Annotated in this window: 60 protein-coding genes, 1 pseudogene and 1 riboswitch (1 of these 62 only partly in view); of the genes and pseudogenes, 24 read left to right on the top strand and 37 right to left on the bottom strand. The window is 65.8% G+C overall.

The annotated features are described in order from the left end of the window. From CH251_RS05765 to CH251_RS05750, 4 genes are all read right to left on the bottom strand, one after another. Positions 1-567, bottom strand: partial view of an NADP-dependent oxidoreductase gene (locus CH251_RS05765; protein ID WP_094612298.1) — the 5' portion only. The gene continues 429 nt to the left of window position 1, outside the view; 567 of the gene's 996 nt are visible here — the first part of the coding sequence; its start codon is at positions 565-567; the stop codon falls past the left edge of the window. Positions 568-577: 10 nt separating this feature from the next. Beyond that, positions 578-1,003 carry an organic hydroperoxide resistance protein gene (locus CH251_RS05760; protein WP_027495882.1) on the bottom strand — a complete coding sequence of 142 codons (426 nt, stop codon included), beginning with the start codon at positions 1,001-1,003 and terminating at the stop codon, positions 578-580. Then, entirely contained in the window at positions 1,000-1,458 is a 459-nt protein-coding gene (locus CH251_RS05755) for a MarR family winged helix-turn-helix transcriptional regulator (RefSeq protein ID WP_094612297.1), read from the bottom strand. Before CH251_RS05755 ends, CH251_RS05760 begins: the two co-directional genes overlap by 4 nt. Positions 1,459-1,555: 97 nt before the next feature. After that, positions 1,556-2,605, bottom strand: a complete 1,050-nt coding sequence (locus CH251_RS05750) for an iron-siderophore ABC transporter substrate-binding protein (protein ID WP_094612316.1) — start codon at positions 2,603-2,605, stop codon at positions 1,556-1,558. A 250-nt stretch (positions 2,606-2,855) separates the two neighbouring features. On the opposite strand from CH251_RS05750, the gene CH251_RS05745 reads away from it, so the two are divergent. Then, positions 2,856-3,938 (top strand): 3-deoxy-7-phosphoheptulonate synthase, encoded by a 1,083-nt coding sequence (locus CH251_RS05745; RefSeq protein WP_094612315.1) that lies wholly within the window; start codon positions 2,856-2,858, stop codon positions 3,936-3,938. On the opposite strand, the gene CH251_RS05740 is transcribed toward CH251_RS05745, so the two are convergent. Next, positions 3,935-4,555: an alpha-ketoglutarate-dependent dioxygenase AlkB gene (locus tag CH251_RS05740; RefSeq protein ID WP_094612296.1), complete on the bottom strand. Its 621-nt coding sequence runs from the start codon at positions 4,553-4,555 to the stop codon at positions 3,935-3,937. The genes CH251_RS05745 and CH251_RS05740 overlap by 4 nt on opposite strands. A 58-nt stretch (positions 4,556-4,613) precedes the next feature. Here CH251_RS05740 and CH251_RS05735 point away from each other — a divergent pair, with 58 nt between their 5' ends. Continuing rightward, positions 4,614-5,039 carry a VOC family protein gene (locus CH251_RS05735; RefSeq protein WP_094612314.1) on the top strand — a complete coding sequence of 142 codons (426 nt, stop codon included), beginning with the start codon at positions 4,614-4,616 and terminating at the stop codon, positions 5,037-5,039. On the opposite strand, the gene CH251_RS05730 is transcribed toward CH251_RS05735, so the two are convergent. Then, positions 5,032-6,057 (bottom strand): AraC family transcriptional regulator, encoded by a 1,026-nt coding sequence (locus CH251_RS05730; protein ID WP_094612295.1) that lies wholly within the window; start codon positions 6,055-6,057, stop codon positions 5,032-5,034. The genes CH251_RS05735 and CH251_RS05730 overlap by 8 nt on opposite strands. Next, the gene (locus CH251_RS05725) at positions 6,054-7,226 is read right to left on the bottom strand and encodes a pyridoxal phosphate-dependent aminotransferase (protein ID WP_094612294.1); all 1,173 of its coding nucleotides are present in this window, start codon (positions 7,224-7,226) and stop codon (positions 6,054-6,056) included. The genes CH251_RS05730 and CH251_RS05725 overlap by 4 nt, the downstream gene beginning before the upstream one ends. 62 nt (positions 7,227-7,288) lie before the next feature. Between CH251_RS05725 and CH251_RS05720 the strand changes: the two genes are divergently transcribed. Beyond that, positions 7,289-8,275, top strand: coding sequence for a TIGR03560 family F420-dependent LLM class oxidoreductase (locus CH251_RS05720; protein ID WP_094612293.1), 987 nt, complete (start codon positions 7,289-7,291; stop codon positions 8,273-8,275). A 16-nt stretch (positions 8,276-8,291) separates the two neighbouring features. On the opposite strand, the gene CH251_RS05715 is transcribed toward CH251_RS05720, so the two are convergent. The 3 genes from CH251_RS05715 to CH251_RS05705 all read right to left on the bottom strand — a co-directional run bounded on the left by CH251_RS05715 (position 8,292) and on the right by CH251_RS05705 (position 13,036). Further along, positions 8,292-8,960 (bottom strand): DUF3239 domain-containing protein, encoded by a 669-nt coding sequence (locus CH251_RS05715; RefSeq protein WP_094612292.1) that lies wholly within the window; start codon positions 8,958-8,960, stop codon positions 8,292-8,294. Positions 8,961-9,000: 40 nt separating this feature from the next. Further along, complete coding sequence (locus CH251_RS05710) at positions 9,001-10,656, bottom strand: DNA repair helicase XPB (protein ID WP_037187427.1); 1,656 nt, start codon at positions 10,654-10,656, stop codon at positions 9,001-9,003. Between the two features lie 88 nt (positions 10,657-10,744). Further along, on the bottom strand, positions 10,745-13,036 hold the full coding sequence (locus tag CH251_RS05705) for a helicase-associated domain-containing protein (RefSeq protein ID WP_094612291.1): 2,292 nt from the start codon (positions 13,034-13,036) through the stop codon (positions 10,745-10,747). Between the two features lie 61 nt (positions 13,037-13,097). Here CH251_RS05705 and CH251_RS05700 point away from each other — a divergent pair, with 61 nt between their 5' ends. After that, positions 13,098-13,286, top strand: a complete 189-nt coding sequence (locus CH251_RS05700) for a hypothetical protein (protein WP_008719333.1) — start codon at positions 13,098-13,100, stop codon at positions 13,284-13,286. A 78-nt stretch (positions 13,287-13,364) separates the two neighbouring features. Here CH251_RS05700 and CH251_RS05695 read toward each other — a convergent pair whose 3' ends face one another. The 3 genes from CH251_RS05695 to CH251_RS05685 all read right to left on the bottom strand — a co-directional run bounded on the left by CH251_RS05695 (position 13,365) and on the right by CH251_RS05685 (position 15,058). Continuing rightward, a complete protein-coding gene (locus CH251_RS05695; RefSeq protein ID WP_094612290.1) occupies positions 13,365-13,976 on the bottom strand; it encodes a resuscitation-promoting factor Rpf1 domain-containing protein in 612 nt (203 codons plus the stop codon). 8 nt (positions 13,977-13,984) lie between these two features. Continuing rightward, positions 13,985-14,192, bottom strand: a riboswitch (cyclic di-AMP (ydaO/yuaA leader). A 269-nt stretch (positions 14,193-14,461) separates the two neighbouring features. Continuing rightward, on the bottom strand, positions 14,462-14,836 hold the full coding sequence (locus CH251_RS05690; protein WP_094612289.1) for a YccF domain-containing protein: 375 nt from the start codon (positions 14,834-14,836) through the stop codon (positions 14,462-14,464). Between the two features lie 3 nt (positions 14,837-14,839). Then, positions 14,840-15,058, bottom strand: a complete 219-nt coding sequence (locus CH251_RS05685; RefSeq protein WP_094612313.1) for a hypothetical protein — start codon at positions 15,056-15,058, stop codon at positions 14,840-14,842. Between the two features lie 198 nt (positions 15,059-15,256). Here CH251_RS05685 and CH251_RS05680 point away from each other — a divergent pair, with 198 nt between their 5' ends. Next, a complete protein-coding gene (locus CH251_RS05680) occupies positions 15,257-15,673 on the top strand; it encodes a cold-shock protein (protein WP_008719325.1) in 417 nt (138 codons plus the stop codon). 13 nt (positions 15,674-15,686) lie between these two features. Here CH251_RS05680 and CH251_RS05675 read toward each other — a convergent pair whose 3' ends face one another. The 3 genes from CH251_RS05675 to CH251_RS05665 are packed head-to-tail and all read right to left on the bottom strand — an operon-like array spanning position 15,687 to position 18,791. Beyond that, the gene (locus CH251_RS05675) at positions 15,687-16,199 is read right to left on the bottom strand and encodes a DUF2771 domain-containing protein (protein WP_094612288.1); all 513 of its coding nucleotides are present in this window, start codon (positions 16,197-16,199) and stop codon (positions 15,687-15,689) included. Beyond that, complete coding sequence (locus tag CH251_RS05670; protein WP_179273519.1) at positions 16,196-17,956, bottom strand: MFS transporter; 1,761 nt, start codon at positions 17,954-17,956, stop codon at positions 16,196-16,198. The genes CH251_RS05675 and CH251_RS05670 overlap by 4 nt, the downstream gene beginning before the upstream one ends. Before the next feature lie 4 nt (positions 17,957-17,960). Continuing rightward, positions 17,961-18,791, bottom strand: a complete 831-nt coding sequence (locus CH251_RS05665; protein ID WP_373454921.1) for a glutaminyl-peptide cyclotransferase — start codon at positions 18,789-18,791, stop codon at positions 17,961-17,963. 41 nt (positions 18,792-18,832) lie between these two features. Here CH251_RS05665 and CH251_RS05660 point away from each other — a divergent pair, with 41 nt between their 5' ends. From CH251_RS05660 to CH251_RS05650, 3 genes are read left to right on the top strand one after another with little or no spacing between them, the layout of a single operon-like run. Continuing rightward, positions 18,833-19,900, top strand: coding sequence for a DUF3027 domain-containing protein (locus CH251_RS05660; RefSeq protein ID WP_094612286.1), 1,068 nt, complete (start codon positions 18,833-18,835; stop codon positions 19,898-19,900). Positions 19,901-19,923: 23 nt separating this feature from the next. Then, positions 19,924-22,626, top strand: coding sequence for a sacsin N-terminal ATP-binding-like domain-containing protein (locus CH251_RS05655; RefSeq protein WP_256978854.1), 2,703 nt, complete (start codon positions 19,924-19,926; stop codon positions 22,624-22,626). Then, positions 22,616-23,167, top strand: coding sequence for a phosphatase PAP2 family protein (locus CH251_RS05650; RefSeq protein ID WP_179273518.1), 552 nt, complete (start codon positions 22,616-22,618; stop codon positions 23,165-23,167). Before CH251_RS05655 ends, CH251_RS05650 begins: the two co-directional genes overlap by 11 nt. Here the strand turns inward: CH251_RS05650 and CH251_RS27400 are convergent. Beyond that, positions 23,136-23,279 (bottom strand): hypothetical protein, encoded by a 144-nt coding sequence (locus CH251_RS27400; protein ID WP_155289340.1) that lies wholly within the window; start codon positions 23,277-23,279, stop codon positions 23,136-23,138. The two genes, CH251_RS05650 and CH251_RS27400, sit on opposite strands and share 32 nt — an antisense overlap. 141 nt (positions 23,280-23,420) lie before the next feature. Next, positions 23,421-23,660: a DUF2530 domain-containing protein gene (locus CH251_RS05645; protein WP_373454920.1), complete on the bottom strand. Its 240-nt coding sequence runs from the start codon at positions 23,658-23,660 to the stop codon at positions 23,421-23,423. 83 nt (positions 23,661-23,743) lie between these two features. Between CH251_RS05645 and CH251_RS05640 the strand changes: the two genes are divergently transcribed. The 3 genes from CH251_RS05640 to CH251_RS05630 are packed head-to-tail and all read left to right on the top strand — an operon-like array spanning position 23,744 to position 27,005. Then, positions 23,744-25,195: an NCS2 family permease gene (locus tag CH251_RS05640; RefSeq protein WP_094612283.1), complete on the top strand. Its 1,452-nt coding sequence runs from the start codon at positions 23,744-23,746 to the stop codon at positions 25,193-25,195. 52 nt (positions 25,196-25,247) lie between these two features. Further along, positions 25,248-25,676 (top strand): MarR family winged helix-turn-helix transcriptional regulator, encoded by a 429-nt coding sequence (locus tag CH251_RS05635; RefSeq protein ID WP_037188786.1) that lies wholly within the window; start codon positions 25,248-25,250, stop codon positions 25,674-25,676. 57 nt (positions 25,677-25,733) lie between these two features. Beyond that, positions 25,734-27,005, top strand: coding sequence for an MFS transporter (locus tag CH251_RS05630; RefSeq protein ID WP_094612282.1), 1,272 nt, complete (start codon positions 25,734-25,736; stop codon positions 27,003-27,005). Between the two features lie 7 nt (positions 27,006-27,012). Here CH251_RS05630 and CH251_RS05625 read toward each other — a convergent pair whose 3' ends face one another. Genes CH251_RS05625 through CH251_RS05605 form a run of 5 tightly spaced genes read right to left on the bottom strand, consistent with a single transcriptional unit; the run spans position 27,013 to position 30,746 of the window. Then, positions 27,013-27,618 carry a response regulator transcription factor gene (locus tag CH251_RS05625; RefSeq protein WP_094612310.1) on the bottom strand — a complete coding sequence of 202 codons (606 nt, stop codon included), beginning with the start codon at positions 27,616-27,618 and terminating at the stop codon, positions 27,013-27,015. A gap of 38 nt (positions 27,619-27,656) precedes the next feature. Then, on the bottom strand, positions 27,657-28,778 hold the full coding sequence (locus tag CH251_RS05620) for a sensor histidine kinase (protein WP_094612281.1): 1,122 nt from the start codon (positions 28,776-28,778) through the stop codon (positions 27,657-27,659). Positions 28,779-28,816: 38 nt separating this feature from the next. After that, entirely contained in the window at positions 28,817-29,590 is a 774-nt protein-coding gene (locus CH251_RS05615) for an ABC transporter permease (protein ID WP_094612280.1), read from the bottom strand. Next, complete coding sequence (locus tag CH251_RS05610) at positions 29,587-30,522, bottom strand: ABC transporter ATP-binding protein (RefSeq protein ID WP_094612279.1); 936 nt, start codon at positions 30,520-30,522, stop codon at positions 29,587-29,589. The genes CH251_RS05615 and CH251_RS05610 overlap by 4 nt, the downstream gene beginning before the upstream one ends. After that, positions 30,519-30,746, bottom strand: a complete 228-nt coding sequence (locus CH251_RS05605; RefSeq protein WP_179273517.1) for a hypothetical protein — start codon at positions 30,744-30,746, stop codon at positions 30,519-30,521. The genes CH251_RS05610 and CH251_RS05605 overlap by 4 nt, the downstream gene beginning before the upstream one ends. An 80-nt stretch (positions 30,747-30,826) precedes the next feature. On the opposite strand from CH251_RS05605, the gene CH251_RS05600 reads away from it, so the two are divergent. After that, positions 30,827-32,242, top strand: coding sequence for an MFS transporter (locus tag CH251_RS05600; RefSeq protein ID WP_256978852.1), 1,416 nt, complete (start codon positions 30,827-30,829; stop codon positions 32,240-32,242). Here CH251_RS05600 and CH251_RS05595 read toward each other — a convergent pair. Continuing rightward, positions 32,223-33,422: a GNAT family N-acetyltransferase gene (locus CH251_RS05595; RefSeq protein WP_094612277.1), complete on the bottom strand. Its 1,200-nt coding sequence runs from the start codon at positions 33,420-33,422 to the stop codon at positions 32,223-32,225. The genes CH251_RS05600 and CH251_RS05595 overlap by 20 nt on opposite strands. Before the next feature lie 117 nt (positions 33,423-33,539). Here CH251_RS05595 and CH251_RS05590 point away from each other — a divergent pair, with 117 nt between their 5' ends. After that, positions 33,540-34,343 (top strand): RNA methyltransferase, encoded by an 804-nt coding sequence (locus CH251_RS05590; protein WP_094612276.1) that lies wholly within the window; start codon positions 33,540-33,542, stop codon positions 34,341-34,343. Next, positions 34,340-34,609 (top strand): DUF2537 domain-containing protein, encoded by a 270-nt coding sequence (locus tag CH251_RS05585; protein ID WP_094612275.1) that lies wholly within the window; start codon positions 34,340-34,342, stop codon positions 34,607-34,609. The genes CH251_RS05590 and CH251_RS05585 overlap by 4 nt, the downstream gene beginning before the upstream one ends. 106 nt (positions 34,610-34,715) lie before the next feature. Here CH251_RS05585 and CH251_RS05580 read toward each other — a convergent pair whose 3' ends face one another. From CH251_RS05580 to CH251_RS05560, 5 genes are all read right to left on the bottom strand, one after another. Further along, the gene (locus CH251_RS05580; RefSeq protein WP_256978856.1) at positions 34,716-35,468 is read right to left on the bottom strand and encodes a hypothetical protein; all 753 of its coding nucleotides are present in this window, start codon (positions 35,466-35,468) and stop codon (positions 34,716-34,718) included. Positions 35,469-35,560: 92 nt separating this feature from the next. Further along, positions 35,561-36,460 carry a septation protein SepH gene (gene sepH / locus CH251_RS05575; RefSeq protein ID WP_094612273.1) on the bottom strand — a complete coding sequence of 300 codons (900 nt, stop codon included), beginning with the start codon at positions 36,458-36,460 and terminating at the stop codon, positions 35,561-35,563. A gap of 112 nt (positions 36,461-36,572) precedes the next feature. Further along, positions 36,573-37,244 (bottom strand): rhomboid-like protein, encoded by a 672-nt coding sequence (locus CH251_RS05570; RefSeq protein ID WP_094612272.1) that lies wholly within the window; start codon positions 37,242-37,244, stop codon positions 36,573-36,575. Between the two features lie 91 nt (positions 37,245-37,335). After that, positions 37,336-38,457, bottom strand: coding sequence for a phosphoserine transaminase (gene serC / locus CH251_RS05565; protein ID WP_094612271.1), 1,122 nt, complete (start codon positions 38,455-38,457; stop codon positions 37,336-37,338). A gap of 70 nt (positions 38,458-38,527) precedes the next feature. Continuing rightward, a complete protein-coding gene (locus tag CH251_RS05560) occupies positions 38,528-39,646 on the bottom strand; it encodes a citrate synthase 2 (RefSeq protein WP_094612270.1) in 1,119 nt (372 codons plus the stop codon). Positions 39,647-39,781: 135 nt separating this feature from the next. On the opposite strand from CH251_RS05560, the gene pdxH reads away from it, so the two are divergent. The 5 genes from pdxH to CH251_RS05535 all read left to right on the top strand — a co-directional run bounded on the left by pdxH (position 39,782) and on the right by CH251_RS05535 (position 44,938). Beyond that, positions 39,782-40,399, top strand: a complete 618-nt coding sequence (gene pdxH, locus CH251_RS05555) for a pyridoxamine 5'-phosphate oxidase (protein ID WP_143537870.1) — start codon at positions 39,782-39,784, stop codon at positions 40,397-40,399. Next, the gene (locus tag CH251_RS05550) at positions 40,396-41,688 is read left to right on the top strand and encodes an MFS transporter (RefSeq protein WP_094612268.1); all 1,293 of its coding nucleotides are present in this window, start codon (positions 40,396-40,398) and stop codon (positions 41,686-41,688) included. Before pdxH ends, CH251_RS05550 begins: the two co-directional genes overlap by 4 nt. Further along, a complete protein-coding gene (locus tag CH251_RS05545) occupies positions 41,672-42,601 on the top strand; it encodes an aldose 1-epimerase family protein (protein WP_094612267.1) in 930 nt (309 codons plus the stop codon). Before CH251_RS05550 ends, CH251_RS05545 begins: the two co-directional genes overlap by 17 nt. Further along, entirely contained in the window at positions 42,598-43,569 is a 972-nt protein-coding gene (locus CH251_RS05540) for a carbohydrate kinase (RefSeq protein WP_094612266.1), read from the top strand. Before CH251_RS05545 ends, CH251_RS05540 begins: the two co-directional genes overlap by 4 nt. A 70-nt stretch (positions 43,570-43,639) precedes the next feature. After that, positions 43,640-44,938, top strand: coding sequence for a citrate synthase (locus CH251_RS05535; protein WP_094612265.1), 1,299 nt, complete (start codon positions 43,640-43,642; stop codon positions 44,936-44,938). Positions 44,939-45,064: 126 nt separating this feature from the next. Here CH251_RS05535 and CH251_RS05530 read toward each other — a convergent pair whose 3' ends face one another. Next, positions 45,065-45,853, bottom strand: coding sequence for a carbon-nitrogen hydrolase family protein (locus tag CH251_RS05530; protein WP_218828270.1), 789 nt, complete (start codon positions 45,851-45,853; stop codon positions 45,065-45,067). A 58-nt stretch (positions 45,854-45,911) separates the two neighbouring features. Between CH251_RS05530 and CH251_RS05525 the strand changes: the two genes are divergently transcribed. Continuing rightward, entirely contained in the window at positions 45,912-46,553 is a 642-nt protein-coding gene (locus CH251_RS05525; protein WP_037191747.1) for a GntR family transcriptional regulator, read from the top strand. On the opposite strand, the gene CH251_RS05520 is transcribed toward CH251_RS05525, so the two are convergent. Continuing rightward, the gene (locus tag CH251_RS05520; protein ID WP_094612263.1) at positions 46,525-47,874 is read right to left on the bottom strand and encodes an MFS transporter; all 1,350 of its coding nucleotides are present in this window, start codon (positions 47,872-47,874) and stop codon (positions 46,525-46,527) included. The genes CH251_RS05525 and CH251_RS05520 overlap by 29 nt on opposite strands. Before the next feature lie 130 nt (positions 47,875-48,004). Here CH251_RS05520 and CH251_RS05515 point away from each other — a divergent pair, with 130 nt between their 5' ends. Continuing rightward, a complete protein-coding gene (locus CH251_RS05515; protein WP_094612262.1) occupies positions 48,005-48,679 on the top strand; it encodes a DUF2848 domain-containing protein in 675 nt (224 codons plus the stop codon). Between the two features lie 85 nt (positions 48,680-48,764). Then, the gene (locus tag CH251_RS05510) at positions 48,765-49,124 is read left to right on the top strand and encodes an FKBP-type peptidyl-prolyl cis-trans isomerase (protein ID WP_094612261.1); all 360 of its coding nucleotides are present in this window, start codon (positions 48,765-48,767) and stop codon (positions 49,122-49,124) included. On the opposite strand, the gene CH251_RS05505 is transcribed toward CH251_RS05510, so the two are convergent. The 4 genes from CH251_RS05505 to CH251_RS05490 all read right to left on the bottom strand — a co-directional run bounded on the left by CH251_RS05505 (position 49,117) and on the right by CH251_RS05490 (position 52,445). After that, on the bottom strand, positions 49,117-50,139 hold the full coding sequence (locus CH251_RS05505; RefSeq protein ID WP_094612260.1) for an isopenicillin N synthase family oxygenase: 1,023 nt from the start codon (positions 50,137-50,139) through the stop codon (positions 49,117-49,119). The two genes, CH251_RS05510 and CH251_RS05505, sit on opposite strands and share 8 nt — an antisense overlap. Before the next feature lie 62 nt (positions 50,140-50,201). Next, positions 50,202-51,503, bottom strand: a complete 1,302-nt coding sequence (locus CH251_RS05500) for a sensor histidine kinase KdpD (protein ID WP_179273516.1) — start codon at positions 51,501-51,503, stop codon at positions 50,202-50,204. Beyond that, a complete protein-coding gene (locus CH251_RS05495) occupies positions 51,500-52,228 on the bottom strand; it encodes a response regulator transcription factor (RefSeq protein ID WP_094612259.1) in 729 nt (242 codons plus the stop codon). The genes CH251_RS05500 and CH251_RS05495 overlap by 4 nt, the downstream gene beginning before the upstream one ends. Before the next feature lie 10 nt (positions 52,229-52,238). Continuing rightward, positions 52,239-52,445, bottom strand: coding sequence for a hypothetical protein (locus tag CH251_RS05490; RefSeq protein WP_032395828.1), 207 nt, complete (start codon positions 52,443-52,445; stop codon positions 52,239-52,241). 140 nt (positions 52,446-52,585) lie between these two features. Between CH251_RS05490 and CH251_RS05485 the strand changes: the two genes are divergently transcribed. Continuing rightward, positions 52,586-53,914 (top strand): deoxyribodipyrimidine photo-lyase, encoded by a 1,329-nt coding sequence (locus CH251_RS05485; protein ID WP_094612307.1) that lies wholly within the window; start codon positions 52,586-52,588, stop codon positions 53,912-53,914. Positions 53,915-54,014: 100 nt separating this feature from the next. On the opposite strand, the gene CH251_RS05480 is transcribed toward CH251_RS05485, so the two are convergent. Both CH251_RS05480 and CH251_RS05475 read right to left on the bottom strand, forming a co-directional pair. After that, positions 54,015-54,917, bottom strand: a complete 903-nt coding sequence (locus CH251_RS05480) for a DMT family transporter (protein ID WP_094612306.1) — start codon at positions 54,915-54,917, stop codon at positions 54,015-54,017. A 74-nt stretch (positions 54,918-54,991) separates the two neighbouring features. Then, on the bottom strand, positions 54,992-55,183 hold the full coding sequence (locus CH251_RS05475; protein ID WP_094612258.1) for a hypothetical protein: 192 nt from the start codon (positions 55,181-55,183) through the stop codon (positions 54,992-54,994). Between CH251_RS05475 and prpE the strand changes: the two are divergent. Next, a pseudogene (prpE, locus tag CH251_RS05470) lies at positions 55,148-55,392 on the top strand (propionyl-CoA synthetase); the annotation flags it as partial. The gene CH251_RS05475 and the pseudogene prpE sit on opposite strands and share 36 nt — an antisense overlap.

Here is a 55,392-nt window from a genome sequence, read left to right as displayed (position 1 = left end):
GAGCTCGAGCAGGCGAGCCACCTTGGCGGGGGAGCCGGCACTGCCGATGACCCGAGATGCACCGAGCGCCTTGGCGATCTGTCCGACGAGCGATCCGACTGCGCCTGCAGCGCCGGAGACGAAGACGACGTCGCCCTCCTTGAACAAAGCGACTTCGGTCAGTCCGGCGTACGCCGTCGTGCCGGTCATTCCGAGCGCGCTGAGGTATGCGGACGCCTTCGCTGCCGAGAGGTCGACCTTGCTTGCGCCCTTCGCCGGAACGACGGCGAGATCTCGCCAGCCCTTACCGTGCAGGACGGCGTCGCCGACAGCGAAACCCTCGGCCTTGGATTCGACGATCTCGCCGACGGCACCGCCGTCGAGTGGTGCGTCGATCTGGAACGGCGGGACGTACGACTTCACGTCGTTCATCCGGCCGCGCATGTACGGATCGACCGACATCACGATGTTGCGGACGAGGATCTGCCCGTCGGCGAGTTCGGGAAGGTCTACGACCTCCGCGCGAAAGTTGTCTTCCGTCGGCCAGCCTTGTGGGCGGGACGCGAGGTGAATTTCGTGTGCCTTCAAGGGATTTCCTCTACTCGTCTTCGGTGACTGTGACGGTGACGTCGATGTTGCCGCGCGTGGCGTTGGAGTACGGGCACACCTGGTGGGCCTTGTCGGCCAGAGCCTGGGCGTTCTCGCGGCTCAGATTCGGCAGCGTCACCTCGAGGGTGACGGCGAGCTGGAAGCCGCCCGCGTCGTTGGGGCCGATGTCGACGCGAGCGCCGACGGCCGAATCGGTGACGTCGGCCTTGTCCTGACGTGCCACCATCTGCAGTGCGGAGTGGAAGCATGCGGCGTAGCCGGCGGCGAAGAGCTGCTCGGGGTTGGTGCCGTTGCCGCTGCCGCCCATGGCCTCCGGGATGGCGAGGTCGAGGTCGAGCCGTCCGTCGGAAGTGCGGGCGTGGCCGTTTCGGCCTTCACCGGTGGCCAGTGCTTCGGCGGTGTAGATCGTCTTCATGATGCTCCTTCTGTCTTGCCGGAATCGGTGTGATGCAAGGCGCTCGTCAATGCGTCGAGCGACTCTTTGAGCTTGACCAGATCGTCGACGTTCATGCCGGTCTTCTCGGCCAGCTTGCGTGGAATGTCGAGTGCCTTTGCGCGCATGGCACTTCCGGTCTCGGTGAGGTGGATCTCGACGCGGCGTTCGTCGGTGCTCAGGCGTCGGCGCTCGATGAAACCGAGGCCTTCGAGTCGCTTGAGCATCGGCGACAGCGTGCCGGTGTCGAGATCGAGTTCGGCGCAGATGTCCTTGACGCCGCGCCCGTCCTGTTCCCACAGCACCAGCAACACGAGGTACTGCGGGTACGTGACGCCGAGCTCGTCGAGCATCGGGCGATACACCGCGGTGGTAGCCCGCGAAGCGGAGTACAGCGCGAAGCACACCTGACGGTCGAGTGCGAGTTCGTTGGTCACTCCAAGAACAGTAGTGCACGGTTAAGTTGTGCGCAACCTACCTGTCCGATGTGAGTGGAACTTCGTAGCCTGCTACGAAGTTCCACTCACGTGGGGGTCAGCTCTGCAGGGCGTTCTTCAGGCCGTCGAGCACGATGGTTGCCGCCGTCGGACCGGCGTTGAGGTACCACGGGTCGTCGTCGACTCGGACGATGTGGTTCTCGGTTGCCGCGCTCATTCCGGTCCACAGCGGGTTGGTGGTGTACGACGCGGCGCTCGAATCGGCTCCGGCGTCCTGGCTGGAGACGAACACCCAGTCCGCGTTCGCCAGTTGAATTTCTTCCTCGCTGAAGTCCTGCGAGGTCTTGTCGAACTGCTGGCTTTCCGGGCGCGCCAGTCCGGCGTCCCAGGCGATGTATCCCGCGAACGACGGGATACCGAACACACGTGCCCGATCGGCGGTGAAGCGGACGAACGAGACCGTCGGCGCGCCGCTGCCGGCAACCGAATCACCCAGTGCTGCAGCGTCGGACGTGAAGGTGTCGATGAAGCTCTGCGCTTGCTCGGTGCGGCCCAATGCGTCGGCGAGAAGGAGGAAGTCCTGCTTCCAGTTCACTCCGGTGCCCTCGGTGAGTACGGTCGGCGCGATGGTCGACAGCGTCGAGTAGATGTCCTCGGAGCCCGCCTTGTTCGCCAGGATGAGGTCCGGTTCGATGGCCGCGATCGCCTCGATGTCGACTTCCTGCCGGTTGCCGACGTCGACGAACTGCGACATGCGATCCGCGTACTGCGGGAACGAGAAGCTGATGTAGTCCGGGACCAGTGCGGCACCGTCTCCGTAGGCGACTCCGGTGGGTACGACGCCCAGAGTGAGGGCTGCGTCGAGCTGACCGGTGGCGATCACGACGATCTTCTTCGGTTCGGCAGGGATCTCGGTGGAGCCGCCGAAGTGGCCGACCGTGCGGGGGAACACGCCGTCCGCGGCACCCGAACCCATGCCGTCGGGGATGCCGGTGGGGCCGGGCGCATCCGTGGCGGTGTCGTCGGAGGAGGTGGCCGACGCCGTGCTGGTGGAGGGGGTGGCCGTCTGCTCGGCGGTGCCGCCGCAGGCAACGGTGGTCAGTGCGGTGACCGCGGCGATCGTGGTGGCCAGGAGTAGACGTTTCACTTCGTTCTCTTTCACAGATCGGACGTAGGCAGGTAACGCTAGCCTAAACCCCGGTTGGCGGTGATCCGTGATGTGCGCATCTGCTACGGTGCTCTCATGCAGCGCACGTATTTCTGGTTTAGCAGGCCGGCCCCGGGTGGGTCAGCCAGCGACGCCATGCGCTGACCTTCCACCCCACGAGCCGGATACAGACCGGCTCGAAGTGCGTGTGGAGCATGAAGAGTCGGCCTGGGAACAGGAACGCCCTCTCATGACACTCTCTCTCGACACCCCACCTCTCGACGATCAGCGGACCATCAGCATCAGTCCGCTGGTTGCTCCGTCGGTGCTGCGCCGCGAACATGCTGTGGACGACGCGATCTCGGCCACCGTTCGTACCGGGCGCGCCGGCGTGGTCGACGTGCTGGACGGCCGCGACGATCGGCTGATCGTCGTCGTGGGCCCGTGCTCGGTGCACGACACCGCCGCGGCTCTCGACTACGCCCGACGCCTCGCGGCCAAGGCTTCCGAACTGGGCGATCGCCTGCACATCGTCATGCGGGTCTACTTCGAGAAGCCGCGAACGACGCTGGGCTGGAAGGGTCTGATCAACGATCCGCACCTCGACGGCAGCTTCGACATCAACGCCGGTCTGCGCGTGGGACGTCAACTGCTGCTCGATATTTCCGCGCTCGGTCTGCCGGTCGGGTGCGAGTTCCTCGACCCGATCACCCCGCAGTACATCGCAGACCTGGTCAGCTACGGCGCAATCGGTGCGCGGACTGCGGCCAGTCAGGTGCATCGTCAGCTGTGCAGTGCGTTGTCGATGCCGGTGGGGATCAAGAACTCCACCGAGGGCGACATCCAGGTCGCGGTCGACGGCACCCGCGCTGCGGCCGCGAGCCACGTCTTCCCCGGCACCGATCTCGACGGCCAGGCGGCTCTGATCCGGACCGTCGGAAACCCGGACTGCCACGTCATTCTGCGCGGCGGCGTCGACGGCCCCAACTACGACGCCGAATCGGTCGCCGATACCGTTGCGCGACTGCGCAAGTCGGGCCTCCCGGAACGAATGATCATCGACGCCAGCCACGGCAACAGCCGCAAGGACCACAACAAGCAGGTCGATGTGGTCACCGACGTGGCAGCGCGGGTTGCGGCAGGCGAACACGGCATCGTCGGTCTGATGCTCGAGAGCTTCCTGGTCGCGGGCCGTCAGGATCTCGAACTCGGCCACCGGGACGAGCTGGTGTACGGGCAGTCGATCACCGACGCCTGCCTCGACTGGGACACCACGGCAACGCAATTGGACACACTTGCGGCCGCGGTGGAGAAGCGCCGGGCCTCGCGCTAACGGACGCCGCGCGGTCGGAACTGGACGCTGATGCGTGGGCCGATCGCGCGGGTGGACTTGGGAATCGCGTGCTCCCACGTCCGTTGGCACGAGCCGCCCATCACCACCAGGTCTCCGTGACCGAGCGTGAACTTCAGCGACGTTCCGCCGCCGCGCGGTCTGAGCATGAGTTGCCGTGTGGCACCGAGCGATACGATCGCGACCATGGTGTCCTCGGTGGCGCTGCGACCGATGTTGTCGCCGTGCCAGGCGACGCTGTCGGATCCGTCGCGGTAGTAGCACAGTCCGGCGGTGGCGAAGGATTCGCCGAGTTCGGTGCGGTAGTGATCGTCGAGGGCATCGCGTGCGTCGTACAGTGCTGCGTCGGGCCAACGCTCGCGCTCGGCGTAGAACCGAACCAGGCGCGGCACATCGACCACGCGGTCGTACATCTGCCTGCGCTCGGCCCGCCAGTCGACGGCGTCCACCAGTGAATCGAACAGGTGGGTATCGGCCAACCAGCCCGGGCGAACGTCCACCCACGCCCCGCGGGTGAGTTCGCGACGGGTGACGGACTCGAGCGAGCCGACGCCACCGTCGGCGTCACCGAACAGAGAGCCTTGCATCGCGAGCGACATGGATCGACTGTATCGAACAGGTGTTCCCATTGCCAGCGACCGGCGGTATCGTGCCGTCATGGGATACGGATTTCAGGTCGTCGTCGACAGTGCGACTCCGCACGCGCTGGCGAAGTGGTGGGCGCAGACACTGGGCTGGCAGGTCGAACCCATCGACGAGGATTTCATTCGTGAGATGGTCGCCGCGGGGCACGCCCGCGAGGAGGACACGATCACGTTCGAGGGCGTTCTGGTGTGGCAGGCGGGTGCGGGCATCGTCGATCCCGAGTCGCCCGGTTCCCCGCGCGTGCTGTTCCAGTCGGTAGCCGAACCGAAATCGGTGAAGAATCGGTTGCACCTCGACATCCGCGTCGGCGACGAGCGCGAGACGGTGGTCGCCCAACTCGAGGAACGGGGTGCGTCGGTACTGCATCGAGCACATCAGGGGCCCAGTTTCTGGATCACCATGACCGATCCCGAGGGCAACGAGTTCTGCGTCAGTTGAGTCGGTAAGCGCCGGGGGTCTGGCCGGTCCATCGCTTGAAGGCCCGTCGGAAAGCGCTGGGCTCGGAGAACCCCAAGCGGGTCGAGATGTCGTCGACGCTGTCGCCGCGGCTCAGCCCGGAGATCGCCGCATCGCGCAGTACTTCTTCGCGCAGTTGGTTGATGGAGGTGCCCTCCTGCCGAAGAATGCGTCGCAGGTGTGGTGGGCTGATGTTGAGCATCGCTGCGATTTCCTCGGTTCCCGGTGCCCCACCTTTGAACCCGGTTTCCAGAGCGCGGCGAACCTGGCTCGACGCAGTGCTGTCGTAATCTCGGGACGAGAACAGCAGATTGGGCGATTCCGCGAGATACTCCGCCAGAGTCGCCTCGGTCTGCACGATCGGTGCCCGCATCACCGCGCTGTCGAATTCCAGTGTGGCGCGGTCGGTTCCGAACTCCACGTGAGTTCCGAAGATGGCGTCGTACATCTTTCCCGCTTCGGGTCCCGGCAGCGGGTAGGGCAACTGCACCGACAGAAGTTTGACCCGGTTTCCGATGAGCCACGCCGCGAATCGGTGCAGCAGAATCAGCAGGAAGTCGGTCAGCAGACGCTCGGCGAGTTCGTTGCCTTCCGGGCTCAGGTGGGTGGTGGGGGTGACGTGCACCGTCAACACCGTGGATTCCTCGGTTCGGTCCATCGTCATCGGACGCACCGGGATCAACACCCGCATGGTCTCGGACATCCGAACCAGCGCAGCCCACAGGTTCTCGGTGTGTATGAGCGTTTGACACACCACGCGAAAGCTCCCGCGCCGCACCGGTACTGCTGCGAGGCCGAACAGTTCGTCGCCGGTCATCGTCCAGACCGCCTGGGTGAACGCGGTGACCTGCCGGGTGGTCAGCCGCTCCGCCGGGTTGTCGAGGATGGTGGCACCGATGCCTGCCATCGACAGCGGGTAGGTCAAGTCCACCCCGCTCTTCGTCGCGAGGTCGACGGCCTGCCTGACGAAGTAGGCCGGGATCGTCGGTTGTGCATTCACAACTTCCGTAGCCTCTCGGCCGCGTCGGCGAGAACCTCGTCTTGCTTGCAGAAAGCGAAGCGCACCAATGATTTCCACGGAGCGGGCTCGTCGACGAACGCCGTCACCGGAACCGCCGCGACGCCGACCAGGTCCGGTAGGGCGCGGCAGAATTCGTAGGCGTCACCGCGCCCGATCGGGGCGATGTCGGCACAGACGAAATACGTTCCCGCGCTGTACTTCACATCTGCTCCTGCGGCGGCGAGTGCGGCCGAGAGCGTGTCCCGCTTGCGTTGCAGGCCGTCGCGCATCGCGGCTATCCACGCCTGTTCGTGCTCGAGCGCATAGGCCACAGCCGGTTGGAAGGGAGTGCCGCCGACGAAGCTCATGAATTGTTTGGCGGCGCGGACGGCGTCGATCAGTTCTGCAGGGCCAAGAGCCCAGCCCGTCTTCCACCCGGTGGCGTTGAAGGTCTTGGCGGCACTCGACACGGTGACGGTTCGCTCGAACATCCCGGGCAGGGTCGCGATCGGCGCGTGTACGCGGCCGTCGAAGACGAGGTGCTCGTAGACCTCGTCGGTGAGAACCAGCAGATCGTGTGTCACCGCGATGTCGGCGATGCGCATCATGGTGTCGCGGTCGAAGACCGTGCCGGTGGGGTTGTGCGGAGAATTGACGATCAGCATGCGCGTGCGCGGCCCGATGGCGCGTTCGAGGGCGTCGGTGTCGACGGTCCACCCGTTGCCGTCGGCGACCAGCGACACGGCGGTCCGGGTGGCACCGGCGAGAGCGATGGCGGCCGCGTAGGAGTCGTAGAACGGTTCGATCAGCAGGACGTCGTCGCCCGGCTCGATCAGCCCGAGGAGGGACGCCGAGATCGCCTCGGTGGCACCGACGGTGACGAGTATCTGCGAATCGGGGTCGTAGCTCACACCGAATCGGGCCGACCGGTCCTCGGCGATGGCAGCGCGCAGCACCGGCATGCCGGGGCCGGGGGAGTACTGGTTCAGGCCGCTCGCGATGGCCTCACGCGCGGCCTCGAGCATGGCCGGGGGACCGTCGGTGTCGGGGAAGCCCTGCCCGAGGTTGACGGCCTTCTTCTGGACGGCGAGTGCGGTCATCTCGGCGAAGATCGTCGATGCGAACGGGCGCAACCGTGCCACTGTGCGCGAGGGGTACAACTCGGACATTCCTGCAGCGTAGTTCACAGACGGCAGCCGGTCGTTCGCCCTGCGTCTGTACTGTGCCTGTCATGCGATTCGGATTGTTCGTGCCACAGGGGTGGCGTCTCGATCTCGTCGGTATCGACCCTGCCCTGCAGTGGAGTGCGATGCGCGATCACGCGCTCGCCGCCGAGGCCGGTCCATGGGAATCGCTGTGGGTGTACGACCACTTCCACACCGTTCCCACCGCGACCGACGAGGCGACGCACGAAGCCTGGTCATTGATGTCCGCTCTGGCCGCAACCACCTCGCGGATCAGGCTCGGGCAGATGTGCACGGCGATGGCGTACCGCAACCCGGCCTACCTCGCCAAAGTTGCTGCCACCGTGGACATCGTTTCCGGCGGCCGCGTCGAGATGGGCATCGGCGGCGGCTGGCACGAGCACGAGTTCCGCGCCTACGGCTACGGGTTCCCCTCTGCCGGAGAACGATTGGGCAGGCTCGACGAGGGCGTGCAGATCTTCAAGCAGGCATGGACGGCCGGAGAGGTGTTCCTCGACGGCAAGTACTACGAGATCGACGGTGCCGTGGTGCGACCCCTACCGTTGGAGGAGGGAGGCATTCCGCTGTGGATCGCGGGCGGCGGCGAGAAGGTGACTCTGAAGATCGCCGCGAAGTACGCGAACTACACCAACTTCGACGGAACCCCGACTGGTTTCGCCACCAAATCTGCTCTGCTGCGCGAGCACTGCGCAACCGTGGGTACCGACTTCGATGCCATCGTGCGCTCGGCGAACTACAACGTCGCCATCGGCGCAACCGAGGTCGAGGTGGAAGACAGACTGCGCGCGCTCGAGAGTCGACTGACCGAGTACGTGGGTGCCGAGAAGGCGCACAGCGCTCTCGACGCGTACCGCGGCATGCCCGCAGTGGGAACTCCTGAGCAGATCGTCGAGAATCTGACGGCGCTGCAGGAACAGGGGATGACGTACGGCATCTTCTACTTCCCCGAAGCGGCCTACGACCGCTCCGGTATCGAACTCTTCGAGCGGGAGGTGATCCCTGCCCTGGCCTAGATCGTTGTTGCAGGCTTCAGTGCAGGTCGTCGGGAAGATCCGCAGGATCGATCAGCAACTGTTGGTTCTTGGCCGTGCGGACCTTCTCCGACAGACCGATGTTGGCGTGCAGCAACGCCCACTCGCCCTCGGTGATCTCCCGGGCGGCGCGTGCGAGGACCGTCGGATCGCTCGTTCCCCATGCGATGGGCATCGCCGAGGCCAACTGCCACGTTCGCCCGCCGGTGTTGCGGCCACGATCCGCGAGAACCGACACTGCAGGCACCTGCGCGCCCCGCTCGACGGCGTGGCCGGGGAGCGCGCGCACGACGCGGGTGATCAACACGTAGTGCGGCTCGTCCACCTCCGGCTTCGCGATGTCGACCAGGGCCAGCAGTATCGCTCCGACCGGTAGCTTCTCGGCCACCACTGCCGGCACCAGATCGCCTGCGGCATATTGCGATTCGATGGAACCCATCTTTCGGGGTGCCCACAGCATCACCCAGAGCGAGGTCGCTGCGCCGATCAGGAACACCGCGCCGAGGATGTACGACCACGGGGCCGCGATCCAGATGAACCAGGCACCCAGCGCGATGAGGAACACGGCGGTGAGTGCTGCGGAGGACCGCAGCCGACGAAGCTCGGTGAACGTCTCGTTGACCGACTTCGCGTGGGCTACGTCTACGGGGAACTCGAACTTGCGCACACAGGTATTCCTAGCACGGCCGTCGAGTGGACCCGAAGTCTCAGATCGCCGGACCGAGCAGATCGTCCGCGTCGGTGATGCGGTAGGCGTAGCCCTGTTCGGCGAGGAAACGCTGACGGTGAGCCGCGTACTCGGCGTCGAGGGTGTCGCGGGAGACCACCGAGTAGAAGTGCGCCTGACCGCCGTCGTGCTTCGGCCTGAGCAGTCGTCCGAGGCGCTGCGCCTCTTCCTGCCTGGAGCCGAACGTTCCCGAAACCTGCACCGCCACGGAGGCTTCCGGAAGGTCGATCGAGAAGTTCGCCACCTTGCTCACCACGAGCGTCTGGATCTCGCCCTTGCGGAACGCGTCGAACAGCACTTCACGTTCCTTGTTCTTGGTCGAGCCCTGAATGACCGGAGCGTTCAGCGCTTCACCGAGCTCGTTCAACTGGTCGAGGTACGCGCCGATGACCAACGTCGGAGCGTCCTGGTGTTTGGCGAGGATCGACTTCACGACGGCGATCTTGGTGTGCGCCGTGGAGCACAGCTTGTAGCGCTCTTCGGGCTCGGCGACGGCATACGACATGCGCTCGGCATCGGTGAGGGTGACGCGAACCTCGATGCACTCGGCCGGCGCGATCCAGCCCTGTGCCTCGATGTCCTTCCACGGTGCGTCGTACCGCTTGGGTCCGATCAGCGAGAAGACGTCGCCCTCACGGCCGTCCTCGCGGACGAGGGTCGCGGTCAGGCCGAGGCGGCGACGCGACTGCAGATCGGCCGTCATGCGGAACACCGGCGCGGGGAGCAGATGCACCTCGTCGTAGATCACCAATCCCCAGTCGCGGGAATCGAAGAGTTCGAGGTGCTTGTACTCACCCTTGGTACGACGGGTGATCACCTGGTACGTGGCGATTGTCACAGGGCGAATCTCTTTGCGTTCTCCCGAATACTCGCCGATCTCCTCCTCGGTGAGCGAGGTGCGTGCGATGAGTTCGCGCTTCCACTGCCGACCGGCGACGGTGTTGGTGACCAGAATCAGCGTGGTCGCCTTGGCTCTGGCCATCGCGGCTGCGCCGACCATCGTCTTGCCCGCGCCACAGGGCAGCACGACGACGCCCGAGCCGCCGGCCCAGAACGAATCGGCCGCCATCTCCTGGTAGTCGCGTAGCGTCCAGTTGCCGCCCTCGGTGTCGAGCTCGATGGGGTGGGCTTCGCCGTCGACGTAGCCGGCGAGGTCCTCGGCAGGCCAGCCGATCTTGAGCAACATCTGCTTCACGTGGCCGCGTTCGGACGGATGCACGATCACCGTGTCCTCGTCGACCATCGCGCCGAGCATGGGCGCAATCTTCTTGTGGCGCATCACCTCTGTGAGCACGGCGCGGTCCAGGCTGATGAGCACCAGACCGTGGATCGGGCTCTTGACCAACTGCAACCGGCCGTAGCGCGCCATGGTGTCGACGATGTCGACCAGCAGCGGCTGCGGCACCGCGTAGCGCGAGAAGTTCACCAGCGCGTCGACCACCTGCTCGGCGTCGTGGCCTGCGGCACGCGCGTTCCACAAGGCCAGCGGGGTGATGCGATAGGTGTGCACGTGCTCGGGGGCACGTTCGAGTTCCGCGAACGGTGCGATGGCCGCCCGCGCTGCGCCCGCGAGTTCGTGATCGACCTCGAGCAACAGCGTTTTGTCGGACTGGACGATCAGCGGGCCGTCGGTCACGGTTCCTCCTAGAGACATCTGCTGCGCCCGAAAGAGCGCAACTTCTCCATTGTCCACAGGTAGGGGCGTGCGTGCACGTGAGCCCGGTCTACTCGACCAATGCGACCGAGGTGATCCGGTGCAGGGTGAAGCGCCGAACCCCACCGGTGGCGGGGTCGAACGCGTCGAGTTGGCCGCCGCCGATGCTGATCGGATCGACGATGCGGTGGGTCGCCACGCCCTGGGCGTCGACGTAGCCGATGCTCACGCTCCGTTTGACCTTCGCCGCGGTCTGCAGCAGCGTCATCGTCGCGGTGCTGCTGGCCCGAGATCCGTCGGCGCGCACCACCGCGCCGCCGTTGCCTGCCGCCCTGTCGGCAGCGCGCATCCCGCGCACCAATGAACCCAGCTGTTCCTCGGTGGGGACGGCCGGGGTACGGAACGCCTGGCGTGGCCGCCTCGCCGATACCCTCGATCCGCGGGCACGCAGATCGACGATGGTGCCGGACGAGTCCTCGCCCGCAGGCGCGAATCCCGCTCCGGCCAGAACCGTGAGCACCTCGGCGAGCGGGGCCTGAGAGATCGCGACGGTCGGAGCCAGTGCTCGCAGGGCCAGCGATTCGGCTGCCGGGGACGCCATCACCTCGGCCAGCAAGGCCGGGTCCTCGCACCGAACGAACGACGCGGCGACGCCTGCTCGCAGGCGGCCGTGCCGACGAGCCACGTCGTCGATCAGATAGGTCAAGGCCTGCGGCACCGGAGTTCGCGAGTGGGTGGCGAACAACGAGTGCAGTTCGGAGGCGGTCAGTCCCACATCGAGGGCGCGGCGCAGGCTGGTGTCGCTGATCCGGTACATCGTGGCTGCGCCCGCGGACTCCACATCGGCGACCAGTTCGATTCGGTCCTGCAGGTCCGGTTCGAGCGGGCCCGGTGCCACCAGGGTGAGGTCGGCCTGCACCAGGACGTAGTCGATGGGCTCGGGCAGGGCCGCACGCATGTCGGCCTCGGCATTGCCGTCGTGCAACAGGGAGCGGCCGGGGGTCGAGATCGCTCCACGGGCGACGATGCCGAGAGCCGTTGCTTCGGCGAGAACGTGTCCGACGGGTGTGACGCCGAAGCGCCCGGACCACCGGGGTCGACGCCACGCCAGGGTGCGGGCGAGGTCGGCGGGCTGCGCTGCGTGTCCGCTGCCGAGTTCGGCGAGCAATTCCAGGATCATCCGTCGATCCCGCGGTGCGGCCGGAGAGCGGACCTCCTCGGACAGGGCGGCGATGGGTTTGTCGTTGGGGTCACGCATCCCGATGACCCACGGTGCTCGCGGCACTTCGAGCCAGGCGGCGGCGAGGGTGTGCCAGCGGGCCGCCGGGGCTGCGGTGAGCCATGCGTCGACAGCAGGGGTCGGTGCCCAGTAGTCGTCGCCGTTGTCGGACGCAGGCACCGGGTCCGGTGTTCCGCTCGAGATGAGGTGGGCGGCGGCCAGCAACTCGACGAGGATGCTCACTCGATCGTCGTCGAGGCCGGTCGCCTTGGTGATCTTGCGGAGCTCGCGCACGCCCAAGCCGCCTGCCTTGAGGGCGGGTGCAGGCGAGGCCGACAACGCCTCGAGCACGGCGACGCAGTGTCGGTTCAGCTCGAGTGCCTCTCCTGCGGCAGCGGCGTCGACATCGGCGAGCGTGTGGGTGCTGGTGGCGAGCTTGGGTTCGGCGAGCGAGCGCGGGTCCGACATCGGTTCGCCGCGCAGGATCTGCCCGACCTGGACGGGAAGCTCGACGGTTTGCTCGTCCAACCAGATCAGCAGGCCCGCGGCGAGCAGTTTCTGGACGGGTCGATCCGGCGGCGTGCCAGGCGCGGCGTCTCGGGTGCGGCCGGTCGGGGACGATCTGGCGAGGGTGTCGAGAAGGCTGCGTTCGCCGTCGCCGAGTTCGGCGAGAGCCGCGGTGATGTGCGTTTCGGTGAGGTTGTCCACCGGGTCGAGTGCTCGGCCGATGCGCCACGGCACCGCGTCCGCTGCTGTGGCGCTGATCCGGAAGCCTGCTGCGTCACCCCACACCAGCAAGCGTTCGCGCAGCTGGGCCAGTGCCTTGTCCACGCTCTTGGCCGGTGCGCGTTTGGCGACAACAGCCAGCAGCGCGGCGCGGGTGACGGGCCGCTCGTACGCCTCTTCGACGGCGAGGATCTCGAGGACCGTCAGGGCGAGGGTGTCGAGGGTGTCCGCGGTGTGCAGGATCGACCGGCGCTGCTCGGCCCGTCCGGCCAGGACGGCCAGGGATGCGGGCGGCGGCGCGGTCAGATCCGGACGCAGCGACATGGCCTTGATCAGCTCGGCGTCGCTGCGAGCTGCGATCCACTGAGGTAGATCAGGGGGCGTGTCGGTGTGTCGGTGCGCAGTCGTGTCGGTCATCGTCTATCAGATTAGAGACCTGGGCTGGTGCTTGCCGCAGGGCAGGTGTCAAAATAGGCGCATGGTGAACAAGTCGAAGAAGCCCTACGTCGATCCAGGCTGGCCGGAAACCGCTCGCGGTGACCACGCGGTGACCGAACTCTCGTCCGCGCGATCGGGTGGCTTGTCACCCTTCGGCGAGGACACCGAGTTCCCGCTGCCCGTCGAAGACCTGCCCTATGCCCATCCGGTGACCGTGGTCAATCGCTAGCTGCGGCCCTCGAACACGAAAAAGCCCCCGACGATCCGTCGGGGGCTTTTTTCGTACGAGCTGAACCGTCGCGGGCGTTTACTGGGGCAGGAATGCCTTGTTGGCCTGGTAGAAGTTCACGATCTGCGGATCGAGCTGGATGCCCTGGGCCGCGTTCTGCACGAACGAGGCGATCTGCGGATCGTTGGTGATGTTCTGGACGGCGGTGACGATGCCCTCGACGACCTCGGCCGAAGTGTCGACTGCCGGGATGGACGCCAGATCGGGCAGCGCGGGAACTTCCGGTGCCTTGGGGGTGACCGGAACGCTGCGCTCGGTGGGCGCGCTGTTCAGTCCGAGGCTCGAGGAGCAGGACGGCCATGCGCCCCAGCCCTGCGAGTCGAGGACCTTCTCTGCGACTGCGATCTGCTCTTCGCGGCTGGCCTGGTTGGCCGTGGCCGCGTACTGCTGGCCGCCGTGTGCGTTCCAGGTGCTGGGGGAGAACTGCAACCCGCCCTGGTAGCCGTTGCCGGTGTTGATGCCCCAGTTGCCGCCGGCTTCACACTGTGCCAGGCGATCCCAGTCGGAATCCGGTGCCGCGTTGGCGGTGCCGGTGAAGGCGATGCTTGCGGTGCCCATGATGGCTCCGGTTACTGCGACCTTTGCGACGGTCTTGCCAGTGGTGCTCGGCTTGCGATGACGTCCGCTCATACGAGTTGAAATCCTCTCCACACGCGCCTGCGAGGTCAGCTGTCGGGTTCGGGCTGAGAGGTAGCCCGGCCTTTTCGCTCACTCCTGCGAGTGGGCAATTGGGCTTCACCCCAAGGGAAGTCGGTGCGGCTTCGTGAGTCGCTACAACTTCCCGGTTGTCCGTGGAGGACGTGGGTCCCCCGTCCTCGTCCCCTGGGTGATCGTCGAGGGTGTTCCGGTTCCCGCGGGACGAGGTTTGGCGCTGCGGGCCGGAATTCGGCCGAACTTTCCGGCCGCTGCTGACCGTACTGAAATTCCCGCCTTACGTCACTATTTGGTAACTGTCGATTTCGGGGCGTCGTCGAGAGCGCATTTTGTACCTCTTTCGGGTGTCTCGAGTCGGCCCAGCTAGTGGACGTGCCGGGCATTGAACCCCTGTCCGTTGCCAGTCCGTTACCGGAGCGTGATGTGATGGAAGTCACATATGTGTCGGCCGGTTCGGGAGGTCACCGAACGGCAACGATGTCCTTGCCGAGGGGCATCAGGGATACGGGAATCATCTTCAGGTTCGCGATCGCCAACGGAATGCCGATGATGGTGATCGCCATCGCGACGGCAGTGATCACGTGAGTCAGGGCCAGCCACCAACCGGCCAGAATCAGCCAGAGCACGTTTCCGACGAGCGCGCCGGATCCGGACCCCGGCTTGTCGACGATGGTCGACCCGAACGGCCACAGCGCGTAGACGCCGATGCGGAACGACGCGATGCCGAACGGGATGGTCACGATCAGGATGCACAGCAGCAGTCCGGCGAGGAAGTAGCCCAGCGCCAGCCACAGGCCGCCGAAGACCAGCCAGATGACGTTCAGAATCAATCGCATGGTCTACCGCGCCCGTCGTCCGGATGTCAGCGCGTACACCAGGGCCAGCACGAAGCCGGTCGGCGCGGAGAACATCGCCGTCAGGTACAGCCCGAGTGGGGGCTTGGCGTCGGAGAAGATCGGAAACATCAGGATCGCGACGATGGCGACGAGGCCGATCGCGAACAGGGCCAGCGCGATGCGCAGCAGAGCGGTGCTGCTCTTACGGGTCGTTGTGTCCACGTACACCACGGTAGTGGGAAGCGGGGCACTGTGAAGAGCGTGGTGTGGGGAACAACTCGAATGCTCTATCCGGGCTCTCCGCGCTAGACTGATGTATTCGCGTCCTACGTTCTCGTGGGGCGCGAAACTTGTGCGGGCCGAACATCGGTCCCACGAACAACGCAACTATCGACAGCAACAGATGAACGGGTGAGCTCAGTGCCGACCGGCAAGGTGAAGTGGTACGACGTCGACAAGGGATTCGGATTCCTCTCGCAGGAGGAAGGCGAGGACGTCTACGTGCGTTCCTCGGCGCTGCCCGAGGGCGTCGAAGGCCTCAAAGCCGGTCAGCGAGTCGAGTTCGGGATGGCCGCGGGCCGTCGCGGACCTCAGGCGCTGAGCCTGAAGGTGCTCGAGCCGGCACCGTCGGTTCGTCAGAACACCGGCAGCACCCGCCGCGAACCCGTCGAGCGCAAGCACACTCCCGACGAGCTGCACGGGATGGTCGAGGACATGATCACGCTGCTCGAAGCGACCGTGCAGCCCGAGCTCCGCAAGGGCAAGTACCCGGACCGCAAGATCGCACAGCGGATCTCCGAGGTGGTCCGGGCCGTCGCCCGCGAGCTCGACAGCTGATCCAGGGAGCGACCTACGGGCGCGTGCCGATCGACCAGATGGCGTGGCTGACGAAGCCCTCCTGATTGGTATCGGTGTCGATGATGCCGGTGGGCAGACGAACTTCGATCCCCAGCAGGGTTCGGTCGTTGTCGTCCGTGGTGGGCACCGTGACGCTGAGCCTGGTTCCGGGTTCGTTGAACTCGCTGTTCTCGACGACGTTGCCGCTGTCGTCGCCGTAGACCATGGCGAGTACCCACGGTGCCGAGTAGACGGCCTCGGGGAGTGAGAGCTGCACCGTCGGGGCTTTGCCGACCCGAATCTCGGTGGTCTCTCCCACGTTGGTGCACAGCGGGTCGCTGACGGCGCAGTACAGGTACGGCTCCACGTCGACGGCCCGGCCGTTGGAGTACGCGGCGACGGTCGGCTCCTTCTCCGGTGCGTTTCCGATCAGCAGGGCGAGCACTGCAACGAACGCGACGGCGACGACGAGCAGACCCGTGGCAGTCAGGGCGGCGATCTTCTTGGTGCGGGGAGCGAGATTCACTTGGTCACGTTTTCGCCGAAGGAACCGTCGGACACTTCTTGTTCGACGTGGTCGGGGCGGTTGCCGCCGAAACCGGGTAGAAGCGATCTGCCGCGATAGGTGAGGAATGTCTGCACGAGCCCGATCGTAAGCAACACCGAGACCACCGTGAAACCGAGCCAGTACTCGGTGGGGAGCAGCACGCCGAGCGTGCCGCCGAGGACCCAGCACAGCTGCATGACGGTTTCCGAGCGGCCGAATCCCGACGCGATCGACTCCGGCGGCAGATCGGCCTGCAGGGACGCGTCGAGGGAGACCTTGGCGAGCGCACTGGCGCTCGATGCGACGAGCGCGGCCACCGCCGCGGTGAGCAGGCTGTCGGTGATCGCCGCGACGACGGCCACCACCGTGACGGCGATGGTGCACCGCAGGACCACCAGGGACGGCCGACCGAGCTTGATCCTGGCACCGAGCGCGTTGCCCGAGAAGTTGCCGAGACCGGCGGCGGCTCCGACGAGTCCGAGCATCGCGGCCTGCTGAAGCGGCTCGTGCTCGGTACGGGACTTGGCGACGAACGCGATGTAGAGCGTCAGGAAGCCGGTGAGAATTCGGATGGTGCCGTTGCCCCACAGACCGACGATGACCGCCCGGCCGAGGGGCTGTCTGCGGTTCTTGGTGCTGCTCGACGTCGGCGGGGACGAGGCCGTGCGGCGGAGGTTCTCTGTCGGAGCGCCGCTTCCGGCGTAGTCGCGTCCACCGTGCTGATCGGCGTGGTAGCTCAGGGTCGCAGGCACTTCACCCTCGGTGATCTCCACCCAGGACGGAATCCTCATGCTCAGGTAGGCACCGAACACGGTGATCGCCGCGACGAACCACAGGGCGCCGGGGGAGTCCGCGACGAACGCGATACCGCCTGCGATTGCACCGGCCGCGATGGTGCCGCCGAGCAGACCGAACACCGTCAGACGGGAGTTGACCCGAACGAGGTCGATCTCCGGCGGCAGTACTCGCGGCGTCACCGCGCTCTTGAGCACCGCAAAGGACTTGCTCAGGACGAGCATGCCGAGCGCGGCCGGATACAACACCCAGCTGTCGAAGTTGAAGACCAGCACCACCGCCAACACGGTGCGCAGCCCGAAGGACGTGGCGAGCGCGATGCGTCGCCCGTGCTGCAACCGATCGAGCAGCGGTCCGATGAGCGGCGCGATCAACGCGAACGGCGCGATGGTGATGACGAGATAGAGCGCCACCTTGGTCTTGTCCTCACCGGTGGCGGCCGAGAAGAAGAGCGTGTTGGCCAATGCGATCGCCAGCGCGGCGTCCGAAGCGAAGTTGGCCATGGTCGCGTAGGTGAGTGCCGTCAGACCGGACTTGTCGGCACCGTCGGCTTTCGCGGCTCGCTGGAACGATGCGATGCCCTTGCCGGTGAGTTCGCGTCCGCGCATGGCGGCGACGCGGGTGACGGTCAGCTTCTTGGGCATCGGCGGCGGCTTGCGTGCGCCGGACTTGCCGCGCGCTGCAGTGATCTGCTCGGTCCGCGGCGGGTGCAACGGCGGCAACGGCTGACGCCGACTCGGGACATGGGTCGACGTGAGGGGAACTGCGGTCGGGTAGTTCGCCAGACCGGGGTGCTCGAGCGGGTCAGGAGCGGAGCCTGCGGAGTGACCAGGTCGGTCAGGAGCATCGTTCTGCTCGGGGTCGTGAGCGGAGCCTGCGGAGTGATCCTGTTCTGAATCGTCCGCACCCGGTGGGGTGTGGGGGAGACGTGGATCGGTCACGTGGTCAATTCTGTCCTACCGGCGCGGTATCGGTGAATCGCACCTCGAAGATCTTGGGCCAGAATTTGCCGGTCACGAGGAACCGGTCGGTGCCGGGGATCTGCGCGATGCCGTTGAACACGTCGGCGCCGCCGCGTTCGGAGGCCGACATCGAATTCCACAGTGGTGTGCCGTCGATGACCGCGGTCACCGCGCCGGTTGCCGGGTCGATACGCATGATGTCGAACGTCTGCCACACGTTGGCGTACACCGATCCGTCGTCGGCGCATTCGAGTTCGTTCAGACGCTCCACCGGATTGCCGTCGAGCGTGACGTCGACGGTCGACTCGACATCGAACGACGCGGGATCGCGGAAGGTGAGGGTGGACGAGCCGTCGCTCATCACGAGGCGGTCGTCCGGACTCTGCGTGCACAGCCCCCAGCCCTCGCCGTCGTAGTTCACTCGGCGTCGCTCGGCGAGGGTGTCTCGGTCGCGGGCGATCGCGACGCCGTCCTGCCAGGTGATCTGCCACAGGGTGTCGCCGTCGACGGTGATGCCTTCGCCGAACAGGTCGGCCGGCAGGTCGACGCGATCGAGTTCGGTCATGTTCTCGAGCGATGTCCGCCTGACGAACGAGGAGCCTTCCAGCCCGGTGCCTTCGTAGAGCACGTCGCCGTCGATCTCCAAGCCCTGGGTGAAGGCGTCCTTGCCGCGGTCGTATTCGCGCACGACCTCGGTGGTCAGCGTCGGAACCGAGTCGGACGTCACCGGGGTCGGTTGCGTCGTCGACGAGCAGGCGGTGGCTGCCAGTACCGAGGTGAGGGCGGCGACGAAGGAGCGGGCGCGGGCGGTCATTGCACCCATGATGGCAGCCCGAACTGGGCGTCACCGAGTCGATGCGGCAAACTGAATGTGTGAGTTTCGTATCTTCTCCAGAGCTCGATTCCATCCGCCCCGTCTTGGCCGATGCCGTGGACCTCGCGCGGCAGGCTCTGCTCGACCTGGGAGAGGGCGGTGTCGGCGAGTACCTCGGGGTCACCGCCGAGGACGCCAGTGCGGCCACCCACCGGTTCGCCAGCGACCTCCAGGGGTATCGCGGATGGCAGTGGGCCGTCGTGGTCGCCGCCCCGGAGGACGCGGATCACGCCACGGTCAGCGAGCTGGTTCTGCTTCCGGGCCCCGACGCCCTCGTGGCACCGACCTGGGTGCCCTGGGACGAGCGCATCCGTCCCGGCGACCTGGGACCCGGCGATCTGCTGTCTCCGCGTCAGGACGATCCGCGGCTCGTGCCCGGGTACGTCCTGTCCGGTGACCCTGCCATCGACGAGGTGGCGGGCGAGATCGGTCTCGGCCGAACCAAGGTCACCAGCCTCGAAGGACGCCTCGACGCCGCCCAGCGCTGGCACGACGGCGACTTCGGTCCCGATACCGAGATGGCCAAGGCTGCGCCGTCGACCTGCGGGCTGTGTGGCTTCTACCTCCCCATCGCCGGCTCACTGTCCGCAGCTTTCGGGGTGTGCGGCAACGAATTCGCGGCCGACGGACACGTGGTGCACGCCGAATACGGCTGCGGAGCGCACTCCGACACCGAACTCCCCTCCGGAGCCGGATCGCCGCAATTCGAGCCGTACGACGACGCAGCACTCGACGTCATCGCATCGCCGGTTCCTCCGGCCGAGCCCGCTGCTGAGGCCGAGACGGTCGACGGCGTCGAGACAGCCGGCAGTGTCGAGACAGCCGTCAGCGTCGAGACAGCCGACAGTGTGGAATCGGCCGATACCGTCGAGCCGTCCGACACCGTCGAGACGACGGAAGAGGCCGAGGCTGCCCCGGCAGAGTCTGCGGCCGAGGTCGTCGAGTCCGACGACGTCGCTGCGTCCGACGAGGTCGACGAAGTCGCCGACGATGCAGCGAGTGCTACCGATCCTGCTGCGCAGGAAGAAGCTTCGGCATCTCCGAGCTGATCGATCCGTTCGATACCGGGTCGTTGCGGGAGTCGATTCTCGCAGCGTGGGGCTCGTCTCCCACCCGGCTTCGGGAGGATTCGGCGTCCGAGTCCGATCTGGTGCGCGGGGGCTACCGCGACCGGCTGTTGACCGAGCTCGCACAGAATGCGGCGGATGCTGCGCATCGCGCCGGTGTTCCGGGCCGGCTGGCCGTGTGGACCGACGCCGCCGGTGCCGTGCACGTGGCCAATACCGGTGCTGCGCTCGATGTCTCGGGTGTGCACGCGTTGACCGCGTTGAGGGCGTCGGGCAAGACCGCTGCGGATTCGGGCGTCGGGCAGTTCGGAGTCGGGTTCACCGCCGTGCGTTCGGTGTCCGACGAGATCGAGGTGCGATCCCGCAACGGCGGCGTGGCGTTCAGCGGGCGCCGCACGCTCGAGGCGTTGCGTGAGCGAGGCATGCCCTTGCCCGATGCCGGCGTTCCGGTGCTGCGGCTCGCGTGGCCGGTCGACGCACCGCCCGCCGATGGGTTCGATACCGAGATCGTGTTGACAGTGCGAGCCGACGTGGCTGTGGATTCTTTCGCCGCAGGCTGTGCAGACGAGGCGGTCGACCTGCTGCTCGAACTGGAGGCGTTGAACTCCATCGAGATCGATGGTGTCGTGATCGACTGCGTCAGAACCGATCTCGACGACAGCAGCGCCGAGATCGTGATCGGATCGCGAACCTGGCGGCAGTTCGTCACCCCGGCTGCCCGCTGGCTCGCTCCGGTCGTCGACGGTCTGCCCGTTCCTGCGCCGCCCGATGTGTTGCGCGCTCCGACTCGCTCGGACGAGCTGATGTCGTTGCCCGCGTTGGTCATTGCCGATGTACCGATGCAACCCGATCGGCGACGCGTGTTGCCGGGCGTCTCGTTCGACGCGGTAGCGCACGGATACGCGGACTTCGTGGCCTCGCTACCCGCCGAATCCAGGGTGTCGTTCGTGCCCGAGGTCGGATTCGCACGCAGCGAGGTCGACGGCGCACTGCGTGAGCTGATCTTCCGTCGATTGTCCAGTGCGCCATGGCTTCCCGGTGCCGACGGACACGACCTCGTGCCCGAGCGGGCGTACGTCGTTGCGGACGCCACCGAGGAACTCGTCTCGGCGCTGCTCGATGTCGTACCGAATCCGGTCGACGCATCACTGTCCGGTGCGCGGCATGCGTCGGCGCTCGCGGCCGTGGGTGTCCACCGGATCGGGTTGGCGCGGCTGGCGGAGATGGTCGGTGGGCTCGATCGCGAGCCGAGTTGGTGGCGACGACTGTTCGACGCGCTGGCCTCACTCGTGGTCGACGGAGTGGCTGCGGAAGAGCTTGCTGCACTGCCTGTTCCGCTCGCAGACGGTCGTACGGTGACCGGTCCGCGGACGACGGTGATCGGCTCCGATGCCTCGGCTGCGGTGACATGGGTCCGGTTGGTGCACCCGGATGCGGTGAGTCCGTTGCTGACGCGGCTGGGTGCCCGCGAGGCGACTGCGACCGAACTGCTCGGCGACCCGGCGCTCGAGGCGGCTCTGGACGATCTCGACTGGGACGAGAGCGAGGAGGTCGACGGGCTGGTCTCCGCCGTGCTCGCGCTGGCGGGAGAGGCGGGCGAACTACCGGGTTGGCTCGGCGGCCTGCCTCTCGCGGACGACGAGGGCGAATTGCGCAGCGCCGACGAATTGTTGCTTCCCGGAGCGCCGTTGGCGGATCTGTTGGTGGAGGATTCGCCGTTCGGCGTGGTCTCGACTGCGGTGGTCGACAGGTTCGGTGAGCGGGCGCTGCGAGCAGTGGGCGTCGGGTGGGGTTTTTCGGTGGTGCGCGACGAACTGCCGACCGGGCCGGATCACGATCTCGACGACGAGTCGGCGTGGTGGTCGGGTCTGGCCGAGGAGCCGGAGACGCTCCTCGCCGTCCGGGATCTCGACCTCGTCCGATCGGACGGATGGTCGGAGGCCCTGGGCGTGCTACTGGACGATCCGAGTACCGCTGCGGCACTGGGCGATCGCGACGGCTACACCGCGTGGTGGCTCAGGCGTCATGCGCGACTGCATGGTTCGCGTCCGATGGAGTTCCGGGCACCGTCGGACGAGACGTTCGCCGGGTTGCTCGATCCACTGGATCATCCGCGTGCCGACGAACTGCAGGCGGTGCTCAGCGCGCCGATCTGCGAGAACGCCGATACTGCTCGCGTGCTGCTGGCAGCGCTGTCGGATCCACAGCGGAGTCCGACGCCTGCAGTGATCGCGCGAACCCACACGCTCATCGCCACCGCTGTCGCAGAGAGACGCATCGAGCTGTCGGACATCGATCCACCGGATCGCGTCCGCACGCTCGGCGGCGCTGTGGTCGACGCATCGGATGCGCTCGTGATCGACGCCCCGTGGCTGGCGAGCGTGGTTCCATCGGAAGTCGCCGTGCTCTCGGACATGGCCACCGCTGCGGCGCTGGCCGATGTTCTCGACGTCAGGCAAGCGTCGGAGGCGATCAGCGGAGAAGTGCTCGGGACCGGACGCGTCAGCTCGTGGGATCGCGAACCCGGAGCCGTGTTGGCCTGTGCCGTAATGAGATTGCCGCTGCCCTCAGGAGGGGTGGTGGTGCATCGCGAACTCGTGGTGCGGTTGTCCGGTGATGTGCGCGGAGATCGAGCAGTGCCGTGGTGGGTGACCGCCGACGGAACTGTCCACTGCACGGAGAGTTGGGAGCGACCTCGTGGGGTTTGACGGTGTGATCCTGGAGTGGATGGTCGACCATCGAGTCGGGTGGGTCACGACGATGTTCTGGATCATCACCACGGTGGGCAACACGGTATCGATGTTTCTGCTGTCCACGGTGGGCGTCGTGGCTCTGCTTCGCGTCGGACGCAGATCGGATGCCGTTGTGGTCGCGGGCTCGATGCTGACCGGGTGGGGGCTGATGAATGCGCTCAAATTCGCGTTCGCGCGGGAGCGACCACCGATTCCGGAGCGGCTGGTGGATATTGCGAGCCATTCGTTTCCGTCCGGCCACGCGATGATGTCGATGTTGCTTGCCACGGTGGCGATCGCGGTGATGCTGCGATCGCCGCATCCGTGGCTGCATCGGCCGGTACTGCTCGTACTACCTGTGGTCGCGTCCCTGCTGATCGGATTCTCTCGGATCTACCTGGGTGCGCATTGGACCACGGACGTGCTGGCCGGCTGGGTGTTCGGTGCCCTGTGGGGGCTGGGGTGGATCTGTGCCGTCAGGCTGATCAGCGCGAGAAATCCGAGCGCTGAGCGATGACGAGCAGCTCGTCGCGCATGGCCGGGCTGGAGACAGCGTTGGCGCGTGCGTAGAGGGCGCGGAGCGAGCGGACGTGGTTGCGACGGTTGCGGTACTGAGAGACGAGCTTCATGGCCTGGCTTTCGTGGATCTAGTGGTTATCTGAACTGACATAACCCATGGTCCACGTTAACTTTGTGTTACTCAACCGGCTGACGGGTTAGTTTGCCCACGTCAGGGGACATGTGGTGACCGGGCTAACGTGATCCTGATCTCAATCGAGGCCGCGTTGGGCGGTTTTGCTCCCGCGACGTGACGCCGCTCTCTGCATCAGGAAGATTCCGAACCCTACGGCACCCACGGCGATACCGGACCAACACGTCGCCAGAGCGTCGCCGCCCCGATCTCCGGTGGCTGTGAACACCACCAGCGCGATGATCCAGCCGAGGATGCCGATCGCCAACACCGGCACCGGATCGGTGAGGCTGCGCGGAATCTGGGGGAGTTCGGCCACGAAATTCAAGCTACGCCACTGTGATGGTCTCGGCTGCGCCGTTGCGGTTACCCAACTGCTTCGGCGTGCTTTATCGTTCGCTCATGCAATTGTCGTCGCGGCTACTCGACAACTACTTCAAGATCACCGAACGCGGCTCGACGGTCGGATCCGAGGTTCGAGGTGGCGTGGTCACCTTCGTGGCCATGGCCTACATCGTCGTCCTCAATCCGCTGATCCTGGGCAGCTTCTCCGCCGACGACGCAGCGGCCAAGACCGATGTGCTCGGCAACATCCTGCCGGTCGCCCAGGTCGCCGCCGTGACGGCGCTGGTGGCCGGGTTCATGAGCATCGCCTTCGGCATCGTCGCGAACTACCCGTTCGGGATCGCGGCGGGACTGGGCATCAACACGTTGCTCGCCGTGACCATCGCACCGCAGGTGACGTGGCCCGAGGCGATGGGGCTGGTCGTCATCGACGGCATCATCATCGTGCTGCTGGCAGTGACCGGATTCCGCACGGCGGTGTTCAACGCGATCCCGGCCGAACTCAAGGCCGCGATCGCCGCAGGTATCGGCGCGTTCATCGCCTTCATCGGGCTGGTCGACTCCGGCTTCGTGCGCCGTATCCCCGACGCCGCAGGCACGACGGTTCCCGTCGGGCTCGGTATCGACGGGTCCATCGCGTCGTGGCCGACCGTCATCTTCGTGTTCGGGTTGTTGCTGATGGGTGTGCTGGTGGTCCGCAAGGTGCGTGGCGGTCTGCTGATCGGCATCGTGGTCACGACGGTGTTGGCGGCGATCGTCGAGGCTTTCACCGACGTGGGTCCGTCGAACGGCGTCGACCCCAAGGGCTGGAACCTGTCGGTCCCGCAGCTGCCAACGGAGCTGATTCAGTCTCCTGATCTGTCCCTGGTGGGCAACGTCGATCTGTTCGGTGCGTTCACTCGTATCGGCGTGCTCGCCGCGAGCCTGCTGGTGTTCACGCTCGTGCTCGCGAATTTCTTCGACGCGATGGGCACGATGACGGGTCTGGGCAAGGAAGCGAAGCTGGACAAGGACGGAAAATTGCCGAACATCGGCAAGGCGCTGGTCGTCGAGGGGGCCGGAGCGATCGTGGGCGGCGGTGCGTCGGCGTCGTCGAACACCGTGTTCGTCGAATCGGCGTCCGGAATCGCCGAGGGTGCGCGTACCGGACTGGCCAACGTCGTCACCGGATTGCTCTTCCTGCTGGCCATGTTCTTCACCCCGCTCACGGCCGTCGTTCCGATCGAAGCGGCTGCTCCGGCGCTGGTCGTGGTGGGTGCGCTGATGATCGGGCAGGTTCTCGACATCGACTTCCGCCGCTTCGATTACGCGCTTCCCGCCTTCCTGACCATCGTGGTGATGCCCTTCACGTACTCCATCGCCAACGGGATCGGCGTCGGTTTCATCACCTGGGTCGTACTCGCGGTCGGTTCGGGTCGGGCGAAGTCGGTCCATCCCCTGTTGTGGATCGTCGCGTTGTTGTTCGTCGCATATTTCGCCGTCGGACCCATCACCGAGGCGGTTACATGACGCGTGGTCGGTACCTAGGCGTATTCTCTGCGCTGTGACGTCGGGAAACGTAGTGAAGGACAATCGGGAATTGGCAAGCGACCTGTCGCTTGCGGTGGTGAGGCTGACTCGCCACCTTCGGGGTAGGCGAGTGGACTCGCAAGTCTCGCTCACTCAGCTGTCGGCTCTGGCCACGCTGAGCCGGGAGGGCGATATGACACCTGGTGCATTGGCCGCGCGGGAGAAGGTCCAGCCGCCCTCGATGACTCGGGTGATCGCATCGTTGGCCGAACTCGGTCTGGTGGCGCGCACGCCACACCCCACCGACGGGCGGCAGGTGATCGTCTCGCTCTCTCCGGCCGGTCGCGAGCTGATCGCCGACGAGGCCAGTGCCCGCGAAGCGTGGATGACCGCGCAGCTCGCAGGCCTCGGACCCGAGCAGCTGGACACGCTCCGTGACGCGGTGACGATCATCGGAGCCCTCGTCAGCGACTCCGAGTAGTTACCTAGGTTTATTATTTGAACGGTGGCCCCTGCTTCCCGTACATCCGGCTCGACGATGTTCGCCGCCCTGAAGACTCACAACTACCGATTGTGGGCATCGGGGCAGATCGTCTCGTTGGTCGGCACCTGGATGCAGCGGGTCGCCCAGGACTGGCTCGTTCTGACGCTGTCCGGCGGCAACGGCTTCGCCGTCGGCATCGTCATGGCCCTGCAGTTCGGGCCGACGCTGTTCCTCTCGGTCTGGGGTGGGGTCCTGGCAGACCGCTACGACAAGCGCAAGCTACTGATGATCACCCAGGTCTTCGCCGCGGTATGCGGTCTGGTGCTCGGCGTGCTCGACGTCGGGGGGATGGTCGAGCTGTGGCACGTCTACGTCATCGCATTCATCCTCGGCTGCTCGTCCGCGATCGACGCTCCGGTGCGGCAATCGTTCACGATCGAGATGGTCGGCAAAGAGACCCTCGCCAATGCGATCGCGCTGAACTCGATGACGTTCAACATGGCGCGCATCGTCGGACCTGCCGTGTCAGGAGTACTGATCACCCTCGTCGGCACCGGCTGGGTGTTTCTCATCAATGCCGTGTCGTTCGCGGCGGTCTTCGGTGCGCTCGTGGCGATGAACGTCGGTCAGCTCTTCCGCGTCGAACCTGCCCCACGAGCCAAAGGGCAGGTGCGGGAGGGCTTTCGGTACGTCTGGGGGCGCGGTGACCTACGAGTACTGCTGGCCACGGTCTTCATGGTCTCGACGTTCGGCCTCAACTTCCCGCTGAGTCTGTCGGTGTTGGCGCGCAACACGTTCGGTAGCGGAGCAGACGCCTACGGTCTGCTCTCGACAACCCTGGCAGTGGGCACGTTGGCCGGAGCGACTCTCGCTGCGCGGCGAGCGAGCGCGCCGCGCCTGCGGCTCTTCATCGGTGCCGTCATCGCATTCGGAGCCTTCGAGCTGATCGTCGGATTGATGCCCAACTACCTGCTCGTCGCACTTCTGTTGATACCCACCGGTGCCCTGACGTTGACGTTCACGACGTCGGCGATGAACATTCTGCAGATGTCGGTGCCGTCCGACATGCGCGGACGCGTGATGGGCATCTACATGCTGTGCTTCCTCGGCGGCACTCCGCTGGGCAGTCCGGTTCTCGGTTGGCTCGCCGACGCCCTGGATCCGCGGGCACCGTTGCTGTTCGGCGGGGTCATCTCCCTGGCGACCGGCGTCTTCGCGGCCGTGTATCTACTGCGGCACAACAATTTGCGGATCACCGTGGTGCCGCCCGCAGACGGTCACCGGCTCCCCACCCTCGACACCGTGGCCGTGAGCACGAAGGTGTGACGGTCGGTCAGATCCAGCCGTGGCGTCGGGCGAGAGCGCAGGCCTCGTGCCGGTTCGCTGCACCCAGTTTCGCTGCGGCAGCGGACAGGTAATTGCGGGTGGTGCCGGGCGAAAGATGGGCCCGCCGTGCGATTTCCGCGATCGACGCGCCGTCGGCGGCGAACTCGAGCACGTCGGCCTCGCGCGGTGTGAGGGGCGAGTCGCCGGCTCCGATGGCTTCCGCGGCCAGCGTGGGGTCGACGTAGCGCCCGCCGCCGTGCACGGTGCGCACCACTTCGGCCAGGGTCGCCGCCGAAGTGGTTTTGGGGAGGAACCCGCGCACGCCCGCTTCGAGCGCCTTCTTGAGGTAGCCCGGCCGACCGTGGCTGGTGACGATGATCGACGCGCAGGAGGGCAGCGTCTCGGCGATCTTCTGGGCCGTCTCGATGCCGTCCATCCCGCCCATCTGCAGGTCCAGCACTGCCACGTCGGGGGTGAGCGAGGCTGCGACGATCAGCGCCTTCTCGCCGGAGTCGGCTTGCCCCACGATCTCGATGTCGTCCTCGAGATCGAGCATGGTCGCCAGCGCCGCCCGAATGAGATTCTCGTCGTCGGCCAGCAGAACTCGGATCATGATGTCGTCCTTATCGGGTCGTTCCGCGGGCTCCACTCCTACCTCATGTTCTCGGTCGGTAGCGCCGCTGTGAGGGTGAACTCGTCGGTGGTCTGCTCGGTGTCCAGGGTGCCGCCGACGGCGACCAACCGTTCTCGCAGTCCGCTCAGGCCCGTGCCGTCGTCGCGGCCGGACGATGCTCTGGGCTGATCGTTGATCAATCGAATGCTGCCTGCGCTCAGCTCGATCCGGCAATAGGTGGCCGCGGAGTGACGCAGAATGTTCGTCACACCTTCACGGACCACCCAGGCGGCGGCCTCGGCCGCGCGTTCGTTCAGGATCGAGGTTTCACCGACGAGCTCGGTGGCGATGCCTGCGGCGGACAGCAGGGATCGAGCGCCGTCGAGTTCCGAGGCCACATCGACCGATCGATAGCCGCGTACCAGCCTTCTCGCGTCGGCCATGGATTCCTGGGCCAGAATGCGGACCTCGTCCATCTGGGCGGCCGCTCGATCGTCGCCCCTACGCGCCAGTGTCGCGGCGAGTTCGCTCTTGACCGCGATGGCGGACAGTGCGCGGCCGACGACGTCGTGCAGATCTCGGGAGAATCGCAGCCGCTCCTCGGCAACCGAGAGCGCGGCAGCAGCGTCGCGGGTGGCATCGAGTTCGGTGACGATACGCAGCAGCCACGCCGACAGTTGGACGGTGAAGGCCATGAAGGCGACGAAGAGACCGAGCACCAGAGTTTGCACTGCCGGGGTTCCCAGAGCTGCCGCCAGCCCAGCCGCGGCCACGGCCGCCGCCAGGCACCACCGCAACGGGATCAGCGTCGCGACCGCCGTGGTGACGAGCACGGCGGCCCACACTGCATCGTTCGTGGTTCCTCCGGCAACCAGTACAACAGCGGCGACCGCCACGATCGCCAACGGAATTCGTGGGCTGGCCTTGGACTCGCCGCCGAGCGCGGGGGTGCGCTGCACGACCACGAAGGTAGCTGCGGCACAGACTGCCACGGCCGCCATCGACAGATAATCGTCGAACTGCAGCGACGTCAGCATCGCAGCGACGGCAACACCGACGGCGATCAGCAGAAAAGACTGGCGGGTGTAGACGCGCACCTTGTCCACTGCACTGCTGTCGTTCCAGCCGTGCAGTGGATTGAGGTACTCGTGCAGCTTCATGATCTCCAGCCTTGCAGACGGCCGACGACAGGAGCGAGCTAGGACCGCGGTTCCCAGCGGAAGTGCGTGCGGGCGATCAGGAGGCTGCCGACGATCCAGGCGAGCATCACCAGCAGTGGCATTCCGGCTTCGGCGAACGTGGCGGCGAAGCCCATGGACGCGTCGCCGGGCGTGGTGGTGCCGAACCAGCCCAGGTCGAGCAGGTCCGAGACCGCGGCCATCGGGGTCAGCTCGATCACCCTGCTGAACGAATCCGGGAGGGCGTCGCGCAGCAGTGAGGAGCCGGCCATGGCAACCAGGATCACCGGCAAGCTGGTGATCTGCGCGGCCTCTGCATTGCGGGTGAACGCCGAGGTGATCAGTGCCAGGGCAGCGAACAGTGCAGCACCGCCGAACAGAGCCGCCACGACCAGTAGTGCGTTGGTGGGAACGGGTCCGCCGAAGGCCAGTACCACTGCGCCGACGATCAGGCCGAGAACGACGGTGAGGATCAGCGAGGGGATTGCCGGTCCGAGCAGAATCTGCACATCCGAACTCTCTCCGGTGCGAAGTCGCTTGAGTACCAACTCGTCTCGACGCGTGGCGTAGACCGAGAGCATGTTGTAGTACACCATGAACACCAGCAGGAACAGCGCGAAGATCTCGAGCGCAGCTCCGACGCCCGCATCGGTCAATCCGTCATCGCCGCGGCTGCCGACGATCAGCAGCGCGATGGGGAAGATCAACGGCATGACGATCGCGTTGAACAGCAGTACTCGGTTGCGTCCGAGCAGTGTGAACTCTGCTCGTGACAGTGCGGTCATCGTGCTCATGCGCTCATCACCTTCGTGTGTGTGAAGTCCGGATTGTCGAATTCGTCTGCGATGGAGAGGAATACGGTTTCGAGCGATGCCGCTCGGGCGTCGAGACCGTGCAGGGTCACTCCGTTGGTGCGGGCCCACACGAGCAGGTCGGTGAGCGTGTCCTGTACCGAGGACGTCTGGATCGAGATGGTGTCTCCCGAGACATCGATGGACGTACCGGGCAATGTCGGCAGCGCCGTGCCGGGGGCCTGCAGTTCGATCTTCGCCGGATGGTCGGCGACCACCTCGTCGACCGTTCCGCTACGAACGACCCTGCCGCGGTGCATGATCGCCAGCCGATCGCACAGTGACTCGGCCTCGTCCAGGTAGTGCGTCGTCAGCATGATCGTCACGCCGGAGTTCTTCAGCTCCTGGATCAGACGCCATGTGTTGCGGCGACTTTCGGGATCGAGTCCGGTGGTCGGCTCGTCCAGGAACAGCACTCGCGGACGGCTGATGATGGCGCACGCCAGATCCAACCTGCGCTGCTCACCGCCCGAGAGAAACTTCACCCGGGTATCGGCACGGTCGGCCAGGTCGACGCGTTCGAGGACCTCCGCCGTCGGCAGCGGATTGCTGCAGGTACCCGCCCACATCCGCAGGCTCTCCGCGGTGGTCAGATCCTGGGGCAGGCCGCCCTTCTGCAGCATGATGCCCAGAGACGGTCGCACCTTGCGGCGGTCGGACACCGGATCCATTCCCAGAATCCGCACCGTGCCCTCGCTCGGCCGCGAAAGTCCCTGAATCACTTCGAGAGTGGAGGTCTTGCCGGCACCGTTGGTTCCCAGCAAGCCGAACAGCTCACCCTCCGCGACCTTCAGATCCAGCGCCTTCACGGCCTCGAAAGCGTTCTTGCCCGAACCGTAGCGGCGAGTCATGCCACTGACTTCGATGATGGTCATGATTGCTTCTCCCAGTGCCGGAGTCCGATGACGAACCGCACGCCCATGAAGGCGACGATGACGCCGAGTGCGACGAACGCCGGGAGCGACGTGCCGACGATCGCGAACAACACGGCGATGATCGCGAGACTGATGACGATGACGACGATCTCACGCGCCATCGTCGGAGCCGGCCCGAGCTCCATGAGATCGGTGAACAGGTTTCCTTCGTCTGGTTGCTTCATGACTACGAGTCTGCTGCGCCCGAACCACCGAAAACAGTGCGGCGCATCATGACCTGAAGTGACACCGTCACAGTCCAGCCATGACAAAAGTCATGCGCGTACCGGTACGACGGCTGTTCGGCTCGCTCGAACCGAGAGCGGTACGGCCGCCGGCCGGGTACCTTCGGCTCGTGAATCGCACCGGGTCGGCGAGCCCCGACCGTCGTACGCAGATCCGCGCCATCCTGGCCGGTTCGGTGCCGAACCTGGTGCAGTGGTTCAACCTGTATCTCTACGCGACGTTCGCGCCGTATTTCCGGACCGAGTTCTTCGATCCGGCTTCGACCGATTCACTCGTGTACGTCTACGGACTCTTCGCTTTGACCTTCGTCGTACGCCCGCTCGGCTCGTGGCTGTTCGACAGGCTCGCGGACGTGCGAGGTCGACAGTTCGCTCTCGTTGCGGCAGTCACGCTGATGTCGGCCGGATCGGTTGCCCTGGCGGTCACTCCCACGGTCCACGACATCGGTGCCTGGGCAGCGGTGATCCTCGCGGTCGTCAGCATCGTCCAGGGCATCGCCACCGGCGGCGAATATGCGGCGGCGACGGTGTTGCTGTCCGAGTCGGGCACGCGCGGGCATCGCGGATTCTTCGCCTCGTTCCAGGCCGCGACCATCGTCGGCGGCCTCGTGCTCGCGCAGACGTGTCTCCTCGTGCTGCTCGCGAGCACCGACCGTGCGGCAATCTCCGAGTGGGGCTTTCGACTCGCGTTCGCCGCGGGCGGCGCGGCCGGCCTGGCGTCGCTGTGGTGGGCGCGCGGACTCGATCGCGCGCCCCGTGAACCGACGGCACCGCAGGCGGACCGAGACGCCACGATGGGGGCGCTCTTTCGGGAGCACTGGCGTCCGCTCGTCTGGGTGTTCTTGCTGACCGCGGGAGGGAGTGCGGCGTTCTACACCTACACGGTCACGGTTCCCTCGATCGTTCGCGAGACGTTCTTCGCTGCGGACGGCGCCAGGGGCGAGCTCATCGCGACCGGTCTCGTGCTCGCGGCCTTCGTGGTGCTGATGGTGCTGCAGCCGGTCGGCGGCGCACTGAGCGACCGTATCGGTAGAAAGCCTCTTCTCGTCGCGTTCGGGGCGCTGGCGATACCGGCCACCGGCACACTGGTGCTGGCCACCACCCGGGTGACGTCACCGCCTGCGGTGTTCGTCATCCTGGTGAGTGCGTTCGTCGTTCTCACCTGCTACCTGTCGGTGAACGGCATCGCCAAGGCCGAGGTGTTCCCCGCACACATTCGTGCCCTCGGCGTCGGCTTCGGCTACGCCGTGGCGAACTCCCTGTTCGGGGGCACGGCACCGTTGATCTACCACGCCACCAGCGGCCGTGGCAGCGCCGACTTCATCCTCTATACGACGGTGCTGCTCTCGGTGACGCTGTGCGCAGCCCTGTGGATGCGGGGTGGCTCGGCCACCGCGCTCGATGCGCCGAAGAGTCCTAGAAACCCCAACCCATGACGGCCGGGCGCGCAGTTCCGAACGTCAGGTCGAGTGCGTGCAGTGAACCGTCGTTGCGTGCGGTGAGGCGGTTGGCCGCGGCGAACAAACGGGCTCGGTGGGTGCCGAAGTAGATGCTGGCGAGCACGTCGATGTCGAGTTCGATGTCCGGTTCGGATTCGACCCGCGTGCAGGTGGCGCGGCCGTCGGTCACGGTCAGCGAGTAGGTGCCGCCCGCATCGAGGAAGGGATCTCGCACCGCGATGATCAGCGAGGTGTCGAGAGCGTAGGTGCGAGCCTCGAGCGCTGCCTCGACGTGCATGATGCGGCCCCACAGAGCGTCGTGGTGAGCCGTGACCTTCGGTAGCCGATTGTTGGTCAGCAGGAACGGCAGTGCTTCGTCCCGTGCTTGCCGTACCTCGATGGTGTCGACCAGGTCCACTCCGACGAGTATCTGCCACAGCGCGGCGTACGCGTCGTCGGTCACCGCGATGAATTCCTCCACCACCACTCGGCTCGGGTTGCGTCCGCGTCGATAGGCGACGTATCCGTCGGGATGAACGACGAAGAACAGAGCCGTCAGCCCGCCGCGTCGGTTCTCGCGGTCGGCGAAGAACCGCTCCCAGCGGATCGGCGGCTTGGGCTGAGCGCCTGCGGTCTGCTGCTGCCAGCGGTGGTAGATGTCGGGAAGCAGTTCGGCGGCCTCGGTCGATTCGATCAGCCGCACACCGGTGGCCGGGGGAGCGTCCTTGCGGAACTGCGCGAATCGACGATCGATCGAGACGCTGATCTCCTCGGTGACCGGTCCGTATCCGAAGCGTCCGTAGATCGTCGCCTCGCTGGCCGTGAGCAGCGAGAGCGGTGCGCCCGCGTCGTTCAGGGCGCGGTGCTGCTGGGTGAACATCGATCGCAGGATGCCGCGTCGACGATGCGTCGGCGCGACCGAGACCCAGGAGACTCCGGACGCCTCGACCTGGGCACCACCGGGAACGGTGACCGACATCGGGAAGTGCATGGCCACACCGACCGGGGTCTCGCCGTCCCACGCCAGGTACACGTGCTCGGACTGAGTCAGGATCTGCGTCTCGGCCAGGTCTTCGGCGTTCTGGTGCTCGCCGAATGCGTGGGCGTCGAGCAGCGCGACGGCATCCCAGTCGTCGTCGGTGGCGGTGCGGATGGTGATCGATTCGTCGGTAGTCATCGCTCTTTACTTTTCCATACAGGTGTGGAGCCCGCGGAACGACCCGAAAAATCTGCCATACAGAAGCAGGCCTTCGCCGACGGAGTCTCGAAATCGGTCGGGTGACAAGATGAGCACGTGGTGCATGTAATCGACATCGACGACCCATCGGACACGCGACTGGACGATTTTCGCGATCTCAACTCGTCGGATCGGCGGCCCGACCTGCCCGAGGGCAAGGGCCTGGTGATCGCCGAGGGTGTGTTGGTTGCGCAGCGCCTGCTGACCTCACGATTTCCGATGATCAGCCTGCTGGGCGTGGACCGACGGCTCGACGCCTTGCGCGACGATCTCGTCGATTCGGATGTTCCGTTCTACCGGACCTCCGCGGAGGTGATGGCCGAGGTCGTCGGCTTCCATCTCAATCGTGGAGTGTTGGCGGCGGCGAACCGGCCACCGGCCCTCGATCTCGACGAGGTGTTGGCCGATGCGAAGACTGTGGCGATTCTCGAGGGCGTCAACGATCACGAGAATCTCGGGTCGATGTTCCGCAACGCGGCAGGCCTCGGAGTGGATGCGGTGCTGTTCGGGGCCGCGTGCGCGGATCCGCTCTATCGACGTTCGGTGCGGGTATCGATGGGGCACGTGCTGCGGGTGCCGTTCGCCAAGGTGCCCGAGTGGCCGCGCGGCCTCGAGCGCGTTCGCGCGCATGGTTTTCAGCTGATCTCGCTGACGCCCAATCCGGCGGCGGTGTCGTTGGCGGCGGCGATGACGGGGGAGAAGGTGGCGTTGTTGCTCGGTGCGGAGGGTCCGGGTCTGACCGAACATGCCATGCGCGCCACGGACATTCGCGCGCGCATTCCGATGGCTCCCGGCACCGATTCGCTCAATGTGGCCACGGCCGCTGCGATGGGGTTCTACGAACGCGTGCGCCTGACGTGACCGACCACGACCCGAGCGTCCGCTGGACCGGAGTCCCGATCGCCGTGATCTCGGCGGCGCTCGTGGGGGTGGCACTGACGACCTTCGGTCTGGAACTGGCCAGAATTCATCCGCTGCTCGCGATCGGTCTGAACATCATCGTCGTCGCGGGTGCGGCACCGACGGTCATGCGGTGGCTCGCGATACCGGTGTGGCGCTGGGCCGTGTACGGAGCCGGTATCGGTTCCATTCTGAGCTTCGTGGCACTGGCGGCGCTGGCGTTCTGACGTTCGCCGGGCAACAGGTGCGGGCAGGGTTGCGCACTACCGGCGACAATCGGCGGAAACCCGTCGACAGGCGGTCGTTGCGTGCAACGGTGCCCGCCCCGAGCCGCTATTTGCGCGAGAACCAACGCTTCTTCGGCCGCGGTGCCTGCTCCTCGGGGGCGTCGGGCATCGGTTCCTGTGCGGCGCGGCCGTTCGAGCTCTGGTTCGGTGGTGGCGGCTCCTGCCCCGGAACGTACATCGTGAAGCCGCAGACCGGCAGGGTGTTCGGATCGAATTCGTCCGCGTGGGGAGCGCCGGTGTAGCGGAATCCGAGCCACTCGGCGTTGGCCGCCTCGGCGAATTCCTGTGGGTGGAACGGCAGCGACTGCGGATCCGGCATCACTCCGGGGGGATAGATCAGCGGATGCTCACCGGCCCAGAAGGATCGCTCCCACACCAGTGGCAGGCCCGCGTCCTCGTAGATGTACACCGGGGTGGCGCTGAAGGATCGGCGGAACTCGCCGCGCTCCCAGTACGCGAACGCACCCCACGCGTGTTGGGGATCCGAGGCGACGAGGTAGGTGTGCTCGGACGCCAGAGGGCGAGTGAAGGATTCGGGAAGCGTCGACGGTGTGGGCACCGCGAGATTGGACCCGCAGACCACGGTGACGCCCGGGTAGCAACCGATGAAGACGTGATCGTCGTCCACGCCCGCCGAAGTCGATATCGGACCCTGTCCGAGGGGCACTGCCGTCAGGTGGGGGTACAGACGTCCGACGAGTGCGCTGGCAGCATTCCAGTCCGAGGTGGTGGCCTCTCGGAGTACCGAAATGGGATCCGGTGCGTCCACGTACCAGATCGTTGATACTTTGGCCCCCACTACCGGCACCTCTCTCTCCGTTACCTCCTGGGAAGCCTACGGTGTGAGCGTCGGCGGTTCTGCACCGCGCGGCACATCGGTCACATCAGAACTCAGTTGTGACCGCTGCTGCGAACGCCGAGCAGGACGTCCTCCCACGACGGCATGGCCGGCTTGCCGCGCTTGTCCTTGCCGCTGGTGTGACCGGCGGCAGGCTTGGGTGCGGGCCTGGGCTCCCTGGCCACCGGTTCGCGTGGCTGCTCGGGCTCGGGAGTCGGCGCATCGTCCAGCTCGACCTCGATGGTCTCGGCGTCGATTTCGCTGTCGGCGGTGGTGCCGTAGTACTCGTCGAAGCTCTGCTGCGAGGCATCGTCGTCGGAATCCTCGGCGGACGTCAGTGCGCGCACCGGTGCCAGACCGCGCAGTTGGCGTCCGAAGTCGGGATCGATCAGTTCGTGTGCGGTGTCGTCGAGTGGCGCGATGGTGCCGCCGTGGCCGTCGGGCAGGAACTGCCAGTGCGCCTTGTTGGTGGTGCGGCCCGCCTGCCACTTCAGCTGCGCGACCCACTTGTTGTCCTCGTCGCGCCAGGCGTCCCACGCCGCGTCGTCGAGATTGTGGCCGCGAGCGCGGAAGGCGAGGGTGACGATCTCGAGCAGGGTCTGCACGGCCGGGCCGTCGTGGCGCAGCGGATGACCGGCCTGAGCCATCGACGCGGCCTGCGAGCGTTCGAGCAGCACCGGGTGAGCGAACACCTCGACGCGACTGATGGCCATTCCGGAGTCGGCGGCAACCTGTTCGATGGTCGCTCCGCTGCGGATACGGGCCTGAATTTCTTTCGGCCGAAGCAAGCTGTCCATTTCGATCTCAATCTGTCCTAGTCGAGCGATGTCACCGCGAGAGGCCGCGCGGAGCTTGTCGTCGGCTGGAAGCCGGAATCTGTCGCCGGTCTTGGGATCTGCGCACACGACGAACTTTCCGTCGGCCTCGAGACCCACCACACGTAAGTCTCGCACCTTGACCTCCTCATCGCGCCGGCTCGCGATACCGTCGAATTCGAGCCTAGTTCACCTGCCGTATTCGGTGGGTGTTCGACACGCATCGCTTCTGCCGACGATCGTTTCCCTCTCAGAGGGTAGACAGCTGCGGGCTCGGCTGCACCCATTCGGTCGATCTTCCGCCAATTGTTTTGTGGGACAACGTCGATGCGTCTCTGCGAAGGTAGAGGACGCCCAGGCCGAAGCCTATGGTCAGGGCGATCGCGTGCCCGACGGCGGTGAAGGACGGGTCCGATACTCCACTGATCGCGACGACGCCGATCCACAGTGCAGCCCAGCCTGCACGCCACGGCATCGGCAGGTACCTGATCATCGACCCTGCGACCGCCGCTGCCGCGTAGCTGACACCGACGTCGACGGCCATCGCCAGCGAGTCCGCGAGCCAGTCGTTGTGAATGCCGATGAGCAAGCCGACGGCCACCAATGCCGTCGCACCGAGGTGTCCGGCGCTGAAGGTCAGCAGAAAGCGTCGCCAACCGGAGATCCACTCGGCGACGGCGAACAACAGAGCGACCGCGGCCAGCCACAGCCAGTTCACCCGTCCTTCGGTGAGAAAGACGCTCGTGACGAGTGTGGCGAGGTGGCCGTCGGTCAGATTGTGCAGGTTGGTACTCGCCGCGTGCAGCACGTGCCAGCGATCGTGCGGGCCGATCTGGCCGAGCGCTACCGTGCCTGCCACCGCGAGTGCGCAGTAGACCAGTGTCACGCGAATCCGCAGCGCTGATGCCAGGAGCCTGTACATGCGAGCGCTCCCTCCGAGGTCGTTACGCTTGCTTACTTGATAGCAAGTGTAGGCCTCGAAGGGAGCGCTGGAGCTGTGAGCTTGCTGTCAACTAGCTCAGAGTGGACACGACCCAGTCGATGCTCTTGGTCAGTGCGGTGATGTCGTCCGGCTCGATGGCCGGGAACATACCGACACGCAGCTGGTTGCGGCCGAGCTTGCGGTACGGCTCGGTGTCGACGACGCCGTTGGCGCGCAGAATCTTCGCAACCTGGGCTGCGTCGACCTTCTCGTCGAAGTCGATGGTGCCGACGACCTGACTGCGGTGATCCGGATTCGTGACGAACGGCGTTGCGAATTCGCTGTTCTCGGCCCAGTCGTACAGACGTGAGGACGAATCGGCGGTGCGCTTGGTGGCCCAGTCGAGGCCGCCCTGCGAGTTGAGCCATTCGATCTGATCGGCGAAGAGCAGCAGTGTCGCCACGGCCGGGGTGTTGTACGTCTGGTTCTTGCTGCTGTTGTCGACGGCGATCGGCAGCGACAGGAAGTCCGGGACCCACCGATCCGTGGCAGCGATCTCGTCGACGCGGGCCAGTGCGGCCGGGCTCATCAGCGCGACCCACAGGCCACCGTCGGCGGCGAAGCACTTCTGCGGAGCGAAGTAGTAGACGTCCGAATCGGCGACGTTCACCGGCAGACCGCCTGCACCGGAGGTGGCGTCGATCGCGATGAGGGCGTTCTCGGAGCCGGCCGGACGGCTGACCGGGATGGCCACGCCCGTCGAGGTCTCGTTGTGCGCCCAACCGATGAGGTCGACGGACGGGTCGGAGGTGGGCTCGGGCGCACTGCCCGGCTCGGCCTTGACGACGATCGGATCACCGATGAACGGGTTGTTCTTGGCCACCGAGGCGAACTTGGAGCTGAACTCGCCGTTGGTCAGGTGCAGCGACTTCTCGCGAATCAGGCCGAACGCGGCAGCGTCCCAGAATGCGGTGGTACCACCGTTGCCGAGGACGACCTCGTAGCCCTCGGGGAGGGAGAACAGATCCTTCAGACCACTGCGCACGCGTCCGACGACGTCCTTGACGGGCTTCTGACGGTGGCTGGTGCCGAACACGGAAGCGCCGACGTCGACCAGGGATTGCAGCTGCTCGGGGCGAACCTTGGACGGGCCACAGCCGAAGCGTCCGTCGGCGGGCAGGAGATCGGCGGGAATGATCGGCAAATCGGCCATGGAGTAGCGCGTCCTAGCGTCGATGGAATATGGCACTGGACAGGGTAGTCGGGTGCCATACCAGCTTCGACTACCGGATCAGGTCCCAGCCTTCGACGGACTCGGGTGAGCGCGGTTCGGGGCCGGTGTAGAGGGCAGCAGGTCGGACGAGCTTGCCCAGTCGCTTCTGCTCCAGGATGTGCGCGCACCAGCCCGCGGTCCGTCCACAGGTGAACATGGCGGGCATCATGTGCGCCGGTACCTCGGCGAAGTCGAGGATCACCGCGGCCCAGAACTCGACGTTGGTTTCGATGGCTCGATCGGGGCGGCGTTCGCGCAGTTCGGTCAGTGCAGCTTGCTCGAGTGCTGCGGCGACCTCGTAGCGCGGTGCGTTCAGTCTCTTCGCCGTGGCGCGCAGAACACGGGCGCGCGGGTCCTCGGCTCGGTAGACGCGGTGCCCGAAGCCCATGAGCTTCTCTTTGCGGTCCAGGATTCCGGTGATCAGGGCGCGTGCGTCGCCGGTCTTCTCGACCTCTTCGATCATGGGCAGGACGCGGGCCGGGGCTCCGCCGTGCAGAGGTCCGGACATCGCACCGATGGCACCGGACAGGCAGGCGGCGACGTCGGCTCCGGTGGAGGCGATGACGCGTGCGGTGAACGTCGAGGCGTTCATGCCGTGCTCGGCGGCCGAGACCCAGTACGCGTCGATGGCGGCGACGTGAGCGGGATCCGGTTCGCCCTTCCACCGGACCATGAATCGCTCGGTGACGGTCGCGGCCTGATCGATGCGGGTCTGCGGAACTGCAGGCTGGTAGATGCCACGAGCGGACTGGGCGACGTAGGACAGAGCCATCACCGACGCGCGGGCGAGGTTGTCGCGGGCGGTGGAGTCGTCGATGTCGAGCACCGGCTGGTAGCCCCAGATCGGAGCGAGCATCGCCAAGCCGGCTTGGACGTCGACACGGACGTCACCGGTGTGGATCGGCAGGGGGAAGGGTTCGGCCGGGGGGAGTCCTCGACCGAACTCGCCGTCGACGAGCAGGGCCCAGACATCGCCGAAAGTGACGTTCTGCGCGACGAGTTCCTCGATGTCGACGCCGCGATACCGCAGTGCGCCGCCGTCCTTGTCGGGCTCGGCGATGTCGGAGGTGAACGCGACGACACCTTCGAGGCCGGAGACGAAATCCTCGGGAACTTCTTGAACAGCCATGGCCTGTGGACTCCCTCGTCGCAACTGCACCCGGCTCTGCGCCGCATCCGGGCGTACTTCGTCAGAACCATAGCCGGGATCTACGCGGGAGTAGCGTCTGGGCTTGTGTCTGCAGATGATCAACGCCTGGCGAACATGCGGGTGGACTACGGAGAGCCCGAGGACCTCGACGTCGATGCTCTGGTGGGCGGGTGGTGTTCGCTGGCGCAACAGTGGTTGTCCGACGCGATAGCCGCGAATCTGCCCGAGCCCAACGCCATCGTGTTGGGGACGGTCGACGAGGCAGGTAGACCCGCCACCCGCACCGTGTTGTGCAAGGACTTCGACGCATCAGGGGTGGTCTTCTACACCAACTACGACTCGGACAAGGGCCGTGCGCTCACCGCGACGCCGTATGCGTCGATCACGTTCCCGTGGATCGGAATTGCCCGTCAGCTCACCGTCCGCGGCCCGGTGGTCAAGGTCGATGCCGAGACCACCGAAGCGTATTGGCGTACGCGGCCCCGCGGCTCGCAGCTGGGGGCATGGGCGTCCGAGCAGTCGCGTCCCATCGGCTCGCGGGAGGATCTGGCTGCGCGACTGGCCGAGGTCACCGCGACGTTCGACGGAATCGAGGTGCCGGTTCCGCCGAACTGGGGCGGTTTTCGCGTCGAACCGGAGACGGTCGAGTTCTGGCAGGGTCGAACGAGCCGTATGCACAACCGAATTCGCCTGACGGTGGCAAGCGGTGTGATCGAGCGTCTGCAACCGTGAGCGGACTGCGCGGCATTCTTGCCGATACGACTCCGCTGAAGACACCGGCCTACAAGCGGTTGTGGCTCGCGAACATCGTCACCGTCATCGGTGCTCAATTGTCCATTGTTGCTGTGCCGCAACAGGTTTTCCAGATCACGCTGAGCTCGGCCTACGTGGGCCTCACCGGTGTCTTCGCGCTGGTGCCGCTCATCGTCTTCGGCCTGTGGGGCGGGGCGTTGGCCGATGTGATGGACCGCCGCACCCTGTTGATGATCACCACCTGCGGTCTGATCGGAACGTCGGCGCTGTTCTGGTTGCAAGCGTTTCTCGACCTGAACAATGTCTGGATCATTCTGGTGCTGTTGGCCGTTCAGCAGGCGTTCTTCGCGGTGAACCAGCCGACGCGCAGCGCAATTCTCCCGCGCATCCTGCCCGCCGAGCAGTTGCCCGCCGCGAACTCGCTGAACATGACGGTGATGAACTTCGGTGCCATCGCCGGACCGCTCAGCGCCGGCATCCTCATCTACTACATCGGGCTCGAGACCCTCTACCTGATCGACACCATCGCTCTGTTCGCCACGCTGTGGGCCGTGATCCGGTTGCCGGGGATTCCGCCGGCGAAGTCGGGTCAACGCGCCGGATTGCGTTCGGTGTTCGACGGTTTCGCCTACCTCGCGACGCAGAAGGTGTTGCTGGCCTCGTTCGTCGTCGACATCATCGCGATGGTGTTCGGGATGCCCCGTGCGCTCTTCCCGCAGATCGCACACGAGAGCTTCGGCGATCCGGCGTCGGGCGGTCCGGTGCTCGGCATGCTGTTCGCAGCGATGTCCGCGGGCGCGGTGGTCGGTGGCGTGTTCTCCGGCTGGCTGCCCCGAGTACGCAGGCAGGGCCTGGCGGTGCTGATCTGCATCGTGGTGTGGGGCGTGGCGATGCTCGGTTTCGGTCTGGCCGTCGGCGCGGCCACCGATGGGGCCACCACCGTCGCCCTGTGGTTCGCACTGGCGTTCCTGGCCCTCGGCGGCGGAGCCGACATGATCTCGGCGGCCTTTCGCAGCACGATGCTGCAGCAGGTCGCCACCGACGAGATGCGCGGTCGCCTGCAGGGTGTCTTCATCGTCGTGGTCGCCGGTGGCCCGCGCATCGGCGATGTGTTGCACGGCGCAGCGGCCGCATCCGTCGGTACGGCGGCCGCAGCTGCGGGCGGTGGAGTGCTGGTCGTCATCGGGGTCTCGATCGCCGCACTGGCACTTCCGGCGTTCATTCGATACCGAGTGGGTGCGGTGGTAAAGAATGGCTCTCATGGCTGACGCGCAGACGTATTCGTTGACGAGCGGCAAGTATCGGGCAGACATCGCTGCCGTCGGGGCGGGCCTTCGGGCGCTCGAGTACGACGGCGCACCGCTCACCGAGACGTGGGAGGCGGGCTCGAAGCCGCCGCTGTCGGCGGGACTGGTGTTGGCCCCGTGGCCCAACAGGACGGCAGACGGCACGTTCACGTTCGAAGGCGTCGAGCACCGGATGGAGATCACCGAGCCCGCTCGCAACAACGCCAGTCACGGATTCGTTCGACGCGTGGCGTGGACTCTCGTGGAGCACACCGACTCTCGCGTCGAGCAGAGCGTGGACATCGGAACGCATCAGGGTTGGCCGTTCTCGATCACGGTGACCGTGGTGCACGAGCTGTCGGCGGACGGTCTCACCGTCACCGCGTCGGCGAAGAACACCGGTGACTCGCCCGCGCCGTACGGGATGGGCTTTCACACCTTCGTCCGGGTGGGGGACGTGCCACTCGACGAGTGCACCCTCGAGCTGTCCGCGGGTACCCGGCTGCCGCTCGATCCGGTACGCAATCTGCCCGTGGGCAATTCGGTGCCGACGGCCGATACCGAGTACGACTTCCGGCAGCCGCGAACACTGCAGGGCGTGCAGCTGGACACTCCGTTCAGCGCCTCGCTTCCCGAGGCCGACGGCACGGCGAAGCATGTTCTCCGTGGCCCCGACGGCACCGCGACCGTGCTGTGGACCGACAGCAGCTTCGGTTGGGTTCAGGTGTTCACCGCCGATCCCGCCAACGATCAGGCCTATCCCGATCGTGGACGGGCGTTGGCGATCGAGCCGATGACGTGCCCGCCCGATGCGTTGAACTCCGAAATCGATCTGATCGTGCTGGATCCGGGGCAATCCTGGTCCGGCACCTGGGGAATGAGGTACGAGAAGTGACCATTCTGGTGTGCGGCGAGGCGTTGGTCGATCTGGTCCCGGTGCACGAGGGGCCGCTGCTCTCGCCCAAGCTCGGCGGCGGACCGTTCAATGTCGCCGTCGCGATAGGTCGACTGGGTTCGCCCGTCGCATATCTCTCGCGGATCTCGCGCGACCCGTTCGGCGAGCAGATCCTGGCGAGTCTGCGCGACGCGGGAGTGGACACCACGTGGGTGCAGCGCGGCGACGAGCCGACGACGTTGGCGATGACCACCCTCGCCGACGACGGCAGCGCCGAGTACTCGTTCTACGCCGACGGCACGGCCGACCGCCTCGTCGCCGATCCCGGCGATCTGCCCGACGAGATCAGCGTGCTCTCGTTCGGCACACTGTCGCTGCTCTACGAGCCCGGTGCGTCGATGTACGCGGGTCTGCTGCACCGGGCCCGGGCCGCGGGCAAGCTCACGATGCTCGACCCCAACATCCGGCCCGCCGCTATCGACAGCACCAGCGGAGACATCACTGCCGACGGGTTCCGCGACCGCTTCCGTTCGTGGTTGCCCAGCATCGACATCCTCAAGGTCTCCGAGGACGACTCGCATTGGCTGGGGCTCGGAACTCAGGGCACAACGGTGGACGACTGGCTCGCGTCGGGAGTCACCGCAGTGGTCATGACCCGCGGGGGTGACGGAATCTCGGTGTTCACGGCACCCGCGGAGACGCCGGGTACAGGAATCGTCATAGCCGAGGAAGTCTCGGTGCCGGGTGTCGCTGTCGACGTCGTCGACACCATCGGCGCTGGTGACACCGTGCACGGGGCTCTGCTCAGCTTTCTGCAGAAGGAGAGCATTATCACATCGAACGCGGTGAAAGAGATGAGCAAGCAAGATTGGCGAGAAGCGCTCGATTTCGCCGCGAAAGCAGCAGCAATCACGGTTTCTCGACCCGGTGCCGACCCTCCGTGGGCGTCCGAGGCGTCGAGAGACTAGTTTCACTATCGACGTTAGAACTGTCCGCTTCAAGTACGTGTCCGTTACACGAGTTCGAGAGGGACCATTCGTGCCCGCTGAGAATGATGCCAAAGCCACCCTCACCTATCCCGGTGGCGAGTACTCCATGTCGATTGCCGAGGCCTCCGAGGGCAACAACGGCATCGAGCTGGGAAAGTTGCTGGCCACCACCGGCTACACGACGTTGGACGGCGGGTTCGTCAACACCGCGTCGACGAAGTCGGCCATCACCTACATCGACGGTGACGCAGGCATCCTGCGCTACCGCGGTTACCCGATCGAACAGCTCGCGGGCAAGTCGTCGTTCATCGAGGTCAGCTACCTGCTGATCTACGGGGAGCTGCCGTCCGAGACTCAGCTCGAGAAGTTCACCGACAAGATCCGTCGGCACACCCTGCTGCACGAGGACCTCAAGCGGTTCTTCGACGGCTTCCCCCGAAACGCGCACCCGATGCCGGTGCTGTCGAGTGCCGTCAACGCACTGTCGGCGTACTACCAGGATTCGCTCGACCCCAACGATCCGGAGCAGGTCGAGCTCTCGACCATCCGCTTGCTGGCCAAGCTGCCGACCATCGCGGCGTACGCCTACAAGAAGTCCGTCGGTCAGCCGTTCCTGTACCCGGACAACTCCAAGAGCCTGGTCGAGAACTTCCTGCGTCTGACGTTCGGCTTCCCGGCCGAGCCGTACGAGGTCGATCCCGAGATCGTCAAGGCACTGGACATGCTGCTCATCCTGCATGCCGACCACGAGCAGAACTGCTCGACGTCGACGGTCCGCCTCGTCGGATCCTCGCAGGCCAACCTGTTCACCTCGATCTCCGGCGGCATCAACGCGCTGTGGGGCCCGCTGCACGGCGGAGCCAACCAGGCCGTGCTCGAGATGCTGGACAAGATCAAGGCCGAGGGCGGCGACGCCACCGACTTCCTGCGTCGCGTCAAGAACAAGGAAGACGGCGTCAAGCTCATGGGCTTCGGGCACCGGGTGTACAAGAACTTCGACCCGCGCGCGACGCTGGTCAAGGAGACTGCGCACACGATTCTCGGCAAGCTGGGCAATGGCGACGAGCTGCTCGAGATCGCTCTCAAGCTCGAGGAGACCGCGCTTACCGACGATTACTTCGTCGAACGCAAGCTCTACCCCAACGTGGACTTCTACACCGGCCTGATCTACCGCGCGATGGGCTTCCCGCCGCGCATGTTCACGGTGCTGTTCGCGATGGGTCGCCTCCCGGGCTGGATCGCGCACTGGCGCGAGCAGAACGAGGACACGACCGGCAAGATCGGCCGTCCGCGCCAGATCTACACCGGCTACACCGAGCGCGACTACCAGGACGTCAGCTCCCGCTAGATCTCGCCGTACACGACGCCGCCGGCTCCCATCGGGAGCCGGCGGCGTTGTCGTATCTCCCGCGAACTCGAAGTTGTGGATGCTTTTCGGTCGAATTTCGTCCCCAACTTCGAGTTCGCGGCTCCGTCAGGCGTCGAAATGCTTGCGGTTCTTCAACACCGGCAGAGTCTTGCGCACGGCGTCGACCAGTTCGGTGTGGATGTCGATGGTCAGCATTCCCGGTGTCGCGTCGAGTTGACCGAGGATCTCGCCGGTGGGGGAGCAGACGATGCTATGTCCCACGCCCAGCGGCGCATTGCCTTCGGCGGCAGCAGGTTCGGCTTGGTCGCAGGCTGCGATGAAGGTGGTCGAATCCAGGGCGCGAGCGCGAGCGAGCAGGGTCCACTGCTCGACCTTGCCGTCACCGGATCCCCACGATGCCGGAACCACGACGAGTTCCGCGCCGAGATCTCCCAGTTTCTGGAACAGGGCTGGGAATCGGATGTCGTAGCAGGTCGCGAAGCCCACTCGAACTCCGGCGATGTCCACCACGAGTGGGTCCGAACCCGGTGCGACGGTGTCGGATTCGGCGAATCCGAAGGCGTCGAACAGGTGAATCTTGTCGTAGCTCGCGTCGATACCGGGCCCGGCGACGAGCAGAGTGTTCGTCACCCGATCGTCTGCGGCGGGAGTGAACATTCCGGCGACGACGGTGATGCCCGCATCGGCGGCAATGGAGCGCACCACGTTCGCCCACTCGCCGTCGAGAGGCTCGGCGAACTTGCGTATCGGTCCGCCGAAACACCGCATCATCGCCTCCGGAAACACCACGAGGTCCGAGCCGGCGTGCGCGGCGGCACGGGCGTGGGTGTCGATGAGTTCGAGGTTCCGGGCTGGGTCTTCGCCACTGGTGATCTGGGCGAGGCTGATGCGAATGGTCGTGCTCACGGTGTGACTCCTGGTTTCGTCGGAGGAAGACAGGTATACATATCGTATGCAGCCGCTGTCGGGGAGGGAGAAGGCGTATCTGTTCGTGCGCGATCAGGTGCTGTCGTCACCGGCCGCCACCGGCACTTTTCTCAACGAGCAGGAGCTGGCCACTCGAATCGGTGTGTCGCGTACTCCTGTTCGCGAAGCGTTGCTGATGCTGCAGTCCGAGGGGCTGGTCGAGATGGTGCCCAAGCGCGGTGCGCACGTGCCCGCGATGTCCGGACGGCAGATCGCCGAACTGATGGATCTGCGCGGTGTCCTCGAACGGCACGCGGCCACCCGGGCGCTGCGCGCCGGAGACGCTCCTATCGCGGCGATGCAGCATGCGCTCGAGCAGCAGGAATTGCTGATGAACTCCGACAGTGCGGATGCGCCGAAGGAGTTCATCGACTGGGACGGCACCTTCCATCAGAGTTTGATCGATTCGGCGGGCAGCGATCTTCTCTCCCGCACGTACGCAGGACTGCGTGCTCGGCAGCTCCGGGTGGGTCTGAGTGCTCTGTTCACCGCGGCCAACCGGCAGCACCGCGTGTGCGCCGAGCACCAGGCCATCATCGACGCACTGAGTGTCGGCGACGAGGGCCTGGTGCACGAGAAGATCGACGCTCACCTCGAGGTCACACTTCAGACTCTGCTGCGCGCGTAGCTTTTTCGTGCTCCTGGTTCAGCAGCACGTAGTGCTCGTCCTCGGTGGGGTCGGGGTTGCGTCCCAGCGCCAGGCCGACGAGAGTCACGGCACCGACGACGACGATGTACCCGACGATCGGCACCCAGCTGTCGGTCTTGTCCAACAGGTACACGAAGATCAGCGGTGCCATCGCCCCGCCGAACACACCGGCGATCGTGTACGCCAACGAACTACCGGTGGAGCGCAACCGAACGCTGAACTGCTCGGTGACGAAGGCGGCCTGTGGCCCGTACATGAACGAGTGGAACGCCAGGCCCACAACCACGCCGAGGATCAGCAGCGGTAAGGACCCACCGCCGATGACGAGGAAGAAGATGGCGCTCCAGGCAACACCTCCGACGGCCGCGACGCCGTAGACCAGGCGTCGGTTGATGCGGTCGGAGACCGCTCCGGCCAGCGGGATCAAGCCGAGTTGGCAGGCCGATCCGACCAGGATCGCCGTCAACACCTCGCTGCGTTCGAAGCCCAGTTTCTGCGTACCGTAGGTGATCGAGAAGACCGTGAACAGTGCGTAGATGACGTCGGGTGCGACGCGCGACATGATGCCAGCCACCAGTGGTCGCAGTTCCGTCTTGAACACCTCGCTGATCGGGGCTTCCGAGCGATCGCCACTTTCCTGGAGTGCTTTGAACACCGGGGTGTCCTCGAGCTTCAAGCGGATCCACAGACCGAAACCGACGAGTACGGCCGAGAAGAGGAATGCAACACGCCATCCCCAGGACTCGAACTGCTGGTCCGTGAGCGACAGAGTCAGGATTGCCAGTGCGCCGTTGGCGAGCAGGTTGCCCGCAGGTGGTCCGATCTGCGCTGCGGAGGACCAGAAGCCGCGCTTGCGGGGATCGCCGTATTCACTGGAGAGCAGAACGGCTCCGCCCCACTCGCCGCCGACGGCAACGCCCTGGCAGAACCGCATCGTGACGAGAATGATCGGGGCCGCAATGCCGATGGTGTCGTATCCGGGGATCAAGCCGATGGCGAACGTGGTGACGCCGATCAGCAGCAGCGTGATGACGAGGAGCTGTTTTCGCCCGATGACGTCGCCGAGCCGTCCGAAGACGAATCCACCGACCGGACGGGCGATGTACCCGACGGCGTAGGTGGAGAACGCCAGCAATGTTCCGGTCAGCGGATCGCTGTCCGGGAAGAACACCAGCGGGAACACCAGCGCGGCGGCGGCCGAGTAGACGGCGAAGTCGTACCACTCCAATGCCGTTCCGGTCAGGCTGGCCGCGAAGGCCTTGGCCAGGCCTTTTCTATCCACCGAAACAGGTTCGGTCATGACGACTCCTTCGTGTGCCTGGGATCACTCTATCCGTTGTACGTGCTCCATACTTGCTGTATACAAGACGTATGCGCAAGGCTTTCGGCGCATCGGAAACAAATAATTTACGAGGAGAGGTTCGTTACTGATGCTCACATTCACGCTGCCCGACGGCACGACCGAATCCGTCGAGGTGACCGCCCTGCTCAATGCGGGTTATGCCGGACGCAACCAGGAGGAGGTGGCGTCGCACATCGCGGAGCTGGCCGAACTGGGCGTTCCCGCCCCGACGGTGACCCCGGCGCTGTACCCCATCTCGCCCTATCTGGCGCAGCAGACCGATGCCGTCGCCGTTCAACACGGACGCACCTCGGGTGAGGCCGAGTGGGCCCTGGTGATTCTGGGCGACACGATCGACGACGTGCTGCTCACGGTGGCGTGTGATCACACCGACCGTGACCTGGAAGTACACAGCGTCGCGTGGAGCAAGAACGCGGCTCCCGACGTGTTGGGTACCGACGCGTGGCGGTTGAGCGAGGTGTCCGACCGACTGGACGAGATCACCCTGACCGGCTGGGCCGACGGAGTGCTCATTCAATCCGGAACGCTCGGCGATCTTCTCGCGCCGCAGTACTGGCTCGATGTACTCACCGAACGTGGACTGTTCTCGCGTGGAACCGTTCTGATCTCGGGCACCATCTCGATGCACCACGGGGTGAATCAGTTCTCCGACGCCTGGAAGGTCGAGATGGCCGACCCCGCGACCGGGAACACGTTGACCTGCGAATACAAGACGAATTTGATGCCAGCTCCGATCGGCTGATCGTCACGACGTAAAGTCGAGGCGGAATATGCCCAGAGCTTCACAGCCGGCGTCGGCGGGCCGGCATCAACCGCAGGAGACTTCAGTGACGAAGCCAGTGATCGAATTTCAGGCCGGACCCCCACCCGTGGACCTGGTGACGGTCGACCTCGTCGAGGGTGACGGCGCAGAAGCAGTGGCCGGAGGAAACGTCGAGGTGCACTACGTCGGCGTCGAGTTCGACTCGGGCGAAGAGTTCGACTCGTCCTGGAACCGTGGCGAATCCATCCAGTTCCCGCTGCGCGGACTCATCCAGGGTTGGCAGGACGGCATTCCCGGAATGAAGGTCGGCGGACGCCGTCAGCTCACCATTCCGCCGGAGCTCGCCTACGGCCCCGCAGGCGCAGGTCACCGCCTGTCCGGCAAGACGCTCGTGTTCGTCATCGACCTGCTCGACGTCAAATAACGGCGTTGCGTACCCGCTCGGCTTCGCGGGTTGCCGAGGCATTGGCAGTTCCCCCTCGGGAACCCGCGAGCTTGGCGTGAATGTGCTCGGCCACGGTGACCGGTTCGTACCGGGCCACGTCGCCGGGCTCGATGCACGACGGCAGTGGCGCGATCACCGCGTCGAGGTTGCCGTCGTGGAAGAAGGCGGCGGAACGCCTGCGCTGGATCGTCCCGTCGGTGATCGGCGGACGAACTCGATGCAGCGTCGACATCCAGCGATCGTTGGTCAGTCGGGCCGTCAGATCACCCAGGTTGACCAGCATCGCTCCCTCGACGGGCTGCACGTCGTGCCACCGTCGGTCGGTGCCGAGAACCTGCAGACCGGGCACTCGATCGGCCCACAGCACCGTCACCAACCCGTAGTCGGTGTGCTCGCTCATCCCGGTGAGCTCGGTGTCCGGCACCTGTATGCCTGGTTCGAGCGCGTAGTTGTTCATCCGCAGGGTGTCCAGCGATCGATCGGTGATGTCGGAGAACATGTTCGGTGACACACCGAGTGCATCGGCGAACACGGTGGTCAGCGTCCGGGCCACGCGCGCTGCCTCGGCGAAATACTCTTCGACGGCGCGCTGGAACCCCGCGGAGTCGGGCCAGGTGTTCGGTTCGCCCGTCCCGACGTTGAAGGCCTCGAACCAGTCGTTCATGCCCGACGCCGATTCGACTCCCAGGCTCAGGCTCAGTGATTCGCTCTTCGGGGCGGTGTACCCGCGATTGCGTTCGGGTGGGCAGATGTAGGCCCGCTTGGCTGCCGGGTCGAGTCCGAAGAACGAATCCATCGCCGACGCCAGTGCGGACACGGTGTTCTCGGAAACTCCGTGTCCGAGTATCTGCATGAAACCGACTGTGCTGCAGGCGTAATCGATGTCCGCCGCGACGCTGCGCCGGGCGGTCGCGTCGGCCGTCGCGGTGGCGTCACCGAGAACGTACGGCGAGATGTCGATGGTGGGGACGAAGAAATCCGACGACGTGTGCATGGGTACATGATCGCCGGTTCGGATGGGCCCGCAGGTTTCTCCCGCGTAAAGACTGCCGTACTTCAGCTGTCCTGCAGCTCCAGCACCAATCGGGCTCCGCCCAGCGGGCTGTCGGTGAACCAGGCCCGCCCGCCGTGCAATTGGGCTTGCTGCGCCACCAGGGCCAGGCCGAGCCCGGAGCCGCCCTTGGCTGCTCGGGTGCCGCGCTCGAACCGACCGAACACCGTCTCGCGTTCATCGAGGGGAACGCCGGATCCGTTGTCGTCGACCAGGACACGTACCGTCGTACCCTCGCGCTCGGCGGTGATGACGATCGACGTCGCGTCGCCGTGCCGAACGGCGTTGCCGATCACGTTGTCGACGGCGAGCCTCAGGCCGGTCGGCAGTGCGCGCATCGTGATCTCGGAGTCGGCGGCATACTCGACGCGTATGTCGAGTCCCGGATGAAGTCGTTGCGCATCCTGGGCTGCGACGTCACAGATGTCGATGATGTCGGTCTCGACTCTGTCGCCCTCACTGGACAATTCGCCCGACGCCAGTCGTTCCAGGGCGGTCAGCGTGGTCTCCACTCGACCCTGCGTCCGCTCGAGATCTCCCAGTATTTCCTGCTGCTGCGTCGGCTCTAGGTCGAGTGTTCTGAGCACCTCGATGTCGGTGCGCATCGCAGTCAGAGGGGTCCGCAGCTCGTGTGCGGACACGGCCGCGAAGTCGCGTGCGGTGTCGAGCGCGGCATTGGTGCGGTCCTGTGCCTCGTTCAGTCTGGTCAGCATGCCGCCGATCGCGACGGCGAGCGCATCGGCTTCGGTGACACCGGTGCGGGTTTCGGGCGCGGTCGGAGGTTGCGCGCTGACCTGCCGGGTCAACGTCACCAACGGTCTGACGGCTCTGCCACCGAAGAGCCATCCCAGTCCGGTGGACACCGCGATCGCGGCCAGTCCCAACATCAGTACTTGCTTCTGTTGCTCGTCGGTCACCTGTTGCGCTTCGATCGCCGGCACGCCGATGGAAATCGAGATGGACGACACCGCGGTCGAGACGGCGGTGTAGACCCGGAAGCGTTGCCCGTCGACGTCCACGGTCTGCGACCCGGTGTCGAGCGCGGGCAGCCGTGTCGGGGTGGATGCGACCACGATGTCGCCGCTGCGGATGGTGACGGCGAACGCGCCGGAGAGCTGATCGAGGAAGGCCTCGAGCGTCGTCGACGTCGGGACCAGTACCTGAGATGCCGTCGTCAGCCGCTCGTCGAGCTGATTGACGTTGTTGCGCGAGATGGCGACCGAGGTGACCACCGAGAGCGCGGCGACCACGAGGGTGGCACCGAGGGTCGTGGCGGCGGCCACTCGGGCGCGCAGCGAGAAGCTCATGCGGCGTCCCGGACGACGAAGCCGACCCCGCGGACCGTGTGCAGGATGCGCGGTGACCCGTCGGCCTCGAGTTTGCGTCGGAGATATCCGACGAACACGTCGACGACGTTGGTGTCGGCGACGAAGTCGTAGCCCCAGACCAGTTCGAGCAGTCGCTCTCGCGTGAGAACGACGCCCTTGTTGCGGGCCAGGATGGCCAGCAACTCGAATTCTCGCTTGGTCAGGTCGATGTCGGCTCCGCCGCGGTGGACGCGATAGCCGGGGATGTCGACCACCAGGGTTCCGATGGCGACGGCAGAGTTCGGTGCGCCCGAATCTGTCACCGGCACAACCGGACCGGTGCCGCGTCGGCGCAGCATCGCTCGGATCCGGGCGACCAGCTCGGCCAACACGAACGGCTTGGTGAGGTAATCGTCGGCACCGGATTCGAGTCCGGCGATGCGATCGTCCACCGAGCTGCGGGCGCTGAGTACGCAGATCGGAATGTCGTTTCCCATGGCGCGCAACGCGGTCACCACGCTGGCACCGTCGAGTACCGGCATGTTGATGTCGAGCACGATGGCGTCGGGCGTCGAGCGCGACACCACGCCGAGCGCCTCCGCGCCGTCCGATGCGGTGATGACGGTGAACCCGGACAGGCGCAGTCCGCGTTGCAGCGACGACAACACGTCTGCGTCGTCGTCGACGACGAGAACGGTGGCGGGGGTGCTCGGCGATTCGTTCACCGGACCAATGCTATGCAACCCAGCTGTCGACGGTGGTGCGGCGTTCCTCGGGCGTCTTGGCGAAGAAGTCCTCGAGGGCACTGCGGCGGCCGGTGTCGGCATCGAGTGACCAGGCGAGCGCGGGCGCCTTGGCGTAGAGCTGCTCGTAGTACTTCTCGAACGTGCAGGTGCTGTCGATCAGGGAGAGTGCACCGGGGAAAGGGCGTGTGTTCGTCATGATGTTCTCCTTGTCTGTTCGGTATATCCCAAGGTAGAGGTCGTTGTTGCGGCCATGGTGAGTCATCGTTGGCGGTTCTCTGAGAATCGAGCGGCCGAGGGCGGGGATTGCTCGGGACGGCGGTGGGTAAGACTGGAAGCATGTCGATCGTCTGGTTTCGCCGTGATCTCCGTCTGGGGGATCTGCCCACAATCACCGCCGCTGCCGAGTCGGGAGATCCTGTGCTCGGGCTCTTCGTGCTCGACGATCGGCTGCTGAAGCCGTCCGGCGGGCCGCGGAAGGACTTCCTGTTCCGTTCGCTCGAAGCACTCGACGAGCAACTCGGCGGACGGCTGATGGTCGTGCACGGCGACCCCGAAACCGTGGTCCCGAAGGTGGCCAAGGCGATAGACGCCGAGGACGTGCACATCAGCGCCGACTACGGACCGTACGGGCGCGAGCGAGACAAGCGTGTGGGTGAGAAGGTGAACCTGGTCGAGACCGGGTCTCCGTATGCGGTTGCCCCCGGGCGGATCGTCAAGAACGACGGCGAGCCGTACAAGGTGTTCACGCCGTACTCGCGCCAGTGGCTGGAACACGGTTGGCGCGGTCCGGCGGACACGTCGGCCGACTCTGCCGACTGGATCGACCCGGACGGGGTGAAAGGCGTTCGGCGAGTGAAGATTCCCTCCGAGAAAGAGGCGTCCGACGCGGCAGCGGGTGAGGCGGCCGCGTCGAAGCAGTGGAAGGAATTTCTCGAGGAGGTCTCGGCATACGACGACGAGCGCAATCGTCCCGATCTCGACTCGACGAGTCGGATGTCGGTACATCTGAAGTACGGAACCATTCACCCGCGAACGATGTTGGCCGACCTGGGAAAGCTCCGCAACGAGGGCGCGGCGTCGTATCGTCGACAGATCTGCTGGCGAGACTTCTACGGCGACATCCTCTTTCAGCGTCCCGACAGTGCACGAGAGAACTACGTCAAGAAGTTCGATGCGATCGAACTGGACTCGGGCAAGCATGCCGACGAGTTGTTCGACGCCTGGTGCAAGGGCGAGACGGGCTTTCCGATCGTCGATGCCGGTATGCGGCAACTGAACTCCGAGAAGTGGATGCACAACCGAGTTCGCATGATCGTCGCGTCGTTCCTGGTCAAGGATCTGCATCTGCCGTGGTGGCGGGGAGCGCGCTACTTCATGCAGCATCTCGTGGACGGAGATCTGGCCAGCAACCAGCACGGCTGGCAGTGGACCGCGGGAACCGGTACCGACGCGTCGCCGTACTTTCGCGTGTTCAATCCCATCACCCAGGGCGAGAAGTTCGACCCCACCGGGGACTATGTCCGACGCTGGGTGCCGGAGCTGCGCGGTGAAGAAGGAAAAGCCGTGCACACGTTGAAGTTCGGCCGGCCCAAGGAATATCCGGAGCCGATCGTCGACCACAAGCACGAGCGGGAAGTGGCGATCGCGCGGTTCAAGGCGATCTAGCGCAGGAGCGGAGCCTGCGGAGTGACTCCTATCTTCTGCAGGAGCGGAGCCTGCGGAGTGACCCCTATCTTCTGCAGGAGCGGAGCCTGCGGAGTGACCCCTATCTTTTGCGGGACAACCCGACTCCCACCAGGCAGATCACTCCGCCGACCACGGCGAGGACATGCGGAACCTCGCCCAGCAGCAGCCAGGCCAGCGTGATCGTGATCGGTGGGACCGCGTACGTGGTGATGCCGAGCTTGCCTGCGTTCATTCGCGTCAACGCGTAGGCCCAGGTGCTGAAGGCCAGTGCCGTCGGGACCAGGCCGAGGTAGATCAATCCGCCGGTGGCACCGGCAGAAGCGGCCCCGAGGTCGTCGATCAGCGCCGGTGCGAACGGCAGCGTGCAGACCATCCCGATGGTGCATGCCATCCACGTGACCTGAAGTCCGGGGATGGTGCGCAGCACCGGCTTCTGGCTGAGGACTCCGATGGCATAGGTCACCGCGGACACCAGACACAGTGCGATGCCGAGGAAGTCGGCGTCCGTCTTGGTCGTGGACGTGGTGGTCACCGCCGTGACGACGCCGACCATCACCGCGCCGGCGAACGCGATACCCGCGCCGATCACCAGCCACCTCGGGAAGCCCTCGCCCAGAAGCAGACCCGCGAACAGAGCGACCAGAATCGGACCGATCTGAATGATCATCGACGTCGTACCGGCATCGACGCGTTGCTCGGCGGCATTGAGGGCGACGTTGTAGATGCCGAACCAGAACACGCCGATACTCGCTATTTGCAGCCACTGCGTGCGGTTGGGCTTGACCCATTGTCTGTTGGCCAGAACTATCGCGCCGAGGGCGAACGATCCGATCAGCAACCGGCCGAGCGCGAGTGGGCCTGCCCCGAAGGATTCGCCAACGCCGCGGATGGCCACGAAGGCCGATGCCCACGACACCACCGTGACGGTGACTGCGCCGAGGGCGAGCCAGTCGACGGCGGGACGTGTGTCGAGATCTGTCATGAGCACGACGCTATCTCGCGCGAACGACCCCTGGCGCGCGGATTTCGGCCATCGTTGCTCGAATTAGCGTCTCGCTACCTGCCGAGCAACTTCTCCAGCGCGTCGAGTACCGCCGGATCCTCGATGGTCGACGGCACTCCGTATTCCTCGCCGGCAACGATCTGCCGCATTGTCTTCCGCAGGATCTTGCCCGAGCGGGTCTTCGGCAACGCCCCGACGATCGTCACGTCCCGGAACGTCGCGAGTGCGCCGTCATCGGTATTCACGACGACCTCAAGGGCCAGCGCCCCAGCGGCTACGTGGTGCTCAAGGCCGGGGAGACCATAACCGAAGAACAGCTGCGTACCGAACTGGTGGCCATGGTGCGCGATCAGATCGGCGCACTCGCGACGTTCCGGGACGTGACGATCGTCGGGGCGTTGCCGAAGACCCGCTCGGGCAAGATCCTGCGGAAGACAATGCGGCAGATCGTTGC

Source organism: Rhodococcus sp. 06-462-5, from assembly GCF_002258315.1.
Taxonomy (GTDB): domain Bacteria; phylum Actinomycetota; class Actinomycetes; order Mycobacteriales; family Mycobacteriaceae; genus Rhodococcoides.
The sequence above is the reverse complement of the archived record's forward strand: the minus strand, read 5'-3'. Positions and strand labels throughout refer to the sequence as shown.

Excerpts from the sequence above, each read along its gene's own strand:
- CH251_RS05760 (WP_027495882.1), bottom strand. The coding sequence starts at position 1,003 with ATGAAGACGATCTACACCGCCGAAGCACTGGCCACCGGTGAAGGCCGA.
- CH251_RS05745 (WP_094612315.1), top strand. The coding sequence starts at position 2,856 with ATGACACTCTCTCTCGACACCCCACCTCTCGACGATCAGCGGACCATC.
- CH251_RS05740 (WP_094612296.1), bottom strand. The coding sequence starts at position 4,555 with ATGTCGCTCGCGATGCAAGGCTCTCTGTTCGGTGACGCCGACGGTGGC.
- CH251_RS05735 (WP_094612314.1), top strand. The coding sequence starts at position 4,614 with ATGGGATACGGATTTCAGGTCGTCGTCGACAGTGCGACTCCGCACGCG.
- CH251_RS05725 (WP_094612294.1), bottom strand. The coding sequence starts at position 7,226 with ATGTCCGAGTTGTACCCCTCGCGCACAGTGGCACGGTTGCGCCCGTTC.
- CH251_RS05720 (WP_094612293.1), top strand. The coding sequence starts at position 7,289 with ATGCGATTCGGATTGTTCGTGCCACAGGGGTGGCGTCTCGATCTCGTC.
- CH251_RS05705 (WP_094612291.1), bottom strand. The coding sequence starts at position 13,036 with ATGACCGACACGACTGCGCACCGACACACCGACACGCCCCCTGATCTA.
- CH251_RS05700 (WP_008719333.1), top strand. The coding sequence starts at position 13,098 with ATGGTGAACAAGTCGAAGAAGCCCTACGTCGATCCAGGCTGGCCGGAA.
- CH251_RS05695 (WP_094612290.1), bottom strand. The coding sequence starts at position 13,976 with ATGAGCGGACGTCATCGCAAGCCGAGCACCACTGGCAAGACCGTCGCA.
- CH251_RS05690 (WP_094612289.1), bottom strand. The coding sequence starts at position 14,836 with ATGCGATTGATTCTGAACGTCATCTGGCTGGTCTTCGGCGGCCTGTGG.
- CH251_RS05665 (WP_373454921.1), bottom strand. The coding sequence starts at position 18,791 with ATGACCGCCCGCGCCCGCTCCTTCGTCGCCGCCCTCACCTCGGTACTG.
- CH251_RS05660 (WP_094612286.1), top strand. The coding sequence starts at position 18,833 with ATGCGGCAAACTGAATGTGTGAGTTTCGTATCTTCTCCAGAGCTCGAT.
- CH251_RS27400 (WP_155289340.1), bottom strand. The coding sequence starts at position 23,279 with ATGAAGCTCGTCTCTCAGTACCGCAACCGTCGCAACCACGTCCGCTCG.
- CH251_RS05640 (WP_094612283.1), top strand. The coding sequence starts at position 23,744 with ATGCAATTGTCGTCGCGGCTACTCGACAACTACTTCAAGATCACCGAA.
- CH251_RS05630 (WP_094612282.1), top strand. The coding sequence starts at position 25,734 with ATGTTCGCCGCCCTGAAGACTCACAACTACCGATTGTGGGCATCGGGG.
- CH251_RS05625 (WP_094612310.1), bottom strand. The coding sequence starts at position 27,618 with ATGATCCGAGTTCTGCTGGCCGACGACGAGAATCTCATTCGGGCGGCG.
- CH251_RS05620 (WP_094612281.1), bottom strand. The coding sequence starts at position 28,778 with ATGAAGCTGCACGAGTACCTCAATCCACTGCACGGCTGGAACGACAGC.
- CH251_RS05615 (WP_094612280.1), bottom strand. The coding sequence starts at position 29,590 with ATGAGCACGATGACCGCACTGTCACGAGCAGAGTTCACACTGCTCGGA.
- CH251_RS05610 (WP_094612279.1), bottom strand. The coding sequence starts at position 30,522 with ATGACCATCATCGAAGTCAGTGGCATGACTCGCCGCTACGGTTCGGGC.
- CH251_RS05605 (WP_179273517.1), bottom strand. The coding sequence starts at position 30,746 with ATGAAGCAACCAGACGAAGGAAACCTGTTCACCGATCTCATGGAGCTC.
- CH251_RS05600 (WP_256978852.1), top strand. The coding sequence starts at position 30,827 with ATGACAAAAGTCATGCGCGTACCGGTACGACGGCTGTTCGGCTCGCTC.
- CH251_RS05595 (WP_094612277.1), bottom strand. The coding sequence starts at position 33,422 with ATGACTACCGACGAATCGATCACCATCCGCACCGCCACCGACGACGAC.
- CH251_RS05570 (WP_094612272.1), bottom strand. The coding sequence starts at position 37,244 with ATGTACAGGCTCCTGGCATCAGCGCTGCGGATTCGCGTGACACTGGTC.
- serC (WP_094612271.1), bottom strand. The coding sequence starts at position 38,457 with ATGGCCGATTTGCCGATCATTCCCGCCGATCTCCTGCCCGCCGACGGA.
- CH251_RS05560 (WP_094612270.1), bottom strand. The coding sequence starts at position 39,646 with ATGGCTGTTCAAGAAGTTCCCGAGGATTTCGTCTCCGGCCTCGAAGGT.
- pdxH (WP_143537870.1), top strand. The coding sequence starts at position 39,782 with ATGCGGGTGGACTACGGAGAGCCCGAGGACCTCGACGTCGATGCTCTG.
- CH251_RS05545 (WP_094612267.1), top strand. The coding sequence starts at position 41,672 with ATGGCTCTCATGGCTGACGCGCAGACGTATTCGTTGACGAGCGGCAAG.
- CH251_RS05525 (WP_037191747.1), top strand. The coding sequence starts at position 45,912 with ATGCAGCCGCTGTCGGGGAGGGAGAAGGCGTATCTGTTCGTGCGCGAT.
- CH251_RS05520 (WP_094612263.1), bottom strand. The coding sequence starts at position 47,874 with ATGACCGAACCTGTTTCGGTGGATAGAAAAGGCCTGGCCAAGGCCTTC.
- CH251_RS05515 (WP_094612262.1), top strand. The coding sequence starts at position 48,005 with ATGCTCACATTCACGCTGCCCGACGGCACGACCGAATCCGTCGAGGTG.
- CH251_RS05505 (WP_094612260.1), bottom strand. The coding sequence starts at position 50,139 with ATGCACACGTCGTCGGATTTCTTCGTCCCCACCATCGACATCTCGCCG.
- CH251_RS05500 (WP_179273516.1), bottom strand. The coding sequence starts at position 51,503 with ATGAGCTTCTCGCTGCGCGCCCGAGTGGCCGCCGCCACGACCCTCGGT.
- CH251_RS05490 (WP_032395828.1), bottom strand. The coding sequence starts at position 52,445 with ATGACGAACACACGCCCTTTCCCCGGTGCACTCTCCCTGATCGACAGC.
- CH251_RS05485 (WP_094612307.1), top strand. The coding sequence starts at position 52,586 with ATGTCGATCGTCTGGTTTCGCCGTGATCTCCGTCTGGGGGATCTGCCC.
- CH251_RS05480 (WP_094612306.1), bottom strand. The coding sequence starts at position 54,917 with ATGACAGATCTCGACACACGTCCCGCCGTCGACTGGCTCGCCCTCGGC.